The 57,671-nt window shown below is 36.4% G+C and carries 46 protein-coding genes (2 of these 46 cut by a window edge); 7 read left to right on the top strand and 39 right to left on the bottom strand.

The window, feature by feature from the left end; genetic code table 11:
- From B9Y84_RS17370 to B9Y84_RS17260, 23 genes are all read right to left on the bottom strand, one after another.
- A protein-coding gene (locus B9Y84_RS17370) for a response regulator transcription factor (protein WP_085518665.1) crosses the window boundary here: on the bottom strand, positions 1–187 show its 5' portion. It extends 176 nt beyond the left edge of the window; only the first 187 of its 363 coding nucleotides appear in the window; it begins with the start codon at positions 185–187; its stop codon lies off the left edge, out of view.
- Positions 188–196: 9 nt separating this feature from the next.
- Complete coding sequence (locus tag B9Y84_RS17365; protein ID WP_085518664.1) at positions 197–2,947, bottom strand: sensor histidine kinase; 2,751 nt, start codon at positions 2,945–2,947, stop codon at positions 197–199.
- On the bottom strand, positions 2,944–3,156 hold the full coding sequence (locus B9Y84_RS17360; RefSeq protein ID WP_085518663.1) for a hypothetical protein: 213 nt from the start codon (positions 3,154–3,156) through the stop codon (positions 2,944–2,946). The genes B9Y84_RS17365 and B9Y84_RS17360 overlap by 4 nt, the downstream gene beginning before the upstream one ends.
- A 66-nt stretch (positions 3,157–3,222) precedes the next feature.
- Positions 3,223–4,917, bottom strand: a complete 1,695-nt coding sequence (locus B9Y84_RS17355; RefSeq protein WP_085518662.1) for a sodium:solute symporter family protein — start codon at positions 4,915–4,917, stop codon at positions 3,223–3,225.
- Positions 4,918–4,944: 27 nt separating this feature from the next.
- Positions 4,945–5,208 carry a DUF4212 domain-containing protein gene (locus tag B9Y84_RS17350; RefSeq protein ID WP_085518661.1) on the bottom strand — a complete coding sequence of 88 codons (264 nt, stop codon included), beginning with the start codon at positions 5,206–5,208 and terminating at the stop codon, positions 4,945–4,947.
- Positions 5,209–5,220: 12 nt separating this feature from the next.
- On the bottom strand, positions 5,221–6,570 hold the full coding sequence (locus tag B9Y84_RS17345; RefSeq protein WP_085518660.1) for a hypothetical protein: 1,350 nt from the start codon (positions 6,568–6,570) through the stop codon (positions 5,221–5,223).
- A 112-nt stretch (positions 6,571–6,682) separates the two neighbouring features.
- The gene (locus tag B9Y84_RS17340) at positions 6,683–7,099 is read right to left on the bottom strand and encodes a transposase-like zinc-binding domain-containing protein (RefSeq protein WP_085518659.1); all 417 of its coding nucleotides are present in this window, start codon (positions 7,097–7,099) and stop codon (positions 6,683–6,685) included.
- 301 nt (positions 7,100–7,400) lie between these two features.
- Positions 7,401–8,948: an aldehyde dehydrogenase family protein gene (locus tag B9Y84_RS17335; protein WP_085518658.1), complete on the bottom strand. Its 1,548-nt coding sequence runs from the start codon at positions 8,946–8,948 to the stop codon at positions 7,401–7,403.
- An 820-nt stretch (positions 8,949–9,768) separates the two neighbouring features.
- Positions 9,769–10,389 carry a hypothetical protein gene (locus tag B9Y84_RS17330; protein WP_085518657.1) on the bottom strand — a complete coding sequence of 207 codons (621 nt, stop codon included), beginning with the start codon at positions 10,387–10,389 and terminating at the stop codon, positions 9,769–9,771.
- A gap of 149 nt (positions 10,390–10,538) precedes the next feature.
- Positions 10,539–11,075, bottom strand: coding sequence for a DUF1697 domain-containing protein (locus B9Y84_RS17325; protein WP_085518656.1), 537 nt, complete (start codon positions 11,073–11,075; stop codon positions 10,539–10,541).
- A gap of 17 nt (positions 11,076–11,092) precedes the next feature.
- Positions 11,093–12,583 carry a S10 family peptidase gene (locus B9Y84_RS17320; protein ID WP_085518655.1) on the bottom strand — a complete coding sequence of 497 codons (1,491 nt, stop codon included), beginning with the start codon at positions 12,581–12,583 and terminating at the stop codon, positions 11,093–11,095.
- Positions 12,584–12,956: 373 nt separating this feature from the next.
- Positions 12,957–14,633: a M1 family metallopeptidase gene (locus B9Y84_RS17315; RefSeq protein ID WP_085518654.1), complete on the bottom strand. Its 1,677-nt coding sequence runs from the start codon at positions 14,631–14,633 to the stop codon at positions 12,957–12,959.
- 18 nt (positions 14,634–14,651) lie between these two features.
- Complete coding sequence (locus B9Y84_RS17310; RefSeq protein WP_085518744.1) at positions 14,652–15,203, bottom strand: DUF4287 domain-containing protein; 552 nt, start codon at positions 15,201–15,203, stop codon at positions 14,652–14,654.
- A gap of 16 nt (positions 15,204–15,219) precedes the next feature.
- On the bottom strand, positions 15,220–15,642 hold the full coding sequence (locus tag B9Y84_RS17305) for a DUF1801 domain-containing protein (RefSeq protein ID WP_085518653.1): 423 nt from the start codon (positions 15,640–15,642) through the stop codon (positions 15,220–15,222).
- A gap of 368 nt (positions 15,643–16,010) precedes the next feature.
- The gene (locus B9Y84_RS17300; protein WP_085518652.1) at positions 16,011–16,640 is read right to left on the bottom strand and encodes a hypothetical protein; all 630 of its coding nucleotides are present in this window, start codon (positions 16,638–16,640) and stop codon (positions 16,011–16,013) included.
- 425 nt (positions 16,641–17,065) lie between these two features.
- Entirely contained in the window at positions 17,066–18,862 is a 1,797-nt protein-coding gene (gene typA, locus B9Y84_RS17295; RefSeq protein WP_085518651.1) for a translational GTPase TypA, read from the bottom strand.
- Between the two features lie 200 nt (positions 18,863–19,062).
- The gene (locus B9Y84_RS17290; protein WP_085518650.1) at positions 19,063–19,818 is read right to left on the bottom strand and encodes a LytR/AlgR family response regulator transcription factor; all 756 of its coding nucleotides are present in this window, start codon (positions 19,816–19,818) and stop codon (positions 19,063–19,065) included.
- Positions 19,815–20,930 carry a sensor histidine kinase gene (locus tag B9Y84_RS17285; protein ID WP_085518649.1) on the bottom strand — a complete coding sequence of 372 codons (1,116 nt, stop codon included), beginning with the start codon at positions 20,928–20,930 and terminating at the stop codon, positions 19,815–19,817. The genes B9Y84_RS17290 and B9Y84_RS17285 overlap by 4 nt, the downstream gene beginning before the upstream one ends.
- A gap of 83 nt (positions 20,931–21,013) precedes the next feature.
- Positions 21,014–21,664 carry a tetratricopeptide repeat protein gene (locus tag B9Y84_RS17280; RefSeq protein ID WP_085518648.1) on the bottom strand — a complete coding sequence of 217 codons (651 nt, stop codon included), beginning with the start codon at positions 21,662–21,664 and terminating at the stop codon, positions 21,014–21,016.
- A gap of 11 nt (positions 21,665–21,675) precedes the next feature.
- On the bottom strand, positions 21,676–23,826 hold the full coding sequence (locus B9Y84_RS17275; RefSeq protein ID WP_085518647.1) for a TonB-dependent receptor: 2,151 nt from the start codon (positions 23,824–23,826) through the stop codon (positions 21,676–21,678).
- A gap of 234 nt (positions 23,827–24,060) precedes the next feature.
- The gene (locus tag B9Y84_RS17270; protein WP_085518743.1) at positions 24,061–25,599 is read right to left on the bottom strand and encodes a S8 family peptidase; all 1,539 of its coding nucleotides are present in this window, start codon (positions 25,597–25,599) and stop codon (positions 24,061–24,063) included.
- Between the two features lie 537 nt (positions 25,600–26,136).
- Positions 26,137–26,916 (bottom strand): hypothetical protein, encoded by a 780-nt coding sequence (locus tag B9Y84_RS17265; RefSeq protein ID WP_085518646.1) that lies wholly within the window; start codon positions 26,914–26,916, stop codon positions 26,137–26,139.
- 18 nt (positions 26,917–26,934) lie between these two features.
- Entirely contained in the window at positions 26,935–28,173 is a 1,239-nt protein-coding gene (locus B9Y84_RS17260) for an ABC transporter permease (RefSeq protein ID WP_085518742.1), read from the bottom strand.
- A 138-nt stretch (positions 28,174–28,311) separates the two neighbouring features.
- On the opposite strand from B9Y84_RS17260, the gene B9Y84_RS17255 reads away from it, so the two are divergent.
- The 3 genes from B9Y84_RS17255 to B9Y84_RS17245 all read left to right on the top strand — a co-directional run bounded on the left by B9Y84_RS17255 (position 28,312) and on the right by B9Y84_RS17245 (position 34,021).
- Complete coding sequence (locus tag B9Y84_RS17255; protein ID WP_085518645.1) at positions 28,312–29,580, top strand: asparagine synthetase B; 1,269 nt, start codon at positions 28,312–28,314, stop codon at positions 29,578–29,580.
- 433 nt (positions 29,581–30,013) lie between these two features.
- Positions 30,014–30,520, top strand: a complete 507-nt coding sequence (locus B9Y84_RS17250) for a glycine-rich domain-containing protein (RefSeq protein ID WP_085518644.1) — start codon at positions 30,014–30,016, stop codon at positions 30,518–30,520.
- A 303-nt stretch (positions 30,521–30,823) separates the two neighbouring features.
- Positions 30,824–34,021 (top strand): sensor histidine kinase, encoded by a 3,198-nt coding sequence (locus B9Y84_RS17245; protein WP_085518643.1) that lies wholly within the window; start codon positions 30,824–30,826, stop codon positions 34,019–34,021.
- A 9-nt stretch (positions 34,022–34,030) separates the two neighbouring features.
- Here B9Y84_RS17245 and B9Y84_RS17240 read toward each other — a convergent pair whose 3' ends face one another.
- From B9Y84_RS17240 to B9Y84_RS17225, 4 genes are all read right to left on the bottom strand, one after another.
- Positions 34,031–34,474: an RrF2 family transcriptional regulator gene (locus B9Y84_RS17240; protein WP_085518642.1), complete on the bottom strand. Its 444-nt coding sequence runs from the start codon at positions 34,472–34,474 to the stop codon at positions 34,031–34,033.
- 63 nt (positions 34,475–34,537) lie between these two features.
- A complete protein-coding gene (locus B9Y84_RS17235; protein ID WP_085518641.1) occupies positions 34,538–35,563 on the bottom strand; it encodes a c-type cytochrome in 1,026 nt (341 codons plus the stop codon).
- A gap of 5 nt (positions 35,564–35,568) precedes the next feature.
- Positions 35,569–36,399, bottom strand: coding sequence for a DUF5777 family beta-barrel protein (locus tag B9Y84_RS17230; RefSeq protein WP_085518640.1), 831 nt, complete (start codon positions 36,397–36,399; stop codon positions 35,569–35,571).
- Positions 36,400–36,403: 4 nt separating this feature from the next.
- Positions 36,404–37,213, bottom strand: coding sequence for a hypothetical protein (locus tag B9Y84_RS17225; protein WP_085518639.1), 810 nt, complete (start codon positions 37,211–37,213; stop codon positions 36,404–36,406).
- A 329-nt stretch (positions 37,214–37,542) separates the two neighbouring features.
- Between B9Y84_RS17225 and B9Y84_RS20770 the strand changes: the two genes are divergently transcribed.
- Positions 37,543–39,351, top strand: coding sequence for a cupredoxin domain-containing protein (locus B9Y84_RS20770; protein ID WP_085518638.1), 1,809 nt, complete (start codon positions 37,543–37,545; stop codon positions 39,349–39,351).
- Positions 39,352–39,416: 65 nt separating this feature from the next.
- Here B9Y84_RS20770 and B9Y84_RS17215 read toward each other — a convergent pair whose 3' ends face one another.
- The gene (locus B9Y84_RS17215) at positions 39,417–39,632 is read right to left on the bottom strand and encodes a YgaP family membrane protein (RefSeq protein ID WP_085518637.1); all 216 of its coding nucleotides are present in this window, start codon (positions 39,630–39,632) and stop codon (positions 39,417–39,419) included.
- Between the two features lie 111 nt (positions 39,633–39,743).
- Positions 39,744–41,231, bottom strand: coding sequence for a helix-turn-helix domain-containing protein (locus tag B9Y84_RS17210; protein ID WP_085518636.1), 1,488 nt, complete (start codon positions 41,229–41,231; stop codon positions 39,744–39,746).
- 207 nt (positions 41,232–41,438) lie between these two features.
- On the opposite strand from B9Y84_RS17210, the gene aceB reads away from it, so the two are divergent.
- Complete coding sequence (aceB, locus tag B9Y84_RS17205) at positions 41,439–43,031, top strand: malate synthase A (RefSeq protein ID WP_085518635.1); 1,593 nt, start codon at positions 41,439–41,441, stop codon at positions 43,029–43,031.
- A 33-nt stretch (positions 43,032–43,064) separates the two neighbouring features.
- Positions 43,065–44,339, top strand: a complete 1,275-nt coding sequence (gene aceA / locus B9Y84_RS17200; RefSeq protein ID WP_085518634.1) for an isocitrate lyase — start codon at positions 43,065–43,067, stop codon at positions 44,337–44,339.
- A gap of 79 nt (positions 44,340–44,418) precedes the next feature.
- Here the strand turns inward: aceA and B9Y84_RS17195 are convergent, their stop codons facing one another.
- From B9Y84_RS17195 to B9Y84_RS17180, 4 genes are read right to left on the bottom strand one after another with little or no spacing between them, the layout of a single operon-like run.
- Positions 44,419–45,762, bottom strand: a complete 1,344-nt coding sequence (locus tag B9Y84_RS17195) for an OprD family outer membrane porin (RefSeq protein WP_085518633.1) — start codon at positions 45,760–45,762, stop codon at positions 44,419–44,421.
- Complete coding sequence (locus B9Y84_RS17190) at positions 45,763–46,797, bottom strand: c-type cytochrome (RefSeq protein ID WP_085518632.1); 1,035 nt, start codon at positions 46,795–46,797, stop codon at positions 45,763–45,765.
- A 51-nt stretch (positions 46,798–46,848) separates the two neighbouring features.
- Positions 46,849–47,262: a YeeE/YedE family protein gene (locus B9Y84_RS17185; protein ID WP_085518741.1), complete on the bottom strand. Its 414-nt coding sequence runs from the start codon at positions 47,260–47,262 to the stop codon at positions 46,849–46,851.
- A 33-nt stretch (positions 47,263–47,295) separates the two neighbouring features.
- The gene (locus tag B9Y84_RS17180; protein ID WP_085518631.1) at positions 47,296–47,871 is read right to left on the bottom strand and encodes a YeeE/YedE family protein; all 576 of its coding nucleotides are present in this window, start codon (positions 47,869–47,871) and stop codon (positions 47,296–47,298) included.
- A 239-nt stretch (positions 47,872–48,110) separates the two neighbouring features.
- Between B9Y84_RS17180 and B9Y84_RS17175 the strand changes: the two genes are divergently transcribed.
- A complete protein-coding gene (locus B9Y84_RS17175) occupies positions 48,111–48,683 on the top strand; it encodes a pentapeptide repeat-containing protein (protein ID WP_139828080.1) in 573 nt (190 codons plus the stop codon).
- Positions 48,684–48,702: 19 nt separating this feature from the next.
- On the opposite strand, the gene B9Y84_RS17170 is transcribed toward B9Y84_RS17175, so the two are convergent.
- The 6 genes from B9Y84_RS17170 to B9Y84_RS17145 form a co-directional block, all read right to left on the bottom strand.
- Complete coding sequence (locus tag B9Y84_RS17170; RefSeq protein ID WP_085518630.1) at positions 48,703–49,950, bottom strand: cation:proton antiporter; 1,248 nt, start codon at positions 49,948–49,950, stop codon at positions 48,703–48,705.
- A 170-nt stretch (positions 49,951–50,120) separates the two neighbouring features.
- Positions 50,121–51,170 carry a hypothetical protein gene (locus tag B9Y84_RS17165; RefSeq protein ID WP_085518629.1) on the bottom strand — a complete coding sequence of 350 codons (1,050 nt, stop codon included), beginning with the start codon at positions 51,168–51,170 and terminating at the stop codon, positions 50,121–50,123.
- A 125-nt stretch (positions 51,171–51,295) separates the two neighbouring features.
- Positions 51,296–52,591: a glutamate-1-semialdehyde 2,1-aminomutase gene (hemL, locus tag B9Y84_RS17160; RefSeq protein ID WP_085518628.1), complete on the bottom strand. Its 1,296-nt coding sequence runs from the start codon at positions 52,589–52,591 to the stop codon at positions 51,296–51,298.
- A 28-nt stretch (positions 52,592–52,619) separates the two neighbouring features.
- Positions 52,620–54,431, bottom strand: coding sequence for a hypothetical protein (locus B9Y84_RS17155; protein WP_085518627.1), 1,812 nt, complete (start codon positions 54,429–54,431; stop codon positions 52,620–52,622).
- Between the two features lie 51 nt (positions 54,432–54,482).
- Positions 54,483–56,012 (bottom strand): glutamine-hydrolyzing GMP synthase, encoded by a 1,530-nt coding sequence (guaA, locus tag B9Y84_RS17150; RefSeq protein WP_085518626.1) that lies wholly within the window; start codon positions 56,010–56,012, stop codon positions 54,483–54,485.
- Positions 56,013–56,165: 153 nt separating this feature from the next.
- Positions 56,166–57,671, bottom strand: the 3' portion of a protein-coding gene (locus B9Y84_RS17145; RefSeq protein WP_176223827.1) for a tetratricopeptide repeat protein. It continues 537 nt past the right edge of the window; 1,506 of the gene's 2,043 nt are visible here — the last part of the coding sequence; its start codon lies beyond the right edge, outside the window; its stop codon occupies positions 56,166–56,168.

The raw sequence follows: 57,671 nt of genomic DNA, 5'->3' as shown, positions 1-57,671 counted from the left end.
CTTCGTAACCATCGACTTCCGGCATCATAATATCTAATATTAATCCATCAGGCAACTCCCTCTCCACTATCTCAATCGCCTCACGTCCGTTTCGGGCAATGAAAATGGAATAGCCCGCCTTTTTCATCAGAAACTCCAGCGACATTAAAATACTTGGCTCATCGTCCACTATCAAAATCTTCTTCATCTATCAATATTAAGACTCTATTATACTCTCTTTAACTTTAACAGGGATTGTAAAAACAAATTTAGATCCCTGTTGCCCATCACTTTCCACCCATATTTTTCCTTGGTGATACTCGATTATTTTTTTACTGATACTCAATCCCAACCCACTGCCTTGTGGCTTCTTAAGGGTCTGATCCGGTGCCTGGTAAAACACATCAAAAATTGTATGCTGCATTTCCTTCATTATCCCTTTACCATTATCGATCACCTCAATCACAAAATGATCATCTTGTTGACTGCTTTTTATCGAGATCTGTCCTTTCTCAGACGCACAAAATTTAATCGCATTTGATATTAAATTCAGCAAAACCTGAATAATCCTATCTTTATTGGCATAGATGTAATCATGATGATCTGATAAGTCCGTATTCAATTCAATACTATTTTGTGACAATAAAGTCTGAACTGAATCAATGGATTCATAAATGATATCATTGATTTTTAGATATTCTAAATGAAGCTCCTGCTTCCCAGTATTAAACTTCTCTAGATCCAAGACCTGAGAGATCAGCCTATCCATTCTTTCTGTCTCTTTGATGATGGTATTGAGAAATTGCTGCTTTTCTGCTAAAGAAACATCCTCATCGTCATGCAAAATCTCTGAGAAGGCTCTGATAGAAGTGATGGGGGTTCTCATTTCATGCGTAATAGTGCTGATAAATTCGTCTTTGGTTTGGTCCATCTTCAAGAGTTGCTCATTAGAACTAAAGAGCTCTTGGGTCACCTTTTGCAAAGCCTCCGATTTTTCTTTCAATTGTTTGTTTACAATTACAATTTGCTGAGTCTCCTTTAATATTTCTAATACCTCAGTGGTGGAGATTTCCTCCTCCTCTAAGGAAGTACTTATTAATAGCCGTGCCGAGGAAGACCCTATTAGGCCGGCCAAAGTCATCTCCACCGAATTAACGAGCTTGGCGTTAGCTTTTTCCTCGGGATGAAGTCTCAGCTTGTATCTTTCTTCATACTCCTTCAGTATTTCTTCAGTCTTAGCCCCCCCAACAAAATGGGTCAAAAGATCTTTTATATCCTGCACGTAAGCGGAACCTTTCCAAATCATTGTAGATTCGAACTCCTTAGAATACCTAAAAACATCCACAAAAACCTCAGCATGATTTCGCTCCTTAGATTTTTGCTTGAACACTAATGATAGAAAAACATATAATCCGGTATTCAAGAATAAACTCCAGAACAGCGCTGCAGGAATTTTATTCATCGGTAAGCCAAAGGCCTTCCCGTCTGCTAAGGGAATAAGATTAAATAACTTCTCATCTTGAATGATAAAGCCCATAAAACCTGCCTGATCTACTGTTGGTAATACCAAAAACAAAAACCAGATTAGGAAGCCTGCCACTAATCCACTAATTGCTCCTTTTTTATTGCCTTCTTTCCAGAAAATTCCTCCAATAATTGCAGGAGCAAATTGTGCCACCGCCACAAAAGAAATCAAACCAACTGAAACGATCGGAAAGCGGAAACTCACTAGGCTGTAATAAGCATAGCTCAACAGTAAAACCATAAGGATGCTGGCTCTTCTGACATTCAAGAGAACACCGCTAAAATTACCTTTGAAAAATCGGATGAAGCGCTTATTGCTCACCAAGTAGGGAAAGATAAGATTATTGCTCACCATAATGCTCAAAGCAATAGTAGAAACGATCACCATACTGGTACCTGCGGCAAAGCCTCCTAAGTAAACAAAAACAGCAAGGAAATCTTTCGACAGAAAAATCGGTATAGCCATAACGTAGGTATCAGCTAATACACCTTCCTGACCGGCAAACATTATTTTTCCAGCCAATGCAATGGGAATAACGAAGATATTAATCACCAACAGATACAAAGGAAATAACCATACTGCCTTATCCAGATGCTTTTCGTTGGTATTTTCTTTAATGGATACATGGAACTGTCGAGGCAAAAACATAAAGCCCATCATGGAAAGCATGTTTAACCAAAACCACTCTGAATAACCACCATCGAAATCTATAGTGGTTAAACTTTTTAACGAAGGATCATTTGCCGCAGTGGAAAAAATATCATCAAAGCCATCAAAAACGACAAAAGTGATAAAGAAACCTACCACCAAGAATGCAATCAGCTTAAGAACCGATTCAAAAGCAATAGCTGTCACCATTCCTTCCTGCTTCACAGTGGCATCAATATTTCGTGTACCGAATAGGATGGTGAAAACTGCCAAGCCAATGGTAATATATAAAGTATAATCTGCCAAGATGAAATTCGAAAGTGAAGCATTCACCGTACTTTCAAGATTAAAGTCATAAAGCATCTGAAAACTGGAAGAGATCGCCTTCAGTTGAATAGATATGTAGGGTATGATTCCTAACACGCAAAATATAGCGACCAGACTTCCCAGAGAAACTGATTTACCGTAGCGAGTCGAAATCAGATCGGCTATGGTGGTGATGCGATAAAATTTACTGATTCGAATGATCTTCCTAAAGACAAACCACCAGATCGGTGCCAAAAGAGTAGGCCCAATATAAGTGGCTAAAAAATTCAAGCCTGATTCCGCAGCATTTCCAACAGAACCATAATACGTCCAGGCAGTACAATATACTGCAAGGCTCAGAGCATAGATATAAGGATTTTTCAGTAAGCTTTTTCCTTTCTTTGCTCGGTACTCACCAAAATAAGCCACCATAAAAAGTAAAAAGAGGTATCCTACCGATATCAATATGATCGCCCAATTGCTTATCATTCCTTATCCCCCTTTACATTTCTCTTCTTAAAAAAGAAAAATAGTATCGTTATAAATAAGGCCCAAGTAACAAATACGAATAGGTACATTACTGGAACACCAAGAAGATTTTGAGCAGTATTAAAAACAGCAATAAACGGGAAGTTGAACAGTATAATAAAAAGTATACTGATGAATGCTAATCTTTTGGCTGTCTCTAGTAATCTCATACACTTCTAATATAATATAACTAAAGAGAACTTTAACACTTCAGCTCTCTTTAGTTATTTAAAAAATTAATGCACATTCGTTGCTTCCGCTGCTCCTCTTGGGAACCTGATATTGTCTACTATGTCCATCACGTGCTGTGGCGGAGGTGGAGTTCTGGAACTTACGACAAATGATACTATGAAATTTACTATCATAGCTACAGTACCGAATCCTTCAGGAGAAATTCCAAACCACCAATCTGCAGAAGTTGTCTCACCAAAAAGATTGAATTTGTAGGTGATCATGTAAAATAGCATGATGCTCAAACCTGAAATCATTCCAGCAATAGCTCCTTGTTTGTTCATTCTTTGGTAAAATATTCCCAAAATGATAGCTGGGAAGAAGGAAGCCGCTGCCAAGCCGAAAGCTAAAGCCACAACGGCAGCTACAAAGCCTGGAGGGTTGATACCAAAATAACCCGCTACTACAACTGCTACAAGGGAGGAGCCTCTTGCAATCCAAAGCTCTGCCCCATCCGAGATATCCGGAGCAATTTGTTTTTTCACCAAGTCATGCGAAACAGAACTGGAAATTACTAAAAGTAAACCTGCTGCTGTTGAAAGTGCTGCAGCAAGTCCTCCAGCTGCCACTAATGCAATTACCCAATTAGGTAATTGCGCAATTTCAGGATTAGCTAACACGATTATATCACGATCAATGGCTAACTCATTTTTTTCTTCGTCTGCCACATACTGTATACGACCATCATTATTTTTATCGGTAAAGGTTAACAACCCTGTTTTTTCCCAAGTGGAAAACCATTGTGGCATTTCTGAATACTCATTATTACTTACTGTATTAATGAGGTTTGTTCTTGCAAAAGCCGCTACTGCAGGTGCAGTGGTGTAAAGAATAGCAATAAACACCAAAGCATATCCGGCAGAAACTCGAGCATCTTTCACTCTTGGTACTGTGAAGAATCTCACAATTACGTGCGGCAAACCAGCTGTACCTACCATTAAGGCAGCGGTAATAAAAAATACGTCTATCATCGATTTTGATCCATCCGTATATTCTGCAAATCCTAACTCAGCATGTAAGCCATTTAGCTTATCCAGCAAATAGGTATCACTGCCAGCCATGGTAGAACCGAATCCTAATTGCGGGATAGGATTTCCAGTAAGCTGCATGGAGATGAATATAGCAGGAACCATAAAAGCAAAAATCAAAATACAATATTGCGCCACTTGCGTATAGGTTACCCCTTTCATGCCGCCTAAAACAGCGTAAAAGAATACTATTGCCATTCCTATATACACTCCTGTATTGATATCTACTTCAAGATAGCGACTGAAGACTACACCTACTCCTCTCATTTGCCCGGCTACATAAGTGAATGACACAAAGAGCGCACAAATAACTGCTACCGTTCTTGCAGTATTGGAATAGTAGCGATCGCCAATAAAATCTGGAACGGTAAACTTACCGAACTTCCTGAGGTAAGGAGCGAGCAATAAAGCTAGAAGCACATAACCGCCAGTCCATCCCATTAAAAATACGGCACCATCATATCCCGCAAAGGAAATAAGACCTGCCATCGAAATAAAAGAGGCAGCCGACATCCAGTCTGCAGCCGTTGCCATTCCATTTGCTAAAGGAGAAACTCCTCCACCTGCTACGTAAAACTCTTTAGTTGATCCGGCCCTTGACCAGATTGCAATTCCTATATAAATAGCGAAAGAAACTCCCACTAATAAGTATATCCAAGTTTGTTGATCCATTTCTAATAACTTTTAAAAGTTTAACTATTATTTTTCATCCACATCAAACTCTTTATCCAACTTGTTCATTAAGCGAACATAGGCGAATATCAGAATTACAAAAACATAGATTGCTCCTTGTTGGGCGAACCAAAAACCGAGAGGAAATCCTCCAATATGGAAATAATTAAGTGGTTCCACGAGTAGAATCCCTAATCCATAGGATACTAAGAACCAAATGGATAGTAGGATGAGTAAATACCGGAGATTTCTCTTCCAGTATGCTTTCATGCTTGCTTTTTTGTCTGTCATAGCTGTTAAGTTTTATAAAAAGATGTGAAGTTGTAATCGTAATTGCTGTACACCATTAGGATTTCCGTTAGCATCAAGTCCTCCTTCTAGTGGGTTGTTGGAAATAGTGTGATATTCTAATGTTATTTTAGCATTATGCCCGTTCACGTAATAGTTCACACCCGCGTCAAATGCGTTTAGATTATCTGCGTAAGCTTCGTAGCTTCCTGTTTGAAAAGCCACATATGGCATAATTTTGGCTTTTCCGATGTAGTAGCCTAATTGTCCGTAAAGATTTGTTCCTGTGCCCGCCCATCGAGACATGTAATTTTCGCCATAATTGAAATTAATGACTGAGGCATAAGCATTAATGGCATTTCCGGAAGTACCAACTGGTGCATCGTAAAAGATATCTGCAGCCAAATGTGTAACATCTGAATGCTCTGTAGTAACCGTATTGAACATGCCTTTCGGATGCGCAAAAAAGCCTAAACCAACTCCCAAAACTTTCTTGCTACCCATGTAAGTCCCTACCTGATACGGTAGCTTAGTGGATTCAGTATCGAAAAAGTTGTAACGGAAATAGCCTTCTACAACAGAATTCCCCACTCGGTTTCCGTCTGCATCTGGATTGACACTTCCTGCATAGGTTAAATCACTATCAACACCTCCATTCGCTTCATTAATAAAATCTACTCCTTGACCTAAGGCATTTGCTGGGTTCATTGGGTTGTTGGCAGCCAATCGATAATCAAACTTACCAATTTGTCCTTTGGCGTAAAATCCAATATGTCTTGCAAATTGGTCAGTTATGCCCAAAGAATGCCATTGAACAAAGGGCCTTGTATTGTCCATGGTCATGAAATTCAGTGTGCTCTGGTTCGCGAGTCGGGTAAGTCCTTTCCAGTAATGAAGACCACCACCCACGTAAAGTGCATTAGAATTATCTAAAACTTTAAACTCTGTCCAAGCATCATGTAGGAATAGCTGAGGGCCATCTCCTTGGCTACCCAACGCATTCATATTTGCCGCGGACAAATTATTCAAGCCAAAATGTGTCAAGATCAGAAATCTTGGAGACACCTGAGCAAATGCCAACACCCTTGATCTCCGAACTAATGAATTGAGATTTAGCGGGGCGTCATCAATGGCAAGATTGGAAGTTTGCAACCATTGCTGGTGCCACAAAATAAATCGTACATACTTGGCACCATCTTCCGACAGCTTAACAGTAAGCGATTTATACGAATGATCTACTTCCGTTTGAGCGACATCATCCCATTTTTTTTCCTTTTTCAAGGGGCTTTTAGTGCTGTCGTTCTGAGAAAACGAAAACTGAGAAAAGCCGAAGAGGACTACACTAAGTAAAATAAGTTTTTTCATCGGTGAAATTTTATGGTGAACATTCACAAAACCCTTGCTTTGTCGACTAAAGGTGAGCGACCTAAAACTTATTTCTACTTTTACATATATACTTCTGCTAAGTATATAGCTACTACCTAAATCGCTCCCACCTGATAACCATATATTTATCACCTAATGAGGTAATCATTAATCCTGCTTCACTGAGATTATTACCTTCTTCCACAAATCGAACTAATTCACTATGCGACAACACTTTATAGGTAGGATGGTACTCGAATTTTTCCGGAGCTTTTATATTATATTTTTTGACCCAATTGCTTACAGAAACATGGCTAACTCCTAGGACTCGTTCAATTTCTCGCATGGATATTCCTTCAACATAAAGCTGAAGTGCCTTTACCACATAATAGGAATCAATTTCTTTCCCTACTTTATTGACCGTGAAATTATAGTTACAACTTTTGCACTTAAATCGCTGTCTATTCTTAATTATACCACTTTTTATAATTTCTTCTGACTGGCACTTAGGACAAATAGTTAATTTCATCTGGCTTAAAATCTGGTCTGAATGTTAAAATAGTATCGAAGTATATCAATTTAACATATATATACCAATTTAACAACATTTTAATCTAAATAAAGATCAAAAACTACAATAATATTCTACAAAAAGGCTTAATAGCCATATTTAGGAAGGATTAACCCAAATTAAAAGCATAGCTGACCAATAAAAAGTATAGATAGTGGCAGTAAAATTAAGTCCTATTTCGTAGAACTTTAATAAACAGGGCATAAAAAAAGCCGATGATATTGAATTACATCGGCTTAAGTAAATTAAAGCTATATATTTAACCCCTATTTTCTGGAAGCTTCGTGTATTCAGGGAAATTACCAAATAGTTTTTCTTCAGCATTTGTTTTGGTCACGGCCTCCACCAGGTACTTACCTCCTACGAAACACCCTTTCCAAGATTCACCTATTCCTCCAAAAGTAGCTTCATTATCGCCTCTCGACTTCATTTTGTTGATTCCAACCTTGTAAGCTCGTAATTGAGAAGCAATATCTTGTGCCTCAGCATCATCATCGCAAGCAACAGAACCTACTAATGCTCCATTAGACACATTCATTTCATTAATCAACTCATTTTTATGATCTACTAAAATAATGCTGTCCAAAGGACCAAAAGGCTCGTTATGATAAAGTTCAGCATTCTTCGGTAGGCTTAATAAAGATGCTGGTGCATAATAAGCTGAGGTATCTTGATTGGGAAGAAAGAGATTATCATCCAATTCCCCTTGATAGATAGAAACTGCCCCCTTGCCGATTGCATCATTATACATCACATCTAGCTCACTTGTTTTATTTGAATTAATAAGCGGACCAAAATCGTAATCAGGTAACTCCTCTTCCCCCTCTTCCACCAACAGCGGGTGGCCAAAACGCAAAGACTTTAGCACTGGTAAATACATATCCAAAAACTTTGGAAACAGATTTCTTTGAACAACAAATCTCACGTAAGCGGTGCACCTTTGTTTGCCATATTTAAAACCGGATTTTATCTGCTTAGCCAGATTTTCCCAGTCGGAAAATTCCCATACACCATAGGTGTTAATGCCTTCCATTTCGAGCATGTAGCGTTTATCTTTATTATACAAAGAGCTGGCAATTGACCTACCATTACTCTTCCCTCCTACATAAGACAAGCAATCTACTGCTTCATGCGTCACAAGCGCCTCACTTAATATTCTGCCCGAGCCGCTAATTAAAGAAACCGGCAAGCCTTCCCTTTTTGCTAAGGCAAAACAAAGTGAAAGCGACCAAAGACCGCCATCAGATGGTGTTTTAGCAATAACTACATTTCCAGATAGCACCTGCACCATGCAAGCGTGAACCAAAACCGAAAGCGGATAATTCCAGGAGGCGATATTGGAAATAAGGCCCAAGGCCTCTCTCCCGCTTATCATTCCTTCAATATTATCGATATACCATCTTACTCCATCAATGCATCGCTGAACTCCATCCAAAGCTTGGGGGTATGGCTTGCCAATTTCCCAAACCAAGATTAAACCTAATAGTTCTTTATGCTCTTCTAATAAATCGATGGTTTTACCCACCATTTCTTTCCGTTTGGCGAGCGGCACTTCTTTCCAACTTTCGAGCTCTTTAGCACAGTATTCTACCGCCTCTTTTCCATCCTGAGTCTTCAACATTGGATAAAAACCTAATTGAGTACCATCCAGACAGGAATTGAATGGTTTTAAATTCATTTGATCGTTCCAGTCTCCTTTGATAAGATTCATCACGTTTCCTTCTTTATCGAATGCTTCTGGAATGAGATTTTTCAATTGATCATAAAGTACAGACCATTCTGCTTTGGGTAAGATATGCTTTGCCATAAGATTAGTTTTGTGAAATAACCTTAATTGCAAATAATATGTTTTGATTAATATTTAACTGATCATCAATTATTTACATTGAAAGATACTGTAAGGCACTTACAGCAATTCTATTTATTGATCAAAGGCAGCAATCATTAATTTAAATTAATCCCCCAAAAAGAAATTTTAAAAATTAATACTTCGAGAACTACATAAGAAAATCATTTACGATCTAGGTCTTTAATTACCCAAAATTCTCTTAAGTTATTGACAAAATAGAAATGAATGAATACTTGAATATTGAAAAGGGATACTTAACTATTAAGACTACTTACTTAGCACAAGCCATATGACAATACCACAATCAATAAAGTTACGGTACTTGAATACTTCGAAAAGCTAAATGATCACCCACGTAGAGGAAGAGCAGTGAATAGATTGGGGATTGTCAATTTTCAGAAAATAGATGTTTAAGCCGGTCTTAATTACTTCAAGCATTATTTCAAAAATACTTAATTAAGCAGTGAATTGGCCAAAGAGTCAATAAATTCGAAGATATTAGCATCGTTCTTTTTGGTCTTTGGTTCTGTCATATCGATTATTCTTTTAGGTCAGGTAATGCAAAGCTTCGCTTGATTTACAATAGATAAAAAAAGATCTACTGGACTAATCAATCTAATAAAATCGCTGAAAATCCTTACACTGTTAACCTATAAATACTCTGCATATTTGGTTTTTTTGCCTTCAGAATACTCCAATAATAATCCTCTTTTCTGGTATAGAGAGCATTTAGCACAAATCTAGTGAAACAATGTATATGCCATTTGACGGTCACCAATTAGTTAACGACTTCAAATAAATCACTTTCAATACTAATACGTTCTCCGTCAGAAAATTCATAGTCCATCAATATTAATTGGCTGATGATGCTATCTGGTTTATCTTTTAATTGAAAAATCATGTAGTCTCCGAAGTAGGCAAAGTGATCCAGATAGTTTTGCTGTAGTTCTAAATAGTCAGCAATTGAAATTTTCTCATTATTGAACGAGTATTTCGCAATATGAAATAGCTCATTTAAACTTTCACCCGCTTCATATTTTCGATTTACCGCATATATCGATTTATCAGAAGTTATTTTTATAGACTTAATAGCCTGCGAGGGCTGAGGATCAGGTGGGCTACATGCATAAGCTGTAGAAAGAAAGGAAATCCTCATCCTATCCTCAATTGCTGCCGTTTCAGAATAATCCATATCTGAAATAATTACTTCAATAGCTGCTTCATTAAAATAGTTTGACTCTACGGTCGAGAAATTAAATGAGGAATCTAAGACCCCCACTACTGCTGATAAATCTGTAATTTTACTTTCTAAGGGAGTAAAAGGACCACATCTCCAATCGCATGATATCGGAATATTGGTCAAAAGCAAAAGTGCTAGCAGGGCGGAAGTTCTCTTCATATCTATAAAATGTACTCATTTAAGACTCCACTTTGCCTCGGGAAGTTGGAAGTAGATCAGATAATTTTTAGCTCTGCAATTTAGAGGCTTGTTTTTGCAATCAAGCACAAATTAAGAGTATATGGTTAGAGTGCTAATAAATAGTATTCTCACTCACTAGCCAAGTCTAAAAGTTTTAAGACCGTTTTCCAATTTCTAGTTGTGGCGCCTACCTTCAGCTTCTTTTCAAAAAAATTATTGGTCAATTTTGATTGATGATATTTACCCTCACAGTATATAAAAACATCTTTACCATCAACAGCGAACTGATCAGGTTCACAACCAAGCAATTTGATTTGTTGGAGATCTTCATCTTGCGGATTTTCTTTCAAGAATGTGAGATGTAATTTGGTTATATCCGCTTGCGAATTGTAAAATGGGTTTTTCTCTATGGAATTTTGAAATTCTTCTGAATTACGAACGAGCACAGGAACTTCAAAACCAAACTGCTCCAAAACTCCGTCTGTCAATTCTTTCCCCAAATCTTCATTCTCTTTTTCGGATTTAAAGATAACATTTCCACTTTGGATATAGGTACTCACCTCTTTCCATCCAAGTTTTTCGCACAAGGATTTTAAATCTGCCATGAGAATTTTTCTCTTCCCTCCTACATTGATCCCCCTAAGGATTGCCAGTTTATTACTCATAGTTTTCAAGTTTAGATTTAATACTTCGCTGATTTACCCTTAGGTAGACTCTCTTTAATAAACTTCCGCAAGTCGTCATTTGCTGTTTTAAGATCAGCTTTGCGCAGATACATCATATGACCACTTCTATAGCCTTTAAAGCTTAAGCGATCTTTCATTTTACCACTTGGGTCAATCTGCCACATCGTGTATTTAGAGTTGAAGTAAGTGGTAGCCCCATCATAATAGCCTGTTTGAAACATCACATTTAAATATGGATTTTCCGCCATCGCTTTTCTAAGATCATCTCGTGTAGTATTGTTATCGAAATCCCATGGATATACTGAGCCGAACATATTGTATTTGATATCAGTCTTGAATTTCAATTCTTCCCGGATATAGGAATTAATAGCGGGTGTGAAAGAATGCAACCAGGAGGTTAATTCTGCACTATAATCAGGAGCAATCCCAGCTTCTGTTTTGTCAATACCCAAATAGCGCGAATCTAATCGACCGATGGTTTGACCCGTTTCATCACGCAAGAGCTCCTTCCAGAAAAAGCTGGTGGGCACATCCAAATTATGCTGTAAAATAGATTCTTCTGATAAGCCAGAATAGTAGGCCATCTTTTCTGCAACCACTTGCTTCTCCGCTTCAGAAAGAAATCCTCCTTTTGCTAAAGCTGGCATTAATGTATTGATGGCAAATTCCTCTGATTCTGGTAAAATTTCTAACAAATCTTTTGATTGCAAGGCCTCGGGTAGTACTCCATGATGCCAGGCTGCTGCCGTAAAGTAGGGGAAATTAATAGCAGTAGAAACGGCCGGATCAGAATTGATCGCAGTATAATCTGCAGGAGAAACAAGAATTACACCATTTAGGTACATCCACTGTTGCTCTTGAAGTGCCAAGGCTAAACCAGATACTCGTGTTCCACCATAACTCTCCCCTATTAAGTATTTAGGCGAGGTCCATCTTTCGTGGCGCGTCACGAAGGTATTCAACCATTCTGCCAAGTATTCGATATCTGCATTTACGCCAAAAAACTTATCTCTATTAACATCTTTTCCACTCTCAGGTATTGTACGTGAATAGCCTGTATTGGCAGGATTTACGAATACGATATCTGCTACATCCAAAATAGAATGTGGATTTTCATGAAAGCCATACGGCTGCACTGGATAACCTTCAGCATCAATATTTAAAATTTTAGGACCCGTATACGCTACATGCATCCAAACAGAAGCCGAACCTGGTCCACCATTGAAGGAAATTAAGAGCGGACGATTTCCATCTTGCACATCAGTTCTTTTGTAGTAAGTATAGAATAAAGTGGCATCGGGCTCCCCTGTTTCATTCCAAACAGGCTGAGTCCCAGTAGTGGCGGTATAGGAAACTTTCTGCCCTTCAATGGTGGTAGTGTGGCTCGTGACCACTATAGTGTCTACTGCAATTTTTCGTTTTTGCGCTGACGCTGCAATTCCAGTGAAAAGCAGACTAATCAAGACTATAGATTTTATATTCTTCATATATTTTCTGATTATTATTAATGCTAATTCTTAAATCTAACAGAAATGATTGAAATCCGCTAGCCCAAATTCGATTAGGTGCACAATTGAGGGATTAGTGGTGAGTAACTGTGCTTTTTAATGTTTTTCTTGTTGATTATCGCTATCATCCAGATAAACATACAAAATCATCTTGAAGAATATAAATAACATGTCGCTCCAAAAACCATAAAGGCGAGCTAGTCAAATTGAAGCCCAAGGCTATAATCAATCAAGCAAAAGAGAAAAACATCATACAGAGTTTAAGAGGTATGTAATAAACTATTACGCCAATCAATTGCACCCAAATAGCTGGAAGAAAATCCTAATAGTATCTCATTTTATCTAAAGTCTTTTAAATCTCTTTTTGATATTTGACAGTGTAATAAATTGATTTCTCAATCTGAAAACTAATGGGGATTGCATTTTTTAGTTTTATCGATTTATAAGCTGTAGTGGGAATCAAATGGAATTCTTTATCATCTTGCTCAATTGAAATCTCTCCGTCCTTGTAGAATGGAATTTCTTCCTGCCATCTGTAATAAATTTTATCTTCTTCTTTATCTATGAACACTTCCAAGACTGGTGGTTTAGCTTCTTTTAGATAGTATTCGAATAAAGATGAATAATCATTTCCCAATAAATTATTAAACTTTGCAATTAAGGAGGCAGTGGATACATTTTGTTTTGCCAAGTCATTCTGAATATCCGCAAGAGTGTTAAAAAATAGACTATCGTTATCCACCACTATTCTGAGAGAATGCATCATTAATGCACCTTTGTTGTAAATATCTTGATCAGCCGGGTTCACCCAACTGTTATATAGAACACCACATTCCTTCAGTATTGGAATCGTATTTTTCACCCTTCTCGCAGCCAGCTTTATCCTTAAATCGTAAGCATCCGGACCATAAATCCTTTCCAATACTAAGGCTTCAGAATATGTCGCCATCCCTTCATGCATCCAAATGTCACAATAATCCAAACCAGTCACACTGTTCCCCCACCATTCATGTGCTAGTTCATGAATCAAAGTAGTGTTGAATTCCTTCCAATTATTCCTGTAATTTGACCCCATTGCGATACCTGACTGATGCTCCATAGCTGAAAAAGTGGACTCAATAAATTTACTACCGTCCTCCCAAAAAGGAAATCCACCATAGAGCTTTTCCAACTCTTTAAAAATAATAGGCGTTTGATCATAGAAGGAACTAGCTGTATCTTGATTGTAATCCAATACTTGAAAAACTAGATCTCTTTCACTGCCACTGATATCAGTGTAGGGTTTTGTAAGTTTCACAAAATGACCCAAATTGAATGATAAACTGTAGGTGTTGATAGGGTTCAAGATTTGATATCGGTACGTTTTCGTTTTATTCCCTTTATGGTTTTTAACACCTGTTAATCGTCCGTTCGCCACTGCAACTAATTGGTCGGGAACCGTTACCGTTATGCTTGAAGAATCTGCCTCCGCGTTTAGTAAAGCATTGCAAGGCATAATAAAGTGTGGACCAATTCCTTCCGTAACAGTTGATATCCAAAATCTGTCTTGCTTATCTTTTTTCCATTGAACAGGCCCTTGACTTGCCACATTTGCCGGTTTTCCTTCATATGAAATTTTAAGCTTTAAGCTTGTGTTTTTAGGAACAGGCTTATCAAATTTCAAGTACAAAAAATCACCTTTTCTATTAATATGGGCATCTTCCACTGAACAATGATAGGAGCTAATCCTCATTTTTTTCTGAAGATCAAAGAGCAATACCTTTTGGGAGGATAAAGTGTTCAAGTGTATATCCATTGTTCCCGAAATTCTTTGCTGTTCCGGGAAAACTTCTACAACCCAATCATATCGATTTATCTTATAATCACGGGCAGGATTTGAATTATCTCCCGCCATTCTTTCTTTTTTACTAAAATTTTTGAACCCTTTTTTATTTAATGTATAACCAACAAAAGGTTTGTAGTAGCAGGAATGCAACATCAAGCAAATGATGCTTATTATTACTATAAAGGTGTAAGTTTTTATTCTCATAATAATAGGGACAGTTTATTAACCTGCGTTTTGATAAGCAAGCTTTAACCATTTGAATACCTCTTGGTCAATGTCTCTAATATCTTCGAGCTTCATCTTATGTGAACACATGGCATTTGGTTTTTCAGCTTCCAATTTTCCATTGGGCTCTTGGCCCTTCAAGTTAATACCAATTTCGAATCTTGTTTTTGTGGCTGGATTCAAAAGAGCAAACTGTTTCTTGCGTCTTAGACTCACATATTTATTTTTCGGAGCTATTTCAATATCAGTACCAAAGCCTTTAATTTCTGAAATGAGTTTCTCGTAAATTGGTTTTAGATGCTCTTTGCCTTTATACTGTTTTATAATCAAATCATCTTGGTTTTCAGCTGAACCTGCATCTGAGCCTTTTGCTTTATGCGCTATCAAATTAGCAAAGCCATGGGAATGACCGTGTTCTTCTTTGAGGAATTTCATAATCTCTCCGTGCTTTGTAAAGTTTTGTGCTCTTACGATCACTATCCACTGCTCCAGCGTTTTCCCTGTGTTTTTATGCAGGTTGTCAATCATAGTTTGTGCTGCCTTTTCCATGTTGGTATTGGTTTGATTAAGCGTATTTTGTTTGAAGATATTCAATAGTGGATTTCATCAGTTTTTTGAGAGGCTCTTGATTAATGTCTGAAAGCTTCTTAACGTAAATACATGCTGTCCCCATCTTGAATTTTCCCAGCTCTTTAAGCAGTTCTTCTTGACCAGCACAGCCACTATAAACATAAAATGAAATGGCAGTTTTTCGAGGCGAAAATCCAATTAGTGGCCAATCACCTTCTTGGCTGCTCCTATTCGATTTGTAGTGATACTGACCAAAACCGATAATAGATTCGCCCCACATTTTGGGTTCAAATCCTGAAACAGATTGCATAAGTTTTACAATCTCATAACTGTCCTGCTTCTTTTGTTCCGTATTGGCAAAGGAATTGATGAATTCCTGAACGTTTGAATCGTTCTGTTTTGTTTTTAATTCTGCCATGGGACTTATGTTTTAAATATATTAAACTTTGATTAATTGTGTACTAATATAATGAAATAGGAGATATAAATTATTCACTTAAAATTTTATTGAGTTAAAGTGGTAATTCTTTCATTAATTCATACATCTGAAAAACTATAAATAAGCTTGATTTACAAGAATGAATCTAAGGTCAGGACATCTGCTTGATCAAGTAGAAGAAAAGATATGACAGAGAGCTCTAAAAGATAGAGCTGCACGTCATCTCTTTTAAAGGTATGACGCTTCAAGTAGGCTTTAATTATTACAATACTGTGACGTCCTAAAAAAGCGGGAAAGGTTTAAATTTTAGGTATAAAAAAAGCCGGCTTGAACCGGCTTTAGAAGATTTATTTTGTGACCTCTACTGTAATCGGACTATAACCGATATCTCGAACACCTATAATTCCGTAGACTGTTTCTCCAGGCTTAATATCTTTTCCTATTAAATTATATAATCTTAATTCATCTAATAATTTGGTGTTTGCATCTCCAGCAATCAACATATTACCAACCGTAATGCCTGGTCCTAACACTAAACCAATTGGGATAACATTTTGCTCTATGATTCCATTCTGTTCTTTTGTGGTGGTTAAATTAACAAATGTTAATAGCAAATATGGCAAATATCCTGGCACAATTTGTTTGATCGATTCCTTTATAATCATAGGCTCCATTGGCCTTATTTGATTATTTCCTGAGTATAAAGTTAAGTTTTTCCCAAGATTAACAGCCGATTGTGAATTATTGGTAATTTTTAGAGCTATCAGTTTTACTCCTCTCTTATCTTCTTTTTTAGCATATTTTTTGTTTCCATTCTGCCTTAGCACATCATATTTATAGGACAATTCTACACCATCTTCAGATTGATGAGAATCATAATTCAATGAAACAGGATGAATTGGCTTATAGGATACAGCACATCCTGATAAAATGAAGATCGTGGCAATTGTAAAAATTTTTGTGATCGTATTAGTCATTTCTAAAAAAAATATAGTTGTATAATATATCTAAGTACTTATTTGAATATCAATAAATTGATGACTTTAAAATTGGCTTTATTCCCTCACACCTGTTTTTAGGCATGCCAAATAATTAAAATTGTAGGAATATTTGAGCCGTTTCCGAACCAAAAATTAAGGCAGAATTGATAAGTGCAGACGACCTTAGGTTTTGGATATATTTGAACTTACAATGTAAATATATAAGTATTTTTTTATAGATTATGGTATCCTACTAAAAATTATGACTATAACATCTGTGGTTAAGAATCTACAATTTATCACCACAAAACGCCATAATTTACTCACATATTAAAAAGCTCTCTTAAAAAGCATTAAGCATAAAAAAAGCCGATTAAAACCGGCTTTTTCACTTTAAGAATATATTCTATTAAGAAAAGTCCTTATTTCGACATTCTTTTACGTTCATTCTCATCAAGGTAGATTTTACGCATTCTGATGCTTTTCGGAGTTACTTCCAAATACTCATCTTTCTGAATGAATTCCATAGCCTCCTCTAATGAGAAATTGATTTTCGGAGCAATTCTCATTGCGTCATCAGTTCCTGATTTACGCATATTGGTTAACTGCTTTCCTTTATTGATATTCACATCCAGATCATTATCTCTTGAATGTTGTCCAATAACCTGACCTTTGTAGATCACATCACCTGGATCAACAAAGAAGACCCCTCTGTCTTGCAATCTATTGATCGCAAATGCTGTAGATGCACCCTCTTCCATGGAAATTAGTGATCCTTTATTCCTTTCAGGAATATGTCCCTTATATGGAGCATATTCTTTATATCTATGGTTCATTACAGCTTCTCCAGCAGTAGCTGTCATCATGTTATTTCTTAGGCCTATAATACCTCGAGCCGGAATTTCAAATTCCAAATGCTGAACATCACCTTTCGGCTCCATTACCAAAAGTTCACCTTTTCTTTGGGTCACTAACTCAATGGCTTTACCTGAAACATCATCTGGCACATCAATCACCATATGCTCAATTGGCTCACAACGAACGCCATCAATTTCTTTAAATAATACTTGTGGCTGACCTACTTGCAATTCATAGCCTTCCCTTCTCATCGTTTCAATCAAAACAGATAAGTGCAAAATTCCTCTTCCGTAAACCAAAAATTTATCCTCAGAATCCATAGACTCTACGCGCAAGGCCAGGTTTTTCTCTGTCTCTTTCATCAAACGATCACGCAAATGACGAGAAGTAACAAATTTACCTTCCTTGCCGAAGAATGGTGAGTTGTTGATGGTGAAAAGCATACTCATGGTAGGCTCATCTATAGAAATTCTTGGTAATGGCTCTGGATTTTCAGGATCTGTTACTGTATCTCCAATATCAAAACCCTCTAAACCAATGATTGCACAAAGATCGCCTGAATGTACTTCCTCCACTCTTTTTCTTGCTAAGCCTTCGAAAGTATGCAATTCTTTGATTCTCATTTTCTTAACAGAACCGTCTTTTTTACAAAGACCAATTTGCATGCCTTCTTTTAATGTACCTTGGTACAATCTTCCAATTGCAATTCGCCCTACAAAAGAAGAATAATCCAAAGATACAATCTGTAATTTCGGCACACCTTCTTTAACAGGTGCTGCAGGGATTGTTTTAATGATTTCATCCAAAAGAGGGAAAACATTATCAGTCTGCTCTTTCCAATCAGTGCTCATCCAACCGTTTTTACTTGAACCGTAAATGGTTTGAAAGTCTAACTGATCTTCAGTAGCGTCTAAGTTGAACATTAAGTCAAAAACTTGCTCGTGCACTTCGTCAGGACGACAGTTTTCTTTGTCTACTTTATTTACTACAACTATTGGCTTTAAGCCTAAGTCTAAAGCTTTTCCTAAAACGAAACGAGTTTGAGGCATAGGCCCTTCAAAGGCATCTACTAATAGTAATACACCATCAGCCATTTTCAATACTCGCTCCACTTCACCACCAAAATCGGAGTGACCAGGAGTATCAATAATATTAATTTTAACACCGTTGTATGTAACGGAAACGTTTTTACTCAAAATGGTAATTCCACGCTCTCTTTCCAGATCATTATTATCCAAAATTAATTCGTCTGATTCCGTTCCTTCACGAAATTCTTGACATGCATAGATAATTTTGTCGACTAAGGTAGTTTTACCGTGGTCAACGTGGGCGATAATCGCCACATTTCTAATTTCTGACATCTAAATAATATAAATAAATTAACTGATATTCAATTAGTTAACACTATAATGAAAAAGTTATAACTAATCAAGTTGCAAAGGTAAGTAAAATAGTTTGGGGTATAATACAATTAGAAATAAATTAATATAAAGGTAGCAAAAGGTTTGGGCTTCTGATGCCATCAAAAGTCCGCATTAGTTATAATGAAAGCAAGTAAAGATCAATTATCTAACCATTCTTTGAGTTTCGCTACCTTTTCCCGACTAATCAGGATATCATGATCATCGCAGCCAATCAACTTTATCTTTAATCTACTATTGGAATAGCTCAATACTTGTTCAATTGACTCAAAAGAAGCTACATATTTTCGATTTAATCTAAAAAACTCCTTTGGATCGAGCATTTCTTCAATCTGGTCGAGCGTATAATCTAAAATATATCTTTTGTTACTTTCCTTTGACTGCATAAAAGTGGTTCTTTCGGAACTAAAAAAATAGGCCACTTCTTCAGTCGGAATACTTTGAATCTTCTCTCCTATTTTGACCATAAACCTACTTTTATAATCAGTGTTTTGCAGTTTAAGTAGCTGCTGAAGCTGACCTATGTCAAATTGCTGCTGACTTGAATGCTCTTTATACTTCACAATAGCTTTTTCAAGTTCTTGCGGATCTATGGGCTTTAATAGGTAATCTATGGAATTAAGTTTAAATGCCTTAATAGCATATTGATCATAAGCCGTTGTAAAAATAATGGGACTCTTGACTTGCACTTGTTCAAAAATCTCAAAGCTTTGCCCATCTGCTAGTTCTATATCGCAAAAAATCAAATCGGGGCTAACCTCCTTTTGTAGCCAGTTCACAGCTGAAGAAATGCTATCTAAATGACCAAACAAATCAGCCTCTGGTAAATACTTTTCAAGGAGCTGTTTCATTCTAGTAGCTGCCGGTCGCTCGTCTTCAATTATCAGTACTCTCATTTAGCTAAAGTTAATAAAGGCAATTTCACACAAAATTCTGCCTCTGCTTTGATTATTTCCAGTTGCCTATCACTTAACAATTCATAACGTTTTCGAATATTCTCCAGTCCAATTCCTTTACTGTCTATAGTTTCAAGCTTTTTCGGTTGGAAATTATTTGACACAATTAACATATCCTGTCTTTGATAAATGCTGATTTTTAGTGGATGCTCCATGCTCACAATGTTATGCTTAATGGCATTTTCTAGCAACAACTGTAAAGAAAGTGGAGGCAAATATAAATTATCAATTCGGTCAATTTTGATCTCATAAATCAAGTTCTCTTCAAACCTTAATTTCTGTAGGCTCAAGTAATTTTGGGCAAAGCCAATCTCATCGGACAAACTCACGAGTTCTTCCTGCTGAACATCCAACACATACCGATAGATCCTGGATAGCTGCTGAATAAAAGAGGCAGATTTATCCGCATCTTCATACACCAAGTTAGTCAGCACGTTTAAAGAGTTGAATAAAAAATGCGGGTTGAGCTGATTTTTGAGGGATTGATATTGCCCAGCCAGCTTTTCAGTTCTTAATTGTTCCGCTTCAATTGCTGCATTTCGCCATTCGTAAAGCCATGACCTTGCTGTAAATAAGGAAATAAGAACTAGCGCAACTCCGATAGGGAAAATTGTTTCATCCATCATCGCCACCCAATCGATGTTATCAAGGGTAATCTCCTGAAACATAATCAAATAGCCAATGACTGAAATCAAGTAGCTTACTACAAATGAATAGGTTAAATAGATAAGCAATGTCAACAACAAGCGCTTCACTGGGAAATTCACCCAACTGATTTTCTTGTTAAAATAAGCTTCGACCACTAATCCTCCAAAAGCCAAGGAGGAAGACATGAAAAAAGAGAAAATAAAATCGGGGTAAATTAACTTAAGTCCTCTCAAACTCAAAAAGCACTTTGGGCAAAAAAACACTACCAATCCTAGAGCAATTAGTATGTTTACTAGAATAAACTTTCCAATTCTCTTCGGTGCTGATTCTTGCTTTATGAAGTAAAAGTAACCCATCTTAATAATTAGTTTAGCATTAAGAAAACCAAGCCCTAAACTACTCATAAATTTAATGAGGATGTTTCTAGAACTTGATTTTCTATAAAATTTAAAACACGAGTATTGCTAACGAAGCTTAGTAACACTTTTTATTGACATTGCTGGCTCATTTTTTCAGCCATATCTTTTCCCCATTTGGGAGCTAGTGGATTATCATTTACAGTACTGGCTTCCAATTCAAAAAGCTGCAAACTCTTCTTCGCCATTCCACATGCTTTTTCTGGCCCTTGCCCAAAAAATTTAGCAGTGCCGTATTCCATTTGTGCCATCAAAATCATGGCTCTTGGGTTTTCAGGATCATAAGAAAGTGCTTTTCTGTAAGTATTCATGACCAAACCAGACATATGTTGACCACGGCTTCCTGGATCGACTGACAGTTCACCCATCAACGCATAGCCCTTCATAGCAACTAACTCGGAATTTTCTCCATGCTGATTTACTGCCTTGTCTATTAAATCCTGAGCTTGCTTAAAAAACGCATCCTTTTCTTTTACGCCTTCGGTTCTGAAGCCTGCCTTGGTAAGTGAAAAAGCAGTGTAATACATCGGCAGCCATTCTGTAGCATTCATCTCACCGATTCTAGAAAAGCCATTGGCCACTGCTTGAAAATCCTCTGCTGATTTTGCTGCTTCAAATTTCTCTAACTGACTCTTCATAGCTTCTACATAAGCAGAGTCATTAGCCATTAAATTCACGATTCCAATAAAGTAAAGTGCGATAATAAATGTGTACTTTTTCATAATTTTTAGATTTATAGGTTATTTAATTGATTTGCTGATTTATCACTAGAAAGTGTTAAGAAGATGCCAAGGAATAAGAACCGGGGTGCTCCTTGAACAACAGGCATGCCGGGAACCAAACCTGATTCGTTGGCCTCCTGTCCATACTGATAACCAAAAATGTTATCTCTACCCAATACATTGCTACATGCCAAATGAATAATCAGGTTAGGTTTTGGCAGATAGCTCCAACTGATGCTCATATCCTGAAAACTCTTGGTTTTTGCATTTTGCTCGCCGGGTAAATTCGGATTTGTATACGTATACCCATCATTGACACTGAATGACATTCCGAGCTGAGATTGAAGGAATGACACATAATGCTTAGCAACTACAGAAGCATTATGTCTGGGTGCAAAACTGGGTTGCACTTGAGATTCGAAGGAATCAAATTTTCTTTTAGAATCTACAAAACTATAGGTAATCCAAAAATCAGTTTCTTTAATGGATTTGCGATCTCTATAAAAGAAATCCATTCCCTTTGCATAACCTTGTCCGCTTAAGGATATATCTTCCGGTGCTTGATTATATCCATTAAAAGTAACTAGATTGTCATAAGATTTATGAAAAGCCTCTGCACGAAAGGTTCGTCCACTTTTAGAAATGAAATAATTTAATATAAAATGTTCCGCTTCTGTGTTCCCTAAATTGTTATTAAGTATTCTGAATCTTTCTAATGGCAGTTGACTAAATGTGCCATAAGCAAAAGACATCTGACCTTCGTGCTCAAATTTGTAAGAAACTGATGCTCTTGGATCAATCCAAAATTCATCATTCAAAACGCTGTATCCAGAACGTACTCCTCCTCTGAATATCAATTGATTACTCAAATAATAATCCGATTCCAGGAATACGTTATAGCGTTGATCAAGAAAATCTCTACTTAAGCCTTCATTTACCAATGTTTCTTGGTAAGATGACCAGGTGCTTTCCACACCTGTTTTTAAGGAAATAGCATCAGAAAAATCTTTGATCGCTACCCCTTTTAGATGTATTAGCCTATTTTGTTGGCTTACCATTTGGCTATCCAGGTCAAATTGATCCAGATTATCAGAATAAGAAGCTCCACCTGTATAGCTCCAGCCATTCTTTCCGATCAACTTAATATTAGACTGAGCGTAAGTGTACTTATTCTTGATGCCAATTAGAGTGCCTCTTCCTGCTTCACCTGGCTGTTTTTGCCATAGTTTCAAACCGTTAGACTCCTTTTGGAAATAAGCTTTCAACATCCCTCCATTGCTCAATTTCTGGCTAGCTGCAAGTGATGCATCCCAGCCATATGGGCTGCGTTCCCAGTCAAAATCTTGTTTAATCAGTGATTGATAAGGGGAAAGGTCAAAATAATTAGCTGAAGCGGTTATGCTATTATTCTTTCCCACTAAAGTTTGCGTGTAACCTCCACCTAATGACATAATGCTGATGTCACCCTGGCTGCGAAGTGGGATATCTACTGTGTTTAAAGCCAAGGCTGAAGAGAGTGCCTGTCCGTATTCAGCTGAATAACCGCCCGTGCTAAAGAAAGAACCTTTGAAAAGATTGGGGCTGAAACGTGTGCGAGTAGGCACATTAGAAGCAGTTGTTCCAAAGGCATTCCCGACCTGCAAGCCATCAATAAAGATTGCCGTTTCAGATGCATCGCCTCCTCTTACAAACAATCGTCCATCATTTCCTACTGTGGAAGTTCCCGGCAAAGTTTGAAAAGCACCGATGATATCTCCCATAGCACTAGGGGTAGTTACAATATCTAATGGCTTTAGCACTACTGCTTTTTTTGCATCTGAAGCTTCCATAGCTCCTGCTGTAATGGTCACCGCATTTAGCTGGTCAATAGCTTCTTTGAGCTCTATATCGATTTCGATAGGTCCATCATTAAATACAACAGGAAACTCTCGCTTTTTAAAACCTACAGACTGTGCAACTAGTGTTTGATTACCAGTTGCTGAGGTTTTAAAAGAGAAATAGCCATTGACCTTAGTAGATGTGCCATCGTAGGTATTTTTAAGATAAACATTCACTCCTGGTAGGCTATCCCCTTTGGTAGAGGTGACAAAACCTTCAACGAGATTCTGTGCCTCTACCCTGATGCCAGCGATTATTAGTAGTATGATCAAAATATTTTTCATGGTGCTTTTGATTGTTGAGCTATGCACCAAATGTGGGGTAGAATTCTATTATAATAAATTAAAGTTGACTGAAGTGTCAGATTACTAGGATGAAGCGTAAATACTTCAGCATGAAATTATCCGTACATCCTCTTTTTTCGCACATTTCCATAAGGCGCTAGTCCGGTTTAGACCAAAAAAAAGGCTGTCTTGTTCGACACAAGACAGCCTTTATTCTACAGCATTTAAATAATTTTACTGCACTGCAGTCAGCGCATTTAGATTTCCATATCCGAACTGTGAATTCCGATTTGGATAAAAATCGGAAGACTCTCTGAGTTTCTGCAATACCTGGTCTCGGTTCCAGGAAGGATTTTTAGACCAAACCAAAGCCGCTATTCCGGCAGTTGTAGCAGTAGCCACAGATGAACCACCGACAGTTGAGGGTTGATTTCCACTCATTGCTACTGAAAGCGGATGGGCATCAGATCCTGCTTTTTCCATAATAACTGTAAAATCAACTTTGCTTCCGGAGTGACAGGTATTACATCTTTCGTATTGACCTTCTTTAACGCCAGTAACTGCCACGGTCTCATTCATATTAGCTGGGAAAATAACGCCAAACCAATTTGTCCAACTGGTTGAAGTACCTGCTGCTGCAAATATCAATTTACCTCTCCCATAAGCATAGCGGATACCGTCTGCTACTTTGGAATTATTGAATACATCACCTATTGACATACTAATAATTTTAACATCGTTACGATTACCTAAATATACCAAGGCTTCAGTAACTCCATCTTTTTCATTACCACCATTAACAATAACGTCACTAGTACCTCTTATACCTACTAAATTGGCGTTATAAGCGACACCCACTGCAGAACCATCGTTGCTTCTAGGTGCAACTGCAGCGCCTGCCATCGAAGTTCCGTGTCCACATTTATCATCTGGACCGTCATACTTTTTCCACCACCATGATCCTGTTTGATAGGTACCAACTCTTTCAACTGTTCTGTTTTGAGAGAAACCCGAATTGAATTGGCTACCTAATTTATCTTGATTTGGGGAAAGCCCGGTATCAATCATTCCAATGGTAATTCCTGCACCTGTGCTATAATTCCACGCTTGGTCAATTCCCATTTGCGGATAATTCCAAGACATTTTTGCACCCGGTGCAATCTCTGTATATAAACCCGCTAAATTATAATTTGGATCGTTTGAACAGCCAGAATCACTATATCGCTCTCCTTCGCCATATTTCTGAAAGTCTACCTGGTAGCTTAATGGTTCTACGTATCGCACATTATCTAAAGTTCTCAGTCTGCTAATAACTTCTAGATCAGACACCTTCATCTCTACAAAAGGCAATACTTCATGCGAGAAATTAGGCAGATCCTCGTCAGTAATAGTCATCTGTCTTTTCCTTTCAATCACAGATCGAGTTTCTTCAATAATATCAGTTCTTGAGTTTACCCAATTAGGTGCTTGAACATTGATAGAAGTCATTCTTTCATTAATATTAGTCTCACCTGCAGCTAAATAACCAACTGTCAAAATGCTGTCAGAATGTACTAAAGCACTCCACAATTGTACATCATTTAATTCAGACCAGTTAAATTCGTTCTTCTCCTCCAATGCATTTTTAATGATAGCATCAATTTCTTCTTTGGGGACTATCTCAATTTCTTGTTCTGGCTGAACTTTTTCATCGATTAGGCTCATATCTTCATCATCTTGTGTACAAGACCACAAAAGGGCTGAAGCTAAAAATACTGTTAAAATTTTTCTCATTTCCATAGTAATTAGTTTTGGTTATATTTTATGCTGTATGCAGAGTAAATTGCAAAACTTAAATATAACTTACAAGCGTTTGTTAGAATTAAATTTGTATATAATTAATAAAAAAGGAATTAAACGAATGAGAAATTTGACTTAACAGATATTGAGACCTATTTTCTATAAATTGACAAGCAAATAATATTCTAATTTAATAATAATTATTACCTGAGGACAACCTAGATAATATGAAGAAAAAGAAGTTTGAACACGACAAAGCTGTAAAGAATACAGTAATAGACAGGATAAACTTCCCTCATAACTCTGAAAAAACAGATTAGTAAGCTGTTCGATATTTTAAAAATAAAGATTTTAAAGAGGTGTGATTCCTAGATACCACAATTAACATCAGAGGCTTAAACAACCTTAGCTACTATTTTTAAATGAGAGATTGCACTATCGCAAATACAATTTTTCTACTTCGACAGTATTGAAAGTGGAAGATTTATGTAAACCTAAATTCAAACTGTTCCAAGTCTGTGCTAAATTTTACTACTTCTTCTGAAAATAAACTTCTTTATTGTCATACTTGACCATATATTGCCCTTTAGGAAGTTTACTAATGTCGCAAGAGACTCCTTTATTTCGTTTTATAATCCTACTATTATCATTATAGAGTAAATAGCTTACTTCTTGCGTGAACTCGATTATCCATTTATCTTCATCTATTGCATGGCTAATTTCTTCCTTATCAGAGTAAAAATTAAAGCTTTCCGAATAGTTGACATCCAGTTTAGGATCATGGTATTGCACTCTATATAAATTATCTCCCTTGAGATGATCCAACTCTACACTATGCTGGTTAATGAATATACCACCTTTTGTTTTTACAGTATCTAAAGGCATCCAATCATCGTCCATCTGTTTTTCAACGATGTAAAACCCTTCTTCAGCCTCCTTCGTGGTTATCCAAATAATCTGATTTTCATCCACATAAATCTTAAGCCAGCTAAATTTTAAATCCGCTTCAATTACCTCAGGATTAGCTAGCTCTGGCTGGCAGTCATTTTGATGAACAATCCGAATCACTACCCTAGTATCGAGCTCAAGACTTTCCATGTCGATTTCAAATGCCGAAATTTCTGGATTTTCAACCAGCAATTTACCATTTAAATAAATCTGTTCTATACAAAATCCAGCATCTTGACCTAAATATGGGTTCCTTACAAAGATATTTTCCCCATGATAAAACCCTCTAAAATAGCTGTCTTTTCCAATTAATGAAAAGGAGATATTTGCAAAGAGCACTATGAGGAACAATTTCTTAATCATAATTCTTAAACTTATCGATCATTCATATCTCAATGATTCGATAGGGTCCAGCTTTGAAGCTTTATAGGCAGGATAATAACCAGAGATAAGGCCAACGGAAGCAGAAATTGTAACTCCTACTATCATCCATAGCCAGGGTACAACAAATCCCCCATCACCAATAATTGCAGAAATACCGTTACCAATGCCTATCCCTAAAATTATTCCAGCTATCCCTCCAATTTGACAGATGACGATTGCTTCCCATAAAAATTGTAAACGGATTTTAGAAGGAGAAGCTCCAATTGCTTTCCTAATACCAATCTCTCTTGTTCTCTCAGTGACGGATACCATCATAATATTCATTAATCCAATGGAAGCTCCCAGCAGTGTAATAGCGCCTATTGCGAATCCACCAATCCTCAAATATCCTGCGATGTCCTCCAATCTGTCAGCTAGTGATTCACTTTTCTGAATATTGAATGAGTTTTCTTGTCCAATTCCATCTCCTCTTATTCCGCGCATGATTCCTGTCGCTTCAGCAATCCCCTGATCCATTAATATTGGATCAGGAAGTGCGACTGTGATATTATACTGCAATGTGCGGTTTGCAAATAAAGTTGATAGACCTACAGGAATAACAATGGATTGATCAGCTCCTCCGCCTCCCATGCCACCTTGCTCTTTCAGGACACCAATCACCTTAAAACGAGATCCAAAAAACGAAATATCTTTATTGACAGGGTCTACATTTTCCTTAAATAATTTATCTACCACATTGGCTCCCAGTATAACGACACCACTGTTATTCTGAACCTCCAGCGGAGCAAAATTTCGACCTTTATCGATCTCATAAGCATTTTGAATCAAATAATTTTCATCCGAAGCATACACTCTTATGGTAGGAGTTGTTTTTTCAGACTTGTACTTTAATTCTGCATTTCCTGTAATTCTCGTTGAAATTGAAACATTGCCTGCGTAATTGTATTTACTTTTAAATTGTACAGCTTCTTTGTAGCCGATAGGTTCATACCTTTTTTCTTTTTTGCCTTCTGAAGTACTTCTCCTACCGTCTAGGCCTCTAGCTTCTATATCAAAATTATTAGCCCCTAAACCTGCAAGATTTCCACTTACTGAGTTTTGTATGCCATCAATAGCGGTTAAAATCCCAACCAAAGCGGTGATCCCAATTGCGATAATTGCAGCTGTTAAAATAGTCCTCAATCGATTACCTTTAATCGACCTTACCCCTTCTTTAATGTTTTCCAGATAATCCAAAATCAATCAATTTTTTTGTAAATTTTAGCAATTTAATGTGATTATTCACGATATATTACATAAAAGTAAGAAACTTTGATTTGAAACTCCATTTATTATATTTAGTTATACATTTATAACGCAATAATAGCAGCTTATATGTTAAAAAAAATCACTTTACTTATACTAGTAATCTCTCTGTCCACCATTTGTGCAAAGGCTAATCAAATTTTGATCCCAATGGATAAAGAGCAATCCAACCATTTAAAAGCTTATGGATTGTCATTCTGGGTATTGGAAAAGGAAATTCCTATAGATTGGCTGTTAAATTACAGAGGGGGAAGTTTTTTAATAGAAAGCAAACAAAGCATAATAAATGAATTAATCATTAGAGGGGTGTCATACGAAATTATTTCAGATGCGACTGCTAATAGTATGTTGGATGAAATTGCGAGCCCTTCCTCTAACAAAGATGCGATGCGACTGGACAAAGTACCCAAAATTGCTGTTTATTCACCTAAATCGAAGCAACCTTGGGATGATGCAGTTACGCTCGTTTTGACTTATGCCGAAATTCCTTATGATGTTATCTTTGACGATGAGATTATGACAGAAGGTCTTTCTGACTATGATTGGTTGCACTTACACCATGAAGATTTCACAGGACAATACGGTAAATTTTATCGTAGTTATGCCAATCAACCCTGGTATATAGAGCAACAAAAAGAGTATGAGGCCATGGCCAAAAAGCATGGCTTTAGAAAAGTATCGCAACTTAAACTAGCCATCACGCAAAAAATAAGAGGTTTTGTAAACAAAGGAGGTTTCCTTTTTGCCATGTGCTCTGCTACTGACACCTATGATATTGCACTTGCCGCAGCAGGAATAGATATTGCCGCAAGAATGTATGATGGGGATCCGGCAGACCCTAATGCTCAAGAAAAATTAGATTATGAGCAAACCCTTGCCTTTAAGAATTTCAAATTGGAAATGAACCCGTTGGAATACGAATATTCCAATATCGATCAGAACCAGATTGACAGACCTGGCATAAAAGAAGGAAATGATTTCTTTACTTTATTTGAGTTTTCTGCAAAATGGGATCCTATACCCACTATGTTGACTCAAAATCATGAAAAATTGGTTAAGGGATTTATGGGACAAACTACCGCTTATAGGAAGTCATTAATAAAGCCTGACGTGGTTATTCTGGGTGAAAATAATGAAATTGACGAGGCGCGCTATATCCATGGCATCTTTGGCAAAGGTTTTTGGACTTTTTATGGAGGTCATGATCCGGAAGATTATCAGCACTTTGTGGGTGAGCCTCCAACCGATTTGAATTTACACCCAAACTCACCTGGTTACCGGTTAATTTTAAATAATATTTTGTTTCCTGCTGCTAAAAAGAAAAAGAAGAAGACTTAATAAGTTAAATACAATTTAAACAGTCCATCAAATTCTTTGTTATCAAATCCATCTTCTAAGAATTATGATATAAATCAGTCACAATTTATCATAATTCTTACCTTACAACTTCATGAATTTCCTTGAACCTTCTTCGTAATTATATTCATATTTAAATAATAAAATTAACTATCTCATGATTTATTAAATCGGTTAAAATACAGCATTTCAAATAGTTGCAATTTTTCTTGTGTGCTAATTTGCAGAAATTACCTTTGCGCTCTGAAAATTTAATTTAACTCTAAAAAGTACAAGAAATGAAAACTACTTCTACAAAAACTACTTCAAAAGTAAACACAGAAAAAGCACAATTATTGAAGAAAATTATCAATAAAAATAACAATATCCAGACAGCGTGCATGTCACTTTGTGAAAGCCATTAATTCTTATTGAAATGGCTCAAATAATTTCAAAAATCGATTCAACCCTGGAAACAGCATTGGACTGTAATGAGGACAATGTCATTATTGAAGGTTTTATGGAAAGATATTCGGTCAGCAGAGAAGAAGCCGAAGAAATCTTAACCGAAACTAAGAAATGGTTATGGTTGGCATCAGAAAACATCAAAGAAAAAAAGAGCTTTCGCATGTTTATTGATCACTCTTTGATCATCATTGATGAAATGTGGCATAATTTTATTTTGCATACTCGTGCTTATCAAAAATTTTGTCATGAAAAACTAAATTTATTTGTGCACCATGAACCTACACCTAAAGCTGCACAAATAATAGGGTTTGACAGCGATGAAGAGAAACAAAAGTTTCAGCAGCAACAGGAAGAAAAATTAAGTCAACAACTCTCCTATATCTATGACAAATTAGGGGCAGAAACGGTCAGTAAATGGTATGAAGAATTTCCTGAAAAATTCAGTAAAAAGAAAATTCATGCTTTGAAAAGATAAAAATTAATAATATAAGATGTACTAAAAACGGTAGGTTATATACTATATATTCCTACCGTTTTTTTTTATTGACTAAAGTAAGAAAATACCTACTGTTAAATCCTCATATATTATAAATCGCTAATAATTTCAGATTAAATTCTATATATTTCTATTTCAGAGCAATATCAATAAAAGAATTTGAAAGTAAGTTGGTCACATATTCATAACTTCCAAACCAAAAAATTATCACTCAGCTTTTTGGTTGCAAGCCTTTTGATATTAAAAATATCAATTGCAAATAGCCAATCATACTTCGCGCCCATGTTACAAAATTATTCCGCTAAGGAATATAAGGCAGGAATATCAAATTGGGACATTATACAAACTTCGAACGGACTCTTTTACTTTGCCAATTTAAACGGAGTTTTACGATATGATGGAAAGGAATGGGATTTTATTGAAATAGCGGGAGGCAAATTTGTACGGACGATCCATAAGGATTCAAATGACAGGATTTTTGTAGGGAGTAATGATGAATTTGGATACATAGATACAAGCGACAGGAATAAAATCTTTTACCAATCATTAAGCAAAAATTTTAAACTTGAAAGATTTGGTCTCGTCCTTCAAATACTGCATAACAAAAATGATATATTTTTTATCACAAGAAACTATTTAATCAGATATAGCAAAAATGACTTTAAATATTGGCCATTAAACAGAGGTTTTGGAGGATTTATTCACGAAGAAAAACTTTATGTAAAACAAGTTAATCAAGCTTTATTAAAACTTGACGATGATCAGCTTAATCCAATTTCAGGGTCAAATAAAAGCATTCCGTCATCTATAAGAAACAATATTATTGATGGGCTTAATAAAAACGAAAAGTACATTATAGGATCATCCCGAAATAAGGGATTCATATTTCGGAACGATTCAATCATTGAAACAAGTCGTCAGTATAGCTTCGGGAAATCAATTCTTTCCTTGAGTCGAAGTAATTCAATTTGGGCTTCTACTGCAAATCAAGGAGTTTTTAGTTTTAATATTGAAGATACAATATTAAATAACTTAAATATACATAATGGATTACCAAGCAATATTAACTTAAATATTTATTCTGATTTTCAAAATGGAACTTGGTCAGTTCACCAAGAAGGAATTACTCGAATTCAGGCAAGTAATATGTTAATGTTTTGGGGAGAAAATTCTAACTTAAAGACGTCAGTCAACGAGGTTTTTAATATAAATAATCGAATATATATCCTGTCTTTTGCTGGCTTATACACCTTTAACAATAAAAAAAAACTTCGCTTCGTAGAAAATACGAAAGATCGACTATTCAACATATTTAATACCAAAGATTATATTTTTGCAATTGGGGATAACGGACTTTATAAAATCAAAAATGAAGATGTAATTAAAACCATATCTATCAAGGGAGGAACCAACGCCTTTCCAACAGGTGACAATAATTACAATATCACTACATTCCGTAATGGGATAATTCAATACTCACCTATATCAGATCAAACGGAAGAATACATTGGAGAAATTAGTGGGTTCTGTAATAGCATATTAAGTCAGCAGTCGCAACATTGGTTAAGTTATAAATCACAAGGCGTATACTTAATTAATGACAATAAGGGAAGTCCCATATGGCAATTTTTTAATCAAAGACATGGCTTACCTGATGTTAATGCTATTAATATTTTAAAATCTACAGATGGTGAAATCCTTTTCAGTACCTCAAAAGGATTTTATGCGCTGAATAAAAGTCCTAAAGCTGATTCTTCAGATTTATTTATTCCATCTTCAAAAATCACTCATGAAAAATTGAATATCACTAACATAGATCAAGATCGAAACGGTAATTTTTGGCTGACTGTCATTGAGGAATCGCAAAAGCAAATCGTATTAAAATTAGAAAGAACGAAAGATGGGAGCTATCGTAAAGTAACCCGACCATTAAAAGCTATTCCTAATCAGAATTTCTCTAGCATTTATGTTGATGAGGCCGAAGATAGTGTAATCTGGATAGCCGGTAATGAAGGCCTCTATCGATATGATGAAAAAGTGAAAGTAGATTTAGAGATCCCCTTCAATACTTTTATAAAAAAAGTAAGTCTTAATGATTCTATACTTTCTTTCGGATCATATAAAGAATATAGAACCACTGACAGCATTCCAACATTAGTAATCAAACAACCCAAGGAATCAATTCCTCAATTAGAATTTAAAGACAACAATATCAAATTTGAATATAGCGCACTATTCTATGAACAGCCCGAAAGAAATCAATACTCCTACTATCTTCAAGGGTTTGATAAAAAATGGTCTGACTGGTCTCTAATGAATAATAAGGAATATACCAATTTACCCGCTGGTAAATACACTTTTACGGTGAAGGGTAGGAACCTATACGAAACTGAAGGTGAAATTGCTTCTTACCAATTCGTGATCTTACCTCCTTGGTATCAGACCACTTGGGCATACTTCCTTTTTAGTATCATTGTAGTTAGCATTATATGGCTCTTGATGCTAGGATATACCTATAGAATTAGACAGCATCGAAAAAGACTTAAGCTGATTGTAGCTGATCGAACCTTTGAAGTCATCCAACAAAAAAAGGTGATTGAAAAGCAATTGCTAAAAATGCAAAATCTTAATGAGGAAATCAGTCAACAAAGAGATGACATATTAGAAAAAAACCATGAACTGGAAAGCTCTCAAGAGGAAGTAATTGCCATCAATAACAAATTGCAAGAACTTAATCAAGCACTTGAAACTAGGGTTGAAAAAAGGACAGCTAAAATCAAAGACACGATCAAAAAGCTTCAGCAGACTAATAAAGACCTTGACACTTTCACCTACAAAACCTCTCATGATTTAAAAGGTCCTATTAGCAGGATTAAGGGTATTTTAGCCTTAGCCAGGTTTGAGAATCCTGAAGCTAAAAGTGATAAGTACTTAGACTTGATCGAAAAAACTACTAAAGAGATGGATATCCTTTTGGATAAATTGACGCAGGTCCATAATATCTACAATTCACAAGTAGAATATAATACCATCGACATCCCAACTATCTTTAAGCAAGTGATGGAGAAAATCAGTCCTTTGGTTGAACAATCAAATTTCAAATTTCAATTTGACTTGAAGAACGAAAATGAACTCAAGACTGATGAAAAAATGCTCGAGTTGATCTTGCTCAATTTATTGGAAAACGCCTTAATTTATTCGGATGATCATAAGCCCCAACAAGAAATAAAGTTAAGTACAATAAGAAAGGATAAATCTTTCGTCCTTTTTGTTGAAGATAATGGCGTTGGAATTCCGGAAAAGCAAATGCCCAAAATATTTGAAATGTTCTACAGAGGGTCAGAAAAATCTATTGGGAACGGGCTCGGATTATATTTAGTAAAGGTTGCAGTGGAGAAAATTGGTGGCAAGTTAAAATGTGAATCAGAAGAACATAAATTCACTAGATTCACAATTGAATTCCCATTAAAGAAAAAGTAATCTGCCTAATCATACTTTCTTTTTAGCAATCAATTTTTTTTCCTTGTCAACTAAACCTTTCAGAGTCTGGCTTTTAAAGATTTTGACTGTTTCATTTCGGACTTTCAGAAATGCTTCTCTAATAGAACAGGTTTCTTCGTCCTTACATTCTTCGCAACGTTCATAGAATTTAAATGTAACACAAGGAAGTAGTGCTATAGCTCCATCAAAAAGCCTCAGAACTTGGGCAAGATTTACAGTTTCAGGGTTTTTTCGTAGATAGTAGCCTCCTCCTTTTCCCTTTTTACTTCCTAAAATACCATCATTTTTTAACTCCAGCAATATGGCTTCCAAAAATTTCTGTGGTATATTTTCTTCTTCTGCTATGGTACTGATTAATGTAGGACCCTCACCATATTTCCTACCTAAATGGACAAGAGCGTTAATAGCGTATTTTGATTTTTTGGAAATCATATCGGCAAATATACGCTTTGAAAGTGATTTTTAAGGACTAATCATTAAAAAGAATAGTCCTTATTATTTTACATTTGATTCAATATAAGCCCTTAAATCTTCCACCTGCCGATGACTCATTTTTTCTAAAGTATAATTAGGCATATACTCTTTATGACCTAATTCGGAGTAAGAACCTTTTCTAATAATTTCATAAATAGATTTTTTACTATTATCTGGCATATGCTTTTTAAGCCATCTAAATGTAAGCACTGAATTATCCAAAACTAAATCACTTTCTCCATAAGCATGATGGCAATGTTGACATCCCAATTCATAAATTGCTTTTCCATATTGGGGTCTTCCTTCAAAAGAATAACCCTTTTCCTTACTTTCTGGTAATTCCGCAAAAGTAGCCGGAGATTTAGAAAGGTAGTGAGATTTAATAAATGCAATGGCACTATCCGGATTAGATTCAGCCAAGGAATTCATCTGTTCAAATTCTGCAATATTCAATTCTAAGTCTTCAACTTTCATTTGAAGTGTCGATAAATAAGAGAGAATACTTGTCATTTCCCAATCCTCCAACTCTCGTCCTTGCGAACATACTGTGGCACATAACTGAATACTTCCTTTTAGACTGTTTTTAGCGTCATCTACTAAACTTCCATATTTTAAGATGTAGTCGTCATTATACCAAGACTCTCTATTGACTATACCCCAAAAAGTAGATCCTTGCAAATAAGGCAATTTATTTTCCATTGCATATTCCAATCTAGCATCTTGATCAACCAATGTTAAATCCAAGTCCTCTCTTTCAACATTATGACAGCTGGTACAGGTATAAAACTTACTGATGGCCTTAGATGCAATTCCATCTGCTGATTTTGTTTTACCCACATGAATTAGTTCATACCCTCTCTTTATATTAGCTGAATCAGGTTTTTCAATGTAATGCTCAGGATAATCTTGCCCTAAAGCATATAAAACTTCCATGAGATTATCTTTAGAATTAATCTCTTGCTTCTCGAGAAAAGTAAATGAAGCCGCTGATAGCAATAAGGCAACTGCTATCGCTATTTTGATATTATATTTTTTAGCATTGTTCATAATCGCTACTTCCTTGCCCCAACTTTAAAATCCCTGGTGATATTGAAACCAAAATGTATATTTCCGTTCTGTACTCTTCCCGTGGTTTCCGCTATGTACAAAGGAGCTATCATACCCAATGAATTAGTGAAATTTAATTGAAAGATATGGCCTTTGGTTTCTAATTCAACTCCTAGTCCGGCTGAAGATTGGTATTGTGATGCCAACTGATCAGGTAAATTCAAATAATATTCAAGATTAAAAGCCAATACTTTAGATACTTGAATCCTTGCTGCGGCTCCTAAACTGTAAATATCATTATTGCTTTCTAGGTCTAAAACAAAATTACGATGCACATAAGTCGGCATAATCTGAAAGCTAATAAATTCGTTAAATTTCCTACCTAAAAGTAATTGATGAACAAAGGTTAGATTATTCGTAAAGGATAAAGTTTCAGTTTGAGGCGTTTGAATAGTTCTGACAGCCGCATTTGTATAGTACACTAAGGAAACTGGGCTACCTCCATCTTTCTTTTGTTGCAATAACCTGTATTTTAAATATACATCATAATGTTTCTGCAATGAACTTCTGCCGAACCCGATATTGATAAAATCAGTGATTGCATAGTCTAGACCAATCCTAATTGTAGAATTATCAAGCCCATAGAGTTGTTGGATACCTGAGCTTATATCTCCAAACCTATGGGAAATAATAAATTTCATCATTCCTTTTGGAAGAAGCTCTGTAGAATGGCCATTGACAACTCGAGTATCTCTAAAAACTTTTTCCCGGTCTTGTTGCGAAAATAAGTTAAAGACCCAAAACTGTATGATCAATAATATTACCGTTTTTTTCATATAATTAATTATCTAAGGCTCCATCATCAACCCAGCAAGCAATCGCTTGAATTTCATCTTCTGTCAAGTCAGGTCTGCCTGCTGGTGGCATTGTCCCTGCAGAAGTTCTGGTTTTAATTCTGGATGCGTTCACAAATATATTATCATCAGTAGAAAAATTAGGGGGTTGGGAACCATTATGGCAACCACTAACGGCACAATTAGTAGTAATAATTGATTTTATATCATTACTAAAACTTATTCCAGATCTAATTTCAATCTCCGATATCTCAGCTTCACAACCATTCGCATCTCTCGCCACGATCGTATAGCTACCATTCGATAAACCAGTAAATTCTGGCTCAGTTTGACTTTGATCGCCATTTAAAACATAGTCAATCGGTTCGACACCTCCCACCTGACTAATCAGAATACTACCAGAACTTGTCCCACAATTAGAATCCTTGGTTTCAACTACAGAAAGCTGGAGACCTCCCTCATTTCTTACATTTGCCTCCATTTCCTCACTAACGCAATTTGAATTTATATTTCTTGCTTGAATAGTGTAAGTACCAGCAGCTAATCCCGTAAAAACACTATTTGCAACAAAATCACCTTCATTTAATCTGAATTCATAAACCGCATCTCCATTAACGGATGCCACTATTTCACCTGAGGCTTCTTGACATGTAGTATTCTGAACGGATTCGATGATTAGCTCTAGGCTATTAGATCCGCAATCAGTTTCTGGACTTGCTATTCTTTCATATTCACAAGCAAAAATGAATGTAGAAAGAAGAAGTAAAATGGGTAAAGAATTGATTTTATAATTCATGGAAAATAATTTAGTAGGTAACTGAGAAATAAATACGTTTCAACCTATAAAAATGGATTTCTGAGGTAGAATTAAAAAAGCCATATTCGATCGCTATCCTACTTTAAATAATGATACTAATCTACTAAAAATATAAAAGAACTAAGCTAGTTCTTTTTAAAATTATACTTTTTTTTTTAACAATTGGATTCCACAGTGTATTAACCTTATAAGCAATTTAATCACTAAAATCAGGAAATGAACAAGATGCTTTTCTACAAAAGGCAAAGTGAAATAAATCTGATTTTTGATTAACTGCGTAAATCCAATCGAAATCAAAACATAAAAAAATGATGATGATTAAAGAACTAAATTTAAAAGTACTAATGAAAAGAGCGTTGCTTGGAATAGCAGCTTCTAGTTTATTATTTACTGCTTGTAATACTGAAGAGGACGAAGAAATGATGGAACCAGAAATGGCAACTGGTATGTTGACGGTCTCTGATCAAACAATTTCGCAGAATACTATTGTGGTTTCAAATGTAAATTTGGATCAGAATGGATGGTTAGTAGTTCATGCGAGTGAAGAAGATGCGCCTGTGGTTCCTGAAATCATTTCAGAGCCGGTTTTGGTAGAAGCTGGAGATAATAGCGATATTGAAATCCCTATTATAGATTTTGAAAATCTATCCGAAGATGCGAATGTTTGGGTAATGCTACATACTGATGATGGCGAATTAGGCGTCTACGAATTTGACGGAGCAAATGGACTAGACGCACCACTTACTACAGAGGAAGGTGAAATAGTAATGACCGAAATAGAAATATCTGCCCCAAGCGTAACTGTTAATAATCAAGTAGTGAATGAAAACATGGTCACTATTGAAGAAGTAAATGCTGCCGTTGATGGATGGATTGTAATTCACGAAGATGATGGTGATGGAAACCCTGGTCCAGTGATTGGTCAAACTTTTGTTGAAGCTGGCACTAACTCAGATGTGATGATAGACTTAGGTAGCGCTACTTTCAGTGGTGGCGAAATGCTTTTCCCTATGTTACATATTGAAAGCCCAGCGGACGGAGAATATGGTTTTCCAGATAATGGAGATGGCCCAGAAGTATTTGGCAATAATATAATTGTGGTGGGCTTCGAAACAGAAGCGCCAAGTGGTAGCATTACAGCAGCCAATCAAATTATACAAGGAAACACTCTTATTGCAAATGAATTAACTGTTAATGCTACTGCTTGGGTAGTAGTACATGCTAGTAACGAAGCTGGTGATGGACCTCAAGTACCCGAAATTATTTCCACTCCCGTACAATTAGAAGCTGGATCTAATACTGATGTTGAAATTGAGCTAACAGAAACTGTAGCAGCAGATGATGTGCTATATGTCATGCTACATACCGAAAATGGTACCGTAGGAGAATATGAGTTTGACGGAGCTAATGGTTTTGATGGACCTGTCACTACAGAATCAATAACAGTTCAAGCCCCTACCGGAACATTTACTGCAAACGACCAAACCTTGACAAATGGTAATGTAGTAGTAGAAAGCATCACCGTGGGACAACCTTCGTGGGTAGTTATCCATAGAGATAATGGAATGGGCTCTTTTGTAGCCCCTGGAATTATTTCGGAGCCGGTAGCTTTAGAAACAGGAACTTCGACAGATGTTGAGATTTCCTTTTCTGATGGAGAAACTGTTGAAGATGGAGAAACATTATGGATCATGCTACACAATGACAATGGAGTTGTTGGAGAGTATGAATTTGATGGAGCTAATAATTTTGACAACCCTATTACCTTTTCGGACATTGAAGTATCGACAGCAAGCACTGTTAATTATGATGTGACCAATGATGGAGCAAGCGCTTACCAATTTACTGGAAACGGACTTACTAATGTGTCAAATCCTGACATTACGTTAGTGAGAGGTGAAACTTACACATTTACTGTAAATGCCTCTGGACATCCGTTTTACATTAACGAGACGCAAGGAACTGGTAGTTCAAATGCATATAATAATGGAGTGACGAATAATGGGGCTCAATCTGGCACTATTACTTTCACCGTTCCCAGCGATGCACCTAACACTTTATTTTACAATTGTGAATTTCATAGTTCAATGACAGGAACTATTACAATTACCGATTAACCTAAGAAAGCCATTTTTTTTCATAGTTGAATAGTGTTTAAAGCGACTCTTTCGAGTCGCTTTTTTTATTTCTGTTCAGTTGCTTTGCGCTTAGTAGAAATTCCAAAAGGGAGGTATAGCGGGCAAAAGCTAATGAAACTTGTAGCGATAAATACCGCAGCTAATACTCCTAATATTACTGCTAAGGTCCCAGAAATAACTCCAGCATAATATAATATACCGACTGAAATCGCTAATAAAATTCTGATGATTTTATCTGCAGTTCCCATATTGGCTTTCATGATCTTTTATTTTAAGTGATTTACTGTATTAAAAATACTTAATCTGAAATTTAAATAGGTAACTTTTGTTACAGAAAGCATTAGTGATTGCTACCCTCGCAAGTATTAAAATTATTTTCTAGTTAATAAATCTACTGCTTTCCTCATGGCATTTAATCGCTGAGCTTCTTCATAGACATGGGGAGAGGCGGCTCTTTCGTGGCAATCGTAGAGCGGACAGGTCTCACAAGTTTCATTAACAATTCTAATAGGAATAGCAGGGTCATTATGAAATTTTACCTTTTTCTTCATCGCTGGTGTGATTAATAACCCGATAGATACGCTGCTATTCTGTCCAATACTTTTATTGCTAGGTTTAGCTAAGCTAATAATCAAGTACTCATTATCAGAATTCACGTATTGACTGCGCTGCACTTTACATTTTACTCCATCTTGTTTTTGTTCTTCCTGATTTCGCAGTTCTTTTAAAATCTCAATAGAAGCCCACCTTCTGCAATAATGCTGATCCAATGCCGTTCCGTGAGGATTATGAAGTCCTGAAAGATGCATCTCTTTAGTCAGCTTAAAAGTCTCTTCATTGGATGTGCTAAATCTCAAAAAGAACAACTCCTTAATACCAAACACCTTTGGAAGCAGATTAGTCATTCTATGCATCAACATTTCAGGAGTGCATTGGTAGGTCTCTAAAATATTTAAGAGCAAATCGGCATTAAACTGGGGTTCCGATAAGAACTTTTTCAGATCCTCCACAATTGTGTTTTCCGGTAAAGCTAATGCACAAGCAAAATAAGATGCTTTATAATTATTCAAAACCTCTTCAAAAGAATTGACTGATATCCAGCTGGAGGTAAAAGGTCTCGGACTTAATTTTAAATACTGGTAACCCAACTCTTTTGCCATAGTGAATAACTGCTGTGCATCCGTTAATTTCGGATTCATCAACAATTGAGGAGCATCACCAGGAATTGTCATAGAACGTAATGGTTTCAACTCTTGCTGATGTTGAAGTCCTTTTGGAATAACTTGATAATTGTATTCTGAATTAAGAACCTCCTCTAATTGCTCAAATGTGTAAGGAAAGGAATTCATGCTAAAGAACTGCGCTCTGAAAGATTCAACCTGCTCTTCAATACCTTCAAAATAGTTATCATGCATCTCCTGAAAAGAGCGCAACATATTTAGATATAAACTTTCGACACGAAGCCCATAATTTCTACTGATCTCGATAAGCGTACTTAAAAAAGCTCCTAATTTGGCCGGAGCGTTGCTCAAAAGGTCTAAAAGATGCGCTGGTTCAATTCCAAATAACTCCAGCGGAAGTTCTTTAAACAAATTTGATTGCAACAACTCTCCTAATGGCGCAAGTTTCTTAGAAAGCTGCAAAGACACCAGATCGTCAAAAGTCACTTCGAGCGCCTCTGATAGAATATTAATCTTTTCAATTTTAGGATATTTTTTACCCTTTTCAATTTCATTTAGGTAGGATGCTGATAAGCCTGTTTGCTTTGACAATTGAGCAAAAGACAAGCCTTTTTCAATCCGTAATTGTCTCACTTTTAACCCAAATATCAATTTTACATTTTCTTGAGATATCGCCATTTCTTCTGATTTTTTATGAATTTTATCGTTCTCCCATCAAGCGAAAAAAGTTTTTTATTTTTTTTTTACAGCTTTTAATCCCACCCAGCTTCCTTTCCAAGCATTCGCTAAGATAGCGAATAAAATCCAATAGCGAATATTCGCTTGTTATTTATTTTTCGCTGATATACATTTGAGATATCAATCACACAAAAAACTGATAATCACATGGAAACTACATCAGCACAAATAAGGAATTCAAAAAAGAAAGTAGAGGGCTTTAACTTATTAACAGATGAAGCAATTTCATTTTTAAATAAACTGCACGAAAGGTTTAATGAAAAGCGACTTGAAATACTCGGCAGAAGAGAGCAGGTTTATGATCAAATCAAGCAAGGGAAAGAACTTGATTTTCCAAAAACTACTGAAGATGTACGTAATGACTTAGACTGGAAAATTGCGCCTTTACCAAAAGACTTACAAGACAGGAAAGTGGAAATCACTGGGCCTGTTGATAGAAAAATGATCATCAATGCTTTAAATTCTGGCGCAAGAGTTTTCATGGCAGATTTTGAAGATGCCACTAGTCCCACTTGGAAAAATATAACAGATGGACAGCAAAATTTATATGATGCAATACGAAAGCAGATTGATTTTACTTCTGACCAAGGCAAAAGCTACAAGTTAAAAGCAAATCCTGCGGTATTAAAAGTGAGACCTAGAGGGTGGCATTTATCTGAAAAAAACTTTCTGGTAAATGGCGAACCTATTTCAGCCTCACTTTTTGACTTCGGTTTATATTTCTTTCATAATGCTCATGAAATGATCAGAAACGGAAGTGGACCCTACTTTTACTTGCCGAAATTAGAACACAGATTTGAAGCAAGATTATGGAATGAAGTTTTTGTATTTGCCCAAAATGAACTGGGAATACCCGTTGGCACTATCAAAGCCACTGTGTTAGTAGAAACTATTACAGCTGCTTTTCAGATGGAGGAGATTATTTATGAGCTAAGAGATCATATGGCAGGACTTAATGCTGGCAGATGGGATTACATCTTCAGCTTTATCAAGAAATTTAGAAATCGACCAGGCTACATTCTTCCCGATAGAAATGAAGTAACCATGCAAGTTCCTTTCATGAAAGCATATGCTAATCTTTTGGTAAAGACTTGCCATAAAAGAGGTGCTCATGCGATTGGTGGTATGTCTGCTTTCATCCCTACCAAAGATGAGGAGCAAAATCAGAAAATATTAGATAAAGTCAGAAATGATAAAACAGAAGAGGCACTAGCCGGATACGATGGCAGCTGGGTAGCCCATCCTGCTTTAATCCCTGCTGTTGAAGCAGTATTTGAACAAATTATTGGTGAAAAACCGCACCAAAAGCATGTTCTCAGAGAGGAGTTTACAACAACACCTTCTGCTTTAACAAGTCCACACGTGATGTATGGCGAGGTAACTGAAAAAGGAGTACGAATGAATATCAATGTAGCCTTATTGTACATAGAATCATGGCTACAAGGAACGGGAGCTGCTGCAATTTACAATCTAATGGAAGATGCCGCTACAGCAGAAATCAGCCGAGCTCAATTATGGCAATGGTACCATCACCAAATATCATTTAAAAATGGTAAGATCTTCAATAGAGCTTTGTTTTGTATGCTCTTAGAGGAAGAAACCGAAAAGGTAAAGGAAATGCTCGGTCAAAAACGGGTTGAAACAGGAAAAATAGCAATAGCGAGAGATATCCTCAAAAAACTAGTGAAAAGCGAAGAATTTGAAGATTTCTTAACGCTTAAAGCTTACCCTTATTTATAAAATCAATTTCACTACTATATAAAATCAAACGACATGAATACTCAACAAAAAATCGATCAATTAGTATCTGATTGGACTTCAAACCCAAGATGGAAAGATGTAGAACGTACGTATACCGCAGAAGAAGTTGTAAAACTAGCTGGCACTGTAAAAATAGATCATAGTCTTGCTCGCTTAGGAGCAGAAAGACTATGGGATCTGTTGAAGAAAGAAGATTTCGTAGCTGGCCTTGGTGCCCTTACAGGAAATCAAGCTGTACAAGAAGTACAAGCAGGCCTAAAAGCTATTTACCTAAGTGGATGGCAAGTTGCTGCCGATGCTAACTTAGCCGGGCAGATGTATCCTGATCAAAGTTTATATCCTGCTGACAGCGTGCCAAATGTGGTGAAAAGGATTAACAACGCACTATTAAGAGCAGATCAAATTCAGTCGGTAAGTGGTGAAGGTGATATTCACTGGATGGCTCCAATTGTAGCTGATGCGGAAGCTGGATTTGGTGGCAACTTGAATGCCTTCGAACTTATGAAAGGGATGATAGAAGCTGGTGCTGCTGGTGTGCATTTCGAAGATCAACTATCCTCAGCCAAAAAATGTGGCCACCTAGGCGGAAAAGTATTAGTCCCTACACAAGAAGCGATCAATAAGTTAATATCTGCAAGACTAGCAACAGATGTGATGGGAGTTCCTACCCTGATCATTGCCAGAACTGATGCAGATGCTGCTAATTTATTGACGTCAGATGTTGATGAAAGAGATCGTAAATTTCTAGATGGAACAAGATCTTCCGAAGGATTCTTTGGCGTAAAAAACGGCTTGGAACAAGCGATTAACCGGGGTCTTGCTTATGCTCCATATGCTGATCTAGTGTGGTGTGAAACATCTCATCCTGACTTAGGAGAGGCTAGAGAATTTGCTCAGGCCATCAAGGAAAAATATCCAAACAAAATGCTGGCTTACAATTGCTCCCCATCTTTCAATTGGGCAGCAAAGCTGACTGAAAATGAGATGTTAGAATACCGAGAAAAACTAGCTGAAATGGGATACAAATTCCAGTTCATAACGCTAGCTGGCTTCCATGCATTGAATACTGCTATGTTCGAATTAGCAACTGCTTATAAAAACAAAGGCATGGCTGGGTATTCTGAATTGCAACAAAGAGAATTTGCCCTACAGAAGCAAGGTTTTAAAGCGGTTAAACACCAGGCATTTGTAGGAACAGGTTATTTTGACGCAGTGCAAAATGCAGTCATGCAAGGTAAATCTTCTACCACAGCTTTAAAAGGCTCAACTGAAGAAGCCCAATTTTAAATAAAATACCGTTTCCGTAGTTTACACCGAGAGGTGTTTCATGTTTCAAAAGGCTTCCGCAAGGAAGTCTTTTGTATTTTTAAAAATTGTAATTCACAATCGCATTGATCAAGAACAGATTTACTTTGTTGAGAATGAATACAGGATTATCAGGAAAATCTCCCGTCCTATATTTGTAAGTAATTAACAGTTCAGGTTTTAAACCTTTCCATTTTACATTTTCATAGAATAAATCCAAATTGATATGCATATAATTCGGAATGGCATACTTATTCAACTCGGGTTCTGTCACTGATGGTCTCCATTGATGACCAATACTGAAAATCGATTTTAGCTTTTGATCAGAAAATTTGAAATTCTGGTGGTAGTACATCACAGCCGCATGATTATTTCCAAATCCTTCACTCCGTTCTCTTTTCTGAAAACTAAACAAAAACTCTCGCCCCCATTCACGAGGAAATAAAAATCTACCCTGACCTGTGATATGATCATATCCTAAACTGATTTTTCCATTTGTTAGAAGATGAGATAATTGCAGACCAAAAATCTGTGCCGTTTCATTTTGCACATATCGTAAGGCAGGGTCAGGATGTCCACCTTCTCCTACCCTATTTTGTAACAACCATTCTGCTGACAATTCTAAGCCAGCGTCAGTAAAATTATAAGTGGGCTTTACATAGAGGACATTGAAAATATTATCTACATAATAATCCCATAGCTCAACTTTTAGATGGGGGCTAATTTGATAATCAACATTAGTCAAAGCCACATAATTAGATATCGAATTTTCTCTGTATTCACTTCCTTGTCCGTTAATATCTCTGCCGACTGGATAAATCCCCAAGGTCTGACCGATATTTTCAAATCCATTGTAACTTCTTGGTGCAATCCGATTAATCGCTCCCAACTGGAACTTTAATTTACCTTTTTCCTCATATTTATAAAATGCTCCTTCAAAAAGGGTAGGAATCATTCTACCATCTTGCCCATTCATAAACGGAGAGAAAAAACCTTGTCTTCCAATTTTTACTTGATGATTACCAGCTTTGTATTGCACAAACAATTCCCCTGGATAGGCGATAAACCGTTGCGAAAGGTCTTGAACATTAAAATTACCTGCTGCATATCGACTTTCTCTTCCCGTTGTAGGATCTAATACTTCCACATTACCGATTCCGGTATTCCAACTGCTGTAAACTGCCCCTCCAACTTGCCAATGCTCATTAAAATCATAGGTGTATTTTAATTTTAAGCCTGTGGCTATAGTATACCAATCTTGTAAAGCTCCCTCATTGAAGGAATGCATATAGTAATTTCGCCATTGTCCACTGAGATTTCCTTTTTTATTTTCAGCTTGATCGTCTTGAGCAAAACTTAGGAAAGTAGATAAAAGCAATATGGAAACTATAGAAGTAAACTTCATTTATTTGGTTTTCTTAATTTGATAGACACTGTCATAATATTGAATGATAGGCGGAAATGGGCCAAATTGATGTTGTTCAGCTGAAAAAGAATCATCCCAAGGACCATAAGAAGTAGAAACAGGCTTTAATTTCAAATCAGGAAAATCCTTATCTGCTTCTGGTTTTAATGGTCTGTCAAAACTGTTTATATAAGCTGCCACATGAAAGGCCTCTTCATCCGTTAATTTTGGATTTTCTTTAGTAGCGATTAAGTGCGGCATATTTGCTTTAATGAATTGCGCAGCCGTTAATACTCGGTGCATACCTGCCCCATGATTAAAAGAATCATCTCCCCAAAGTGGAGGATATTGATAACCCTTTCGCTCATCTGTTAACTTTGTCCCTTGTCCATCTTCCCCGTGGCAAACTTGACATTCATTGATGTATACCTGCTTACCGAAGATAGTATCCGCTTTTACTGTTGGTATTTTTATACTTACAAAACCTTTATACCAATCGACTGTATCGGCTGGAACATCTTCACTTAACCATTCCATATAAGCCACTAAAGCCTGCATCTGTTCTGAATCTTCAGGCAAGGCTTCTCCATTCATGCTGCGTTCCATGCAGCCATTAATGCGCTCTTCAATTGTTCCTATCTTATTTTCCCTACCTCTAAACTGAGGGAAACGATTGGTCACTCCTACCCAAGATCCTGATCCTGGTTTCGTACCAGCCTCTAAATGGCAGTTTTGACAAGTCAGATTATTTCCGGCATATAATCTTTCATCCTTATTGATGACTTGTGGCCCCATCCATTTTGGTGATTCAGTTGCCAATAGAAAACCAAATTTTACTTGTTTCCCTTTTTGACCCTCCGGTAAATTAGTCTCAATATCAGGCAGGCTCCAGATCCTATTCTCATAAGTAGATGAAAAACCCAACCATTGTGGAGCTTCATCAATCAAAAGGACCGCCATAAATAGAGTGATCACGATAAGCAAGACACCCAGCATAGCTCCTGTGGTCATCTTGATCAATTTCAAAAAGTCCATTTCTCCTAAATTAAATTAAAAATCGGCCACTCTTACGAGTTAATTTGAATATTAATGTGGTAATTTATGCCTTATCTTACCATAAACGTAAGTTCCTAATACAGCAGCAGCAATTACTACTAAAATCACACCTACTCCATTCCCTAAAAGGATAAACATTGGACCAGGACAAGCTCCTGTCATCGCCCAGCCTAAACCGAATATTGAACCCCCGATTATATATCTCGCCCAGCTAAATTGCTTTGGGGCAACAATAATTCTCTCGCCATCAATCGATTTCAATTTCTTCCTTTTGATAAGTTGAATCACAATAATCCCTACAACAACCGCTGAACCAATCACACCATACATATGGAAAGATTGGAATTTAAACATCTCATAGATCCTAAACCAAGAGATCACTTCAGCCTTTGCAAGGGTAATACCAAAGACAGTTCCTATCAATAAATATCTTAAAAATTTCATTCCTTTCATTTGATTTTTGTAATTTAAAAATGATTATAGCACTAGTAAATAAGGTAAAATAAAGTAGGTCATAACTAGCCCCCCGATAAAGAACCCTACAACTGCCAAGAGCGAAGCAGGCTGCAAATCACTCAATCCTGAAATAGCGTGACCAGAAGTACAACCACCTGCATATCGAGTTCCAAAGCCTACTAAAAAACCTCCCACCACTATCATCAAAAAACCTTGCACAGTAAGTAAATTTTCCCAATTGAAAATCTCAATTGGCACCACATTTTCTCCAGGATTCTCAATTCCAAAAGCTTGCAATTCGGTAATCGTTGTTTCAGAAATATTAGCAGCCGGCTCATAGCCTAAATACAGATGGGATATTACCCCCCCTAATACTAAGCCTGCCGCAAAAACCAAATTCCACATTTGATCCCTCCAATTGAAATCGAAAAAATCACAGGATTTACCAGCTCCCAAAATAGAACACATAGTTCTTAAATTGGCAGACAGGCCAAATGATTTGCCAAAAAACAACATAGAGAACATAACCAACGCTATTAACGGACCTGCCACATACCATGGCCATGGCTGACTAATCCAATCTAATAATTCACTCATATAATATTTTAGTTAAAATTCAATCTTATTAAACATTCATTAAAGCAATTTTTTAAATGAGGCGTACCACCATTTTCCAAAACTGATAAACAAAATTAATGTAGTAACATTCATTGAGGCGTAACAAAAGTTACGAATTAGATGACAAATGTCATGGGGATTACAAATTGCAACTGATTCTACCAAAAAAGAAAATATATTCTATAATTTGCATATCAAATCAAACAACAAGTAAATAGGTGGTCAATATTATTGTGGAAGAACTTTTTAATGCTGTAGACTTTAAGGTATCTATACTTAAAAAAGGTGATTACGAGCATTGCACTTTTAGAAATTGTAATTTCCAAGATTACGATCTTTCAAATTTCAAGTTTATCGACTGCGCATTTGAAGGCTGCAATTTAAGTTCTGTCAAAATGAAGAGCACATCTCTGCAAACGGTAGATTTCAAGGATTGCAAGCTTCTAGGGATTCATTTTAACGAATGTAATACGTTTGGATTAAACGTAAATTTTGAAAATTGCCAACTTAATCATTCGGTTTTCTTTCAACTTCAGCTGCCCAAAACTAAATTTATCAACTCAAAGCTAATCGAAGTAGACTTCGGGGAGTGTGACCTAAGAGAAACAAAATTCAATTATTCTGATTTATCAGCTGCTATTTTCGAAAATTGCGATTTGCAAAAAGCCGACTTTAGGCATGCAATAAATTACACTATCGACCCTGAAAATAATAAATTGAAAGCTGCCTCATTCAGTATTGAAGCACTACCTGGGCTTTTAAGCAAATATAGGATTAAAGTAGAGCACTAACTACAAGTTCCTAATAGTGTTAAGACTTTTTAGGTACCAGCTTTTTTATGGTTAAACCTTGAACTAAAATTGAAAATACCACAACAGAATAAGTAGCAGAGAGAATAATGTTTTTGGCTTCAAAATCATCGGGAATAGACAAGGCTAAGGCAACAGAAATGCCTCCTCTTAAACCACCCCATGTCAGAATCGCCAAAGTATTCTTTTCAAAAGTTCTAAGTCTTTCCATTATTTTCACTGGAATTCCTACTCCTATTAAGCGAGCAAACAAGACCACAACAATCGCACATAATCCAATCAAAAAATAATCTGGGTGAAATTCTTTAGAGATAACAATGATTTCAAGTCCAATCAAAATGAAAAGTATTGCATTTAAGGCCTCATCAACTAAGTGCCAGAATTTATAGACATAGTCTCCAGTAGCTTTAGATTTATCTACAGCATGTCCCTCTTTACTAAGAAACAGCCCCAAAACCACTACCGCCAATGGACCGGAAATATGAAGAAACTCTGCAGCTTTATAAGACACCATCACTAAAGAAAGGGTCACCAGCACTTCTAATTCCACATGATCATTATCAATTATTTCCAATAATTTCAGACCCAAAAAGCCAAATATCGCTCCTAGTAATAACCCGCCCCCTACTTCAACTCCGAAGAGCCCTAAAGTACCACCAAGACTGAAGTTTTCAACTCCAGTTTGTGCTAAACCAAGTATTGTGAGAAAAGCTACTACACCTATGCCGTCATTGAACAATGATTCCCCCGCGATTTTGATTTCCAATTTTTTAGAAACTTTTGCATCAGAAAGTAATGCTAGAACGGCTATAGGATCAGTTGGAGAAATTAAGGCTCCAAAAAGCAAGCAATAAATTAAATCAATTTGGTAACCGAAAAATGCAAAAATATAAAACATTAAAAAGCCAACCACAAAAGTCGAAATCAAAACTCCAACTGTAGCAAAAATCAAGATAGGCCATCTTTCTTCTTTCAACCTCTTAACATTAATGGATAGAGCACCAGCAAATAATAAAAAACTGAGCATTACATCAAGTAGGACTTCTTTGAAATCAAATTCAGAGACTATTGAAATTGCTAAATCTGTGATTTCAGGAAATATATAACCTAATAAAAGAATAAGGACCGAAAGCACTAGTGCAATGATCATCAATCCAATAGTCGATGGCAACTTTAAATAATTAACATTTATAAATGTAAAAACTGCCGCTAAGAAAATAAGCAGAGTGATAAGATCCAAAACTCCCATTATACTTAATGATTTTAATTAGAATTGCTTTTATAAAAAGTCAAATTAGCAAATAAAATCAACTATGGTTCAAAAAAAACGAAATAATAATTCGAAATTACTAAGGGAATAGTAAAAAAATAATAGATACTTTTGTAAAAATATCAGAAACTTAATCTGCTTTATGAAAATTACCTACCAAAAGCCTCCACATTGTAGTCCAGCTTAGTACCGTACATCGGAAAGGTGATTTTTAGAAGCCCATAAAACCCTCTCTTTTGCAAGCCGGGACGCATTCCTATTTCGGCTCCATAACCCCACCCTAATGTTCGATTAAAGTGGCCATCTATCCCAATTCTTCCGCCAAACATGAAGGTATTGATGGTTGATGCATCATATTCGAAAAACTGCGTTGCACCGGCCGGTTGATGGAAGAAATTTTCAACAGTGACCATTGGGAAAATAAATAAATCCATAAAAGTAGAAAACACATGATCATCTACTAATTCCTCATATGTCTTGTCTGGTTTAGCTGCGAAGTTCTTAATCCATGTAAAACCACCACCCACAGCAACACCAGCCCCTAGAACATTTCCAAAGACCGCATCCTCAGTTTCGCCTGTTATGGAATTCGCAGATTGTTCAGTTTCACCCACAGGATTCACCACTACTCCTTGCGAAGCAATAGCCCTACTAAGTTCTGATGTCGTTTCATAATACACACCCCCTAAGCGAGCAAACAATATTTCTCTTCTTTTATTCGGTATTGGTGCTCTTTTTGGTACTTTCGCAGCCCATTCTGCACCCTGATAGTTTTTTGAGTAAAGTGGAATTAAACTTTCTGACTCTTGCTCTCTATCCCATATATGGTAAGAAGCACTTGCTTCTGCAAAAAAATAAGTTCTAGCTCTTGATTGCGGATCAAACCCATTTTTTTGAGCGGCATTTCTAGCGAAGTCGCTCCCAATAAAATAGGGCGTTCGAGCATGTGCTTTAAAGTGCATCTTATCCTTCAGATAATAAGTAGCATCTAATCCAAAGCCAGAAGTAATGTTGGTCACATGTACATCACCATAGGCTGGTGTTATCCCTATGAATAATTTATTGATATCGTAAGGATCGTTATACATTTCTTCGTACGTGACTGTTTTATTTTCAGTTCTTCTTCTAAACTGAGCATCCGCACTGAATACGAAACTATATGAAATCAATATGATGAGAATGAGTCTAACTATCTTCACTAGAATTCTATTTTTTTACAGCTGTAAATATAATAATTAATTAGGACTACAATAAATGTAGTCCCTAAATGAGAAAAATCCTTAATAAATTCAGGAAAAATAGTGAATTATTTCTCACAATCTGCTTAAGCCAAAAGGTTTTTTAATACTTTTTCGTGTGACTTTACAATATGGTCTAAATCTTCAGCCGATAAAGCAGTAGATAAAAACCATGATTCAAACTGCGCAGGTGGTAAATAAACGCCTTCATTTAACATCCCTTGAAAATATTTCCCAAACATTTCCGTATCGCAGCTTTTAGCACCTTCAAAATCATTTACTGGTTGATCTGTGAAGAAAATACTAATCATTGAACCTAATTGATTAATCGTATAATTTTTACCAAGTGCTGCATTTACTTTGGCCAATTCTTTCGCCAAGTACTGTCCTGATGCTCCAATTTGGTCATAAACCTCATCGTGATCATTCAAATAATGTAGTATCATCAATCCGGCTGACATCGCTATGGGGTTCCCTGATAGCGTCCCTGCTTGATAAACTGGGCCCTGAGGCGATACAAAATCCATGATTTCCTTTTTCCCACCATAAGCACCTACAGGCATACCGCCTCCAATAATCTTACCTAAGGTTGTGATATCTGGTTTCACCCCAAATATACCTTGTGCCCCGGCCTTCGATAATCTGAAACCCGTCATCACTTCATCAAATATCAAAACGATACCGTCTTGATCACAAATATCTCTTAACCCTTGTAGGTATCCTTCTTGAGGTATTACACAGCCCATATTTCCCGCTACGGGTTCTACAATTAAAGCAGCAATTTCACCTTTGTTCTGCTCTACTATCTTTTTAACTGCCTCCAAATCATTAAAAGGAGCCGTTAAAGTATCCTTTGCGGTTCCTTTGGTAACACCTGGCGAATTGGGTGTTCCCATGGTGGCTGCACCGCTCCCAGCTGCAATTAAAAAGCTATCTCCATGTCCGTGGTAGCAACCTTCAAATTTCAATAATTTATCTCTACCCGTAAATCCTCTTGCCAACCTAGCAGCAGACATGGTCGCTTCTGTACCTGAATTCACCATTCTGACCTTTTCAATTGAAGGCACCATATGAGTAATCAACTCTGCTATTTCTATTTCCTTAGCAGTGGGAGCACCGAAAGAAAGAGAGTTTTTCAAAGCATCTGCCACTGCTGCTTCAATTGCTTCATTTCCATGACCGAGAATCATCGGCCCCCATGAATTGATAAGATCGATATATCGATTATCATCTTCGTCATACATATAGGCTCCTTTTGCCCTTTTGACGAAAATTGGATCGCCACCTACAGCTTTGAAAGCTCTTACAGGAGAATTAACTCCTCCTGGAATAAAATTTTGTGCCTTTTTAAATAATGATTTGCTTTTGGACTTGTCCAGCATAAATAATATGATTTTTAATATTCTTAATTTAGTCAGTAAACATGGATGGTTTTTCTCCTATTTGCTCATAATTTAACATTCGCAATTCCAAATCTTCCATTTTCATGATAGGAACCACTTGGTTATCATTGGCATTGGTATAATCAAAACCAAAGTAAAGACTGCCACTTTGGAAGCCTTCATTGTAAAGACCATATTGAAAATAGTTTCCAAATTCAATAAGCTTTTCACCGAAGAATTTCATGGTCTCATATCCATCATAACTATATTGTGAAGGTAATTTGTTATAAGTTTTTCTATAAGTCTCTTTAAATTCTGCCACCTCAACAGAACTGAAGTCAAAATAATTTTGACCGATCATAATCACTCCCATACGTTGTAATTGATCAAATGACATTTGACTAAAATCAAGCCATTCATCATACCCAATTATAGGAATACTATCTCTTCTGGTATCAACGGCACTTAAAACATTAGAAACCAAAAGATTATCAGAAGCGGCCGTCATAATATGACCAATAGTATCTCTTGAAAGCACCAAAGAATCTCCCTCTCCAACTTTAACTTTAACTGTATTGCTGATATATACTTTCCCTCTATTATCCAATGTATCCACCTCAACAACTTCCGTCAAAGTCCTTAATATCTCCGTACTAGCAGTAGATGACCTTGAGGCTGCAATCCAAGTTATGTTGAATGAGTCTTCTTCTAAAATTCTCTTGTAAGTGTATGCAAAAATAGAGTCTTGGGATTTGCTTCCATAAAATATAGTAGCATTCTTATTCTCCATATGTTCGATTGCAAAGCGTGCAGCTGTTTTTGCTCGAGTTTCCGGAGTAGACTTCATTAAGAAAGAATAAGGATTGGCTGCTATTGTTTCAGAATTAGTGGACAATGGATTTACCATGTTGATTTTGTGCTTGTAAGAATACTCTCGCACCATACTTGCCGGAACAGGATATAAAGGGCCAATTATCATGTCCATTTCCAGCAACTCCTCCGTTTCTAGAATTTTCGCTGTTACCACGCTATCTCGATCCGTATCATAAGCAAAAAGCTCGATCCTTTTTTCATTTTCATTAAGCTCCTCTACAGCTGTTAAGATCCCCTGATAAATATCCAGAACAAATTGATTGCCTTTATTCCCCTTCGAGGTAGATAAGTCTTCAGCCATAAACGGTAACATGACAGCAACCCTATAAGTAGCTTTTTTTTCTGTGACACTTTTATCTACAAAATCAAAACTAGCTCGATTTAAGTCAAAAGAATCAATTAAAAACTCCATCAATTCAACCTTTCTATCTACCATAGGTTGTTGGTTGATTTTTATTGCTAAATACTTAGCAAGTACTTCATCATATGGATTCAATTCCATTGCCTTTTGCAAAAGTGGAATACTATCATAGGAAGCTAAGGTTGATTTTTTGATTTCTTTTGCAATATTTTTGAAATCTTCTTTTTCGGTGCTGTTCAATACCTTAAGTCCTTTCATCAGATTCCCTTCCTGCATTAGCATTTTGCCATACCAAAGATTTACTTCATCTATTTTATCCCAATCAGGATGAGTAGTTCTAATATCCCCCAGCACTTCCATGGCGCGCTCCTTATTTCCCGTTTCATAGGCTGAAATACCATAAAAATATGATCCGTACAAATAGAAAGGATTATCTTCGTTGGTTTCCAATAAATTCTTGAAATGATTTTGAGCACGCTGATAATCTCCAGATCTAAAGTAGTTTTTACCCGACAAATACTCTGACTGATAATTTATTTGTGCCTTTAGTTGAAAAGCATTCAAAATTAAAATCACTCCAAAAATGAATATTGCTTTTAATCCCATAGTATTATTATTAAAATATTAATTAAGCATCAATCTTAAGTTGAGCATCGCTTATTCCCACTCTATAGTTGCCGGTGGCTTGGAGCTAATGTCGTAAACAACTCGATTGACCCCTTTTACCTTATTAATAATTTCATTGGACACATCGCTTAAGAATTCGTACGGCAAATGCACCCAATCTGCAGTCATTCCATCTACACTAGCAACTGCACGTAAAGCCACAACCCTTTCGTAGGTTCTTTCATCGCCCATCACGCCAACAGACTGAATAGGTAAAAGAATCGATCCCGCTTGCCAAACCTGATCATAAAGTCCTCTTTCTTTCATCATGCCAATGAATATCGAATCCACTTCCTGAATGATCTGAACCTTTTCGGGCGTCACATCCCCTAGAATTCTAATAGCCAAACCAGGCCCCGGAAACGGATGTCTGCCTAAGATTTTATGATCTATTTCTAAAGCTCTTCCCACTGAACGTACTCCGTCTTTAAATAGTGTTTTAAGAGGCTCTACTACTTTTAAATTCATCTTTTCTGGCAGTCCGCCAACGTTGTGATGAGATTTTATAGTAGCTGATGGTCCTTTTACTGAAACAGATTCAATAATATCTGGGTAAATTGTTCCTTGGGCTAACCATTTTACATCTTTAATAGCTTTCGCTTCTTGATCAAATACTTCAATGAAGGTTTTTCCAATTGCCTTTCTCTTTTCTTCAGGATCTGAAAGTAATGCTAACGCTTTATAAAACTGATCTTTAGCATCAACTCCTTTTACATTCAAGCCCATATGTTTGTAGGACTCAAGAACCTCTTCAAACTCGTTTTTTCTAAGTAAACCGTTATCTACAAAAATACAATATAGATTTTTACCAATTGCATGATGAATTAACATGGCAGCAACAGAGGAATCTACTCCACCAGAAAGTCCCAATACTACTTTATCATTGCCTAATTGCTCTTTTAACTCTGCAATCGTGATGTCTGCGAAAATCTCAGAAGTCCAGTCTTGAGCACAACCGCAAATTTTCACTAAAAAATTCTCCAACAACTGCTTACCTTCCAAAGTATGGGTAACTTCAGGGTGAAATTGTATCCCGTAAGTAGGCTCATTTTCAAGTTCAAAAGCAGCTACTTCCACTGAAGGTGTACTTGCTATAATCTTAAATCCTTTTGGTAATGTTTTAATAGTATCACCATGAGACATCCAAACCTGAGAGCCTGTTGTTAAATTTTTCAGCAAATCATTATCGTGATCAAAGCTTGTTAATTTGGCTCGTCCATATTCTCTGATTTCAGAGGGCAATACTTCACCCCCATTATTTTGGGCAAGGTATTGAGCTCCGTAACACACTCCAAGCAAAGGTACCCTCCCTCTATATTTGGTTAAATCAATTTTTGGCGAATCCTCATCCCGTACTGAGCAAGGACTCCCGGAGAGTATGACGCCTTTAACATCAGGAGTTAATTCTGGGGCATCATAAAACGGATGAATTTCACAATAAACATTGAGTTCTCGAACTCTGCGGGCAATGAGTTGGGTGTATTGAGACCCAAAATCAAGAATAATAATTTGCTCTGTCATGCTGCAAAAATAATAGGATGAATCAGTTAAGCATAGAAAAAAGTGAGATAGCTTTCAAATAACTCAAAATCAGTAATTTACAAGCATTAAAATCATGCTTTTATCAGAAATTCAGGGTAAGACCACTTATTTACTATAACAAGGGTTCTATTATCAACTAAAAATCCTAAACCCTAAGACCAGCATATCATCTACTTGCTCTGCTTCTTGCATCCAATCTTCAATGGTTTCTCGGATAATTATTCCTTGCGTTTCCATGTGCTTCATATGTATAGATGAAAGTAATTCTCGGAAATTTTTTATCATGAATTTCTTATCTTTTTCTCCTCCAAACTGATCAACATATCCATCAGAAAATAAATAGAAACAAGTATCGCCAACTAAGCTGATCTCATGCGAGCGGAAATCTTTCACATTTTTCCCTTCATCAAGTCCCATAGTAGTTTTATTCCCTTTGATTTGATAAAGTTGCTTATTCTGAATGTAAATGAGTGAATGATTAGCTCCTGAAAATTCTACTGCATTTTTCTTTTTATCCCAAACGCAAATAGAGACATCCATACCATCCCTATTATCGCTTTGTTCTTGTCTTAAAATATGAATAACACTTAATTTTAATTGCTTAAGTATTTCTGCTGGCTTAGTCACACCTTTAAAATTAACGATATGATTGAGCATATCGTGACCTATAAAACTCATAAAAGCTCCAGGGATTCCATGTCCTGTACAATCTGCTACAGCCACCACGACTTTGTCTGTTGTTTCGCTAAACCAATAAAAGTCGCCACTGACAATGTCTTTCGGTTTGTAGTAAATAAAAAAGTCTTCAAGCTCTTTTCCTATCCGGCGAGGAAATGGCAATAAAGCAGTTTGAATGCGCTTGGCGTAATTGATACTGTCCGTAATGTTTTTGTTCTTCTCTTGAATCAACTGGTTTTTTCTAACCACATCAGTATTAATAGCTTTCAATCGTTCTGCCTGAGTTTCAATTTCTTCTCTTTGCTGTCGAATCTCCTCATTTTGAATCTTCAGCTGATTATTTGCCTTTTGTTTATGATTTTTCGCTCGGAAAGTTACAATTGCGAAAATGATTAAAATAACTAAAACACTTCCAATTGCTATGTTAAGTATCCGCTGTTGAGCAATTTGCTTTTGTTTAAGCTCCTTATCAATTCGTAAAATTTCGTTTTCCTGTTCTTTTTGTTCTGACTCATAAATTATTCTCAGGTTTTCAATCTGCTTTTGTTTTTCCTGATCCATCAATTGGTTCTCATAAATATATGCCGAGTCTTTATATTGATAGGCCTGTTGGAATGATTGCTTCTTGTAAAAAATTTGAGCTAAGTTTTCAAAGGATTTTATTTTCCACTGTGTAGAATTTATTTGATGAGCAATTTCTAAAGCAGTGCTTGCATTTTCTTCGGCTGAAAATAGATTACCAGTACTTAAATAAATTTTCACTAAAAAATTTAAATATTCAACAGCCCCCAAATAATCTTGATCATCGATCAAATATTGCAAAGCTTGCTTTGTCAGCTTTATAGCCTTTTCTTCATTGCCTATTTGAAAGTTAACTTTTCCTTGAATCCCTAAAGCATAAGCCATTCCATTTACATCAGCTAACTGATCGAAAATTTTAAAAGCTTCCTCTTCCAATTT

The organism is Marivirga sericea (assembly GCF_900177665.1).
GTDB lineage: Bacteria > Bacteroidota > Bacteroidia > Cytophagales > Cyclobacteriaceae > Marivirga > Marivirga sericea.
This window is presented reverse-complemented; position numbering and strand designations above follow the sequence as displayed.

Excerpts from the sequence above, each read along its gene's own strand:
- B9Y84_RS17290 (WP_085518650.1), bottom strand. The coding sequence starts at position 19,818 with ATGAGAGTACTGATAATTGAAGACGAGCGACCGGCAGCTACTAGAATG.
- B9Y84_RS17350 (WP_085518661.1), bottom strand. The coding sequence starts at position 5,208 with ATGACAGACAAAAAAGCAAGCATGAAAGCATACTGGAAGAGAAATCTC.
- aceB (WP_085518635.1), top strand. The coding sequence starts at position 41,439 with ATGGAAACTACATCAGCACAAATAAGGAATTCAAAAAAGAAAGTAGAG.
- B9Y84_RS17345 (WP_085518660.1), bottom strand. The coding sequence starts at position 6,570 with ATGAAAAAACTTATTTTACTTAGTGTAGTCCTCTTCGGCTTTTCTCAG.
- B9Y84_RS17310 (WP_085518744.1), bottom strand. The coding sequence starts at position 15,203 with ATGGAAAAGGCAGCACAAACTATGATTGACAACCTGCATAAAAACACA.
- B9Y84_RS17355 (WP_085518662.1), bottom strand. The coding sequence starts at position 4,917 with ATGGATCAACAAACTTGGATATACTTATTAGTGGGAGTTTCTTTCGCT.
- B9Y84_RS17365 (WP_085518664.1), bottom strand. The coding sequence starts at position 2,947 with ATGATAAGCAATTGGGCGATCATATTGATATCGGTAGGATACCTCTTT.
- B9Y84_RS17250 (WP_085518644.1), top strand. The coding sequence starts at position 30,014 with ATGGCTCAAATAATTTCAAAAATCGATTCAACCCTGGAAACAGCATTG.
- B9Y84_RS17265 (WP_085518646.1), bottom strand. The coding sequence starts at position 26,916 with ATGATTAAGAAATTGTTCCTCATAGTGCTCTTTGCAAATATCTCCTTT.
- B9Y84_RS17340 (WP_085518659.1), bottom strand. The coding sequence starts at position 7,099 with ATGAAATTAACTATTTGTCCTAAGTGCCAGTCAGAAGAAATTATAAAA.
- B9Y84_RS17275 (WP_085518647.1), bottom strand. The coding sequence starts at position 23,826 with ATGAAAAATATTTTGATCATACTACTAATAATCGCTGGCATCAGGGTA.
- B9Y84_RS17240 (WP_085518642.1), bottom strand. The coding sequence starts at position 34,474 with ATGATTTCCAAAAAATCAAAATACGCTATTAACGCTCTTGTCCATTTA.
- typA (WP_085518651.1), bottom strand. The coding sequence starts at position 18,862 with ATGTCAGAAATTAGAAATGTGGCGATTATCGCCCACGTTGACCACGGT.
- B9Y84_RS17230 (WP_085518640.1), bottom strand. The coding sequence starts at position 36,399 with ATGAAAAAAACGGTAATATTATTGATCATACAGTTTTGGGTCTTTAAC.
- B9Y84_RS17185 (WP_085518741.1), bottom strand. The coding sequence starts at position 47,262 with ATGAAATTTTTAAGATATTTATTGATAGGAACTGTCTTTGGTATTACC.
- B9Y84_RS17325 (WP_085518656.1), bottom strand. The coding sequence starts at position 11,075 with ATGAGTAATAAACTGGCAATCCTTAGGGGGATCAATGTAGGAGGGAAG.
- B9Y84_RS17210 (WP_085518636.1), bottom strand. The coding sequence starts at position 41,231 with ATGGCGATATCTCAAGAAAATGTAAAATTGATATTTGGGTTAAAAGTG.
- B9Y84_RS17255 (WP_085518645.1), top strand. The coding sequence starts at position 28,312 with ATGTTAAAAAAAATCACTTTACTTATACTAGTAATCTCTCTGTCCACC.
- B9Y84_RS17300 (WP_085518652.1), bottom strand. The coding sequence starts at position 16,640 with ATGACTAATACGATCACAAAAATTTTTACAATTGCCACGATCTTCATT.
- B9Y84_RS17320 (WP_085518655.1), bottom strand. The coding sequence starts at position 12,583 with ATGAAGAATATAAAATCTATAGTCTTGATTAGTCTGCTTTTCACTGGA.
- hemL (WP_085518628.1), bottom strand. The coding sequence starts at position 52,591 with ATGCTGGACAAGTCCAAAAGCAAATCATTATTTAAAAAGGCACAAAAT.
- B9Y84_RS17270 (WP_085518743.1), bottom strand. The coding sequence starts at position 25,599 with ATGAGAAAAATTTTAACAGTATTTTTAGCTTCAGCCCTTTTGTGGTCT.
- B9Y84_RS17170 (WP_085518630.1), bottom strand. The coding sequence starts at position 49,950 with ATGGGAGTTTTGGATCTTATCACTCTGCTTATTTTCTTAGCGGCAGTT.
- guaA (WP_085518626.1), bottom strand. The coding sequence starts at position 56,012 with ATGACAGAGCAAATTATTATTCTTGATTTTGGGTCTCAATACACCCAA.
- B9Y84_RS17285 (WP_085518649.1), bottom strand. The coding sequence starts at position 20,930 with ATGAGTAGTTTAGGGCTTGGTTTTCTTAATGCTAAACTAATTATTAAG.
- B9Y84_RS17360 (WP_085518663.1), bottom strand. The coding sequence starts at position 3,156 with ATGAGATTACTAGAGACAGCCAAAAGATTAGCATTCATCAGTATACTT.
- B9Y84_RS17330 (WP_085518657.1), bottom strand. The coding sequence starts at position 10,389 with ATGAAGAGAACTTCCGCCCTGCTAGCACTTTTGCTTTTGACCAATATT.
- B9Y84_RS17235 (WP_085518641.1), bottom strand. The coding sequence starts at position 35,563 with ATGAACAATGCTAAAAAATATAATATCAAAATAGCGATAGCAGTTGCC.
- B9Y84_RS17190 (WP_085518632.1), bottom strand. The coding sequence starts at position 46,797 with ATGGACTTTTTGAAATTGATCAAGATGACCACAGGAGCTATGCTGGGT.
- B9Y84_RS17195 (WP_085518633.1), bottom strand. The coding sequence starts at position 45,762 with ATGAAGTTTACTTCTATAGTTTCCATATTGCTTTTATCTACTTTCCTA.
- B9Y84_RS17305 (WP_085518653.1), bottom strand. The coding sequence starts at position 15,642 with ATGGCAGAATTAAAAACAAAACAGAACGATTCAAACGTTCAGGAATTC.
- B9Y84_RS17215 (WP_085518637.1), bottom strand. The coding sequence starts at position 39,632 with ATGAAAGCCAATATGGGAACTGCAGATAAAATCATCAGAATTTTATTA.
- B9Y84_RS17280 (WP_085518648.1), bottom strand. The coding sequence starts at position 21,664 with ATGAAAAAGTACACATTTATTATCGCACTTTACTTTATTGGAATCGTG.
- B9Y84_RS17315 (WP_085518654.1), bottom strand. The coding sequence starts at position 14,633 with ATGAGAATAAAAACTTACACCTTTATAGTAATAATAAGCATCATTTGC.
- B9Y84_RS17180 (WP_085518631.1), bottom strand. The coding sequence starts at position 47,871 with ATGAGTGAATTATTAGATTGGATTAGTCAGCCATGGCCATGGTATGTG.
- B9Y84_RS17245 (WP_085518643.1), top strand. The coding sequence starts at position 30,824 with ATGTTACAAAATTATTCCGCTAAGGAATATAAGGCAGGAATATCAAAT.
- B9Y84_RS17225 (WP_085518639.1), bottom strand. The coding sequence starts at position 37,213 with ATGAATTATAAAATCAATTCTTTACCCATTTTACTTCTTCTTTCTACA.
- B9Y84_RS20770 (WP_085518638.1), top strand. The coding sequence starts at position 37,543 with ATGATGATGATTAAAGAACTAAATTTAAAAGTACTAATGAAAAGAGCG.
- aceA (WP_085518634.1), top strand. The coding sequence starts at position 43,065 with ATGAATACTCAACAAAAAATCGATCAATTAGTATCTGATTGGACTTCA.
- B9Y84_RS17335 (WP_085518658.1), bottom strand. The coding sequence starts at position 8,948 with ATGGCAAAGCATATCTTACCCAAAGCAGAATGGTCTGTACTTTATGAT.
- B9Y84_RS17155 (WP_085518627.1), bottom strand. The coding sequence starts at position 54,431 with ATGGGATTAAAAGCAATATTCATTTTTGGAGTGATTTTAATTTTGAAT.